Consider the following 48395-nt stretch of genomic DNA (forward strand, 5'->3'; position numbering starts at 1 on the left):
AGCGCGCCCAGGGCCACGAGGGTGTTGAGCAGCCCGTAGCCGCCGGCACCGGCGTCGTACACGTGGTCGGCGAACGCCGCCAGCAGCACAGGCAGGCTCATCGCGAATACCGCGACGAAACCGGCCATCAGCCAGGGCCAGTAGATGGTGGGTTTGCTGAGCGCATAGTCCAGCCCTTCCCGGAGCATGCCCCGGCGCTTGGGGACCGGCGTGCTGACATGCAGCTGGTCTTTGCGCAGGCTCAGGAGCATGGCCACGGTGAAGCAGCAGGCCACCGCGTTGCCGGCAAAGGCCCAGCCGGCGCCCACGGCGGTCAGCAGGATCCCGGCGATCGCCGGACCGATCAGGCCGCCGAGCTGGAAGATCGTGGAGTTCACGCTGATTGCGTTCCGCAGGTAGCGGGGGCCCACGAGCTCGTTGACGAACACCTGACGGGCCGGCTGGTCCAGCACGGTCACGAGGCCCAGCACCAGCGCGATCGCGTAGACGTGCCCCACCTCGATCCGCTGGCTGAGCGCCAGGACGGCAAGGAGCGCGGCCAGTGCAGCGGCCACCGATTGGCACAGCATGAGGATCTTCCGCTTCGGGAAGCGGTCCGCCATCATGCCGGCCCACGGGCCAAGGAACAGGGACGGCAGGAACTGCAAGGCCACGGTGACGCCGACTGCGGTGACGGAGCCGGAGAGCTGGAGCACCAGCCAATCCTGGGCGATCCGCTGCATCCAGAGCGCGATCACGGCGATGAAGTGCCCGATCGCGAAGATACGGAAGTTGCGGACCTTCAGCGAAATGAAGGTGTGGCGCCAGGGCAGGCGCTCGTTGACGACGGCGAGTGGTTGGGTGATGGTGTCCGGCAGGGAAGCGGTGTTCGCGTCTAGCGGCGGAGGCGGTGCCACGGAAAAGTCCTCAAAAGAGCGGGTGAGCGGGATGGACTTAACGCTAGGCTGGCCCCAAGAGATTATGGAAGCCTATTCCACGCATAACTCGCATTACAAAACGCAATGCTGCGGTTGCGGCAACTGATCCGGGGGCCCCATGTTCGAACCCGCCCAGCTCCGCTCGTTCCTTGCCGTGGCCGAAACCCTGAGTTTCACCAAGGCCGCCGAACGCCTCGGCGTGGCCCAGCCCACCGTCAGCCAGCACGTCCGCAAGCTGGAGTCCGCCGCCAAGCGGGTGCTGATTGCCCGGGACACCCGGGATGTGCGGTTGACCGACAACGGCGATGCCATGGCCGGGTTCGCCCGGAGCATCCTCGCCGCGCACGATTCCGCCGCCCGGTATTTCTCCGGATCCGCCATGCGCGGGCGCCTGCGCTTCGGCACGGCCGACGACCTTGCCATCACCGGCCTGCCCCGTATCCTCCGGGAGTTCCGGCAGATCTATCCGCAGATCAACCTCGAGCTGACGGTGGGCCAGAGCGACCAGCTCTACAAGCGCCTCAACGCCGGTCAGCTGGACCTTGTTTTTGTGAAATGGGTGGCGGGGGCCAAAGACGGGACCGTGGTCCAGCAGGACGCCTTCGCCTGGGTCGGCCTGGAGCAGACCGTGCTGGATCCGGCCGATCATGTCCCGCTGATCGCCTACCCCTCCCCCAGCCTGAGCCGGAAGCTGGCGATCGATGCGCTAGAGGCCACGGGCCGCACTTGGCGGATCACCTGTACCACGCGGCAGATCAGCGGCGTGCTGGCCGCCGTCCGGGCCGGCATTGGGGTGGCGGTCATGCCATCCTCCCTGGTGCCGGAGGACCTGAAAGTTATCACCCGCCGGTTCGATCTGCCACCCGTGGGCGACGTCGACTTCACGCTCATCCGCAACCCGCTGGCCAATACCGAGGTGATCGATGCCCTCACGCAGGCGATCGTGGGCCGGACCCTGAAGCGCCCGGCGTGACTCCGGCCTGACGCCGCACTGATACCCCGGCTGATACCCGGGGGCCCAGCCTGAGGCCGCGGCCGGACCCCGGCCGGGCGCGGATCCGTCCGCGGTACTTACGCGGCGCGCTACCCGGACGCGTGCAGTACTTACTTGACCATTGAACGGTGCAGGTACTTCATCTATCCTGACACTACTCAAGCTATACCGTTCGAGGTCAAGCAGTGGCCCGCGACAATGATTCGAAATAACGAGCGCTGTCCGTCGCTGATGCCGTATGGCTGACGCCGGAGCGTTCGGGATAGGCCCGCCAATGATGCCAGCCGTTAACCACCCCCGATTGTCCACCCCCCACGCGCCCAAGGCCGCCCGTCCGGCAACCGCGCCGGCGCACCCTGCAGCGGCCATGCACCACCAGGGCGCAACGATGCAGCACCCCAGCGCCGCCCAGCACGCAACCACCGCGGGCCACCGGGGCATTCGTCCTGCCACCCTCGCGGAGTCCGAGTATGTGGCCAGCCCGTACTGCGAACGCTGCGGCACGGACGAGTTCATTTACCTTGAGACCTTCGTCCCTGCGACGCACCGGCGGGACGGCTCGGTCAGCAAGCTCGGCGAGGTCACGTACTTCTGCTCGGGCTGCGACGACTTTTCGGCCCACGCGGTCCCCGCCTCCTGGGTGCCGCCGGGCTGGTACTTCGGCTAAGAGTCCCGGGGCTTAACGCCGTCGCCGCCGTGCCGCACCTTTCGGTGCCCGCACGGCGGCGACGGCGTTTTAGCACGCCTGGGTTAGGGTCTGAGCAGCCTAGATCAGGCCGTCGGAGATGTGGTTGGGCGTGCCGAAACGGTGCGCCGTGATGCTGATGGCCTGCTCGTGCAGGAACGGCAGCAGCTCCACGCGTCCCGCTTCCGTGACGGGGTGGACGTACACCGCCAGGTCGGGGCGGCCGCCCGTCGCCTCGAACAGTGACTTGGCGTCCCCGCCGATCAGCCGGATCCGGGCGCCGGAGAGCTTGCCCGCCGCGGAGAGCTTGCCGGCGGAAGCGAGCCATTCGGCGTCGTTCTCAACAGTGGCGGCGATGCCGAGCCCGGAGAGGACGGCGCGCAGCTGGGCGGGCAGTTCAACGCCGGTGGAAACCGTCAGGTCGGACCCGGCCAGGACGCCGGCGGCGACGGTCCGCACCAGGGCGGCCAGCGGCTCGCCTTCGGCGAGGCGGACGGTGACGGGCAGCGCACGGTAGCGGAACACGTTGCGCTCCGCGCTCAGGCCCGAGACGTCCTTCGCGGCGCCGAACTCGTCGGCCCAGGCGCGGGCGTCGGAGGCGAGCGCGCGCTGCAGCGGTGCGAGTTCGTCGGCCGTCAGGAAGCCCTTGGCCGCGTCCTCGATCCGGCGGACGCCGGGGTGGGCGGGAGCGGCGCCCGGCGTGCCGGCGGCGGTGCTGGGCTTGCTGACCCATTCGCCGAGGCCGACGAGGTAGTTCGGCCCGCCGGCCTTGGTGCCGGCGCCGACGGCGGATTTCTTCCAGCCACCGAACGGCTGGCGCTGGACGATCGCGCCGGTGATGCCGCGGTTGATGTAGAGGTTGCCGGCCTGGATGGTGTCCAGCCAGGTCCCCAGCTCTTCGCTGTTCAGCGAGTGCAGGCCCGCGGTGAGGCCGTATTCGATCTGGTTCTGGACCGCGATGGCCTCCTCGAGGGTCTCCGCGGTCATCACGCCGAGGACGGGGCCGAAGAACTCGGTGAGGTGGAAGTAGGATCCGCGGCGGACGCCTGAACGTACGCCCGGGCTCCAGAGCTTGCCCGTGTCATCGAGCTTCCGCGGTTCCACGGCCCAGGTCTCGCCCTCGCCGAGGGTGGTGAGGGCGTTCAGGAGCTTGCCCTTGGCGGGCTCGATGATCGGGCCCATCTGGCTCGCCGGGTCCTCCGGGTAGCCCACCTTCAGCGAGGTGACGGCGTCGATCAGCTGGTTGTGGAAGCGCTTCGATTTCGCAACGGAGCCGACGAGGATCACCAGGGAGGCGGCGGAGCACTTCTGGCCGGCGTGGCCGAAGGCGGAGTACGCGACGTCCTTGGCCGCGAGGTCCAGATCCGCGCTCGGGGTGACGATGATGGCGTTCTTGCCGCTGGTCTCGGCCAGCAGGGGCAGGTCCTTGCGGAACGAGCGGAAGAGCTCGGCGGTCTCGTAACCGCCGGTCAGGATGACGCGGTCCACGGCCGGGTGGGAAATCAGCTGCTGGCCCAGTTCCCGCTCGCCCAGCTGGACCATGGTGAGGACGTCGCGGGGAACGCCGGCCTCCCAGAGGGCCTCGATCATGACCGCGCCGCTGCGGCGGGCCTGCTTGGCGGGCTTGATCACGACGGCGGAGCCGGCGGCGAGGGCCGCGAGGGTGGAGCCAGCCGGGATGGCGACCGGGAAGTTCCACGGCGGCGTCACGACGGTGAGCTTGGCCGGGACGAACGTGGCGCCGTCGACGTCGTCGAGCTTGCGGGCGGATTCGGCGTAGTAGTGCGCGAAGTCCACGGCCTCGCTGACCTCGGGATCGCCCTGGTCGATCGTCTTGCCGGTCTCGCTGGCCATGACCTCGAGGAGATCGGCGCGGCGGGCCTCGAGGACGTCGCCGGCGCGGTGCAGGATTTCGGCGCGCTCGGCGCCGGAGAGTGCACCCCAGGCCTTGCCCTTCTCGACTGCGGTGTCGATGACCGTGTTCAGGGTCGCGGCATCGTTGATCGTGGCGGCCTCGACGGCGGCGTTGCCCAGTGTCGACGTCGCCACACGGCCCAGGATGGCCCGGCCCCAGTCGCGGTTGGCGGGCAGCGACGGATCGGTGTCCGGGGTGTTCTCGAACGAGTCGTGTGGCAGCGGCGCCGCCGGGAGGGCGCGGTTCTGCCGGCGGTTCGGGGCCGGGACCTCGTCGTCGAGCTTGGCGAGCGAGGCGAGGAAGCGCTGCTTCTCACGCCCGAAGAGGGATTCGTTCTCGCTGAGTTCGAAGACGGCGGACATGAAGTTGTCCTGGCTGGCGCCCTCTTCGAGGCGGCGGATCAGGTAGGCGATCGCGACGTCGAACTCGGCGGGGTGGACCACCGGGGTGTAGAGCAGGAGGGAGCCGACGTCTTTCTTGACGGCTTCGGCCTGGCCCTGGGCCATGCCGAGCAGCATCTCGAATTCGATGCTCTCCTCTGCGGTATCCGCGATGCCACGCTGCTTGGCCAGGAGCCAGGCGAAAGCGATGTCGAAGAGGTTGTGCCCGGCCACGCCGATCCGGATGTTGCGGATCCGGTCCGGGTGCAGCGAGTAGTTGATGACGCGCTTGTAGTTGGTGTCCGAGTCCTGCTTGGTGCCCCAAGTGGCGAGCGGCCAGTCATGCAGGGAGGCTTCGACCTGCTCCATGGGCAGGTTGGCGCCCTTGACCACACGGACCTTGATGGCGGCGCCACCGTCGGCGCGGCGGGCGGCGGCCCAGTCCTGCAGGCGGATCATCGCGGACAGGGCATCCGGGAGGTAGGCCTGGAGCACGATGCCGGCCTCGAGGTTCTTGAACTCGGGCTTGTCCAGGATCCGGGTGAAGACCGCGATGGTCATGTCCAGGTCCTTGTATTCCTCCATGTCCAGGTTGATGAACTTGGCTTTGGAGAAGGAGGCGGCGCGGGCGAAGAGCGGGGTGAGCTTCTCCACGACGTGCTCCACGGCCTCGTCGAAGGCCCATGCGGAGTGCGGGGCCACGGTGGAGGAGACCTTGATCGAGACGTAGTCGACGTCGGGCCGGGACAGCAGGGTGTGCGTGCCCTCGAGCCGGCGGGAGGCCTCGTGCTCGCCGAGCACGGCCTCGCCGAGGAGGTTGACGTTGAGCTTGATGCCGTCCTTGCGGATCTTGGCGATGGCCGGGCCCAGCTTGGCGTCGGTGGCGTCGACAATGAGGTGGCCGACCATTTCCCGCAGCACCCGGCGGGCAACCGGGATGACCACCTGTGGCAGGACCGGGGCCATGGTGCCGCCGAGGCGGACGGCGCTGCGCATGTACCAGGGCAGGAAGGCGGGGACCTTCGGGGCCAGGGCGGCGAGGTTGCGGGCGGCGACCTGCAGGTCTTCGGGACGGACGACGCCGTCGACGAACCCGACCGTGAAGTCCAGGCCGTTGGGGTCCTTCAGGACCCCGGCAAGCTGCTCGGCCGAGGCGTCGACGGGCACCTTTGCGGCTTCGGTGAGCCAGTGGCGCACCAGCGCGATGGTGTCCTCGGCGAGGGCGGCGGCCTCAAGGACCGTGGAGCCTTCCGAAACGGCGGCGTGCGTGGCTTCGTTGCCTGCGGCGCTCTCTGCTGCGTTTCCGGTGGTTGCGCCGGGCTCCGTGGAGATGTTGGTCATGGCTGGAACTCGCTCATTTCTCAAGATGTGGACCTCTTATGAATCAGTATGCGACCGGATTTTCATAAGATAAAGCGAAGTTTTCTGAGCAATACCGGTTAGAAAATCCGAAGGATCGTTTTCCCGCCCGAACGTTCGGAAACCACCCCGAACCCTTAAAAACCCGTTGCGCTATCACTTCTGGCCCTTAAAAGCTCTGAATGGGAACCAGGAGCGATAGCGCAACGGGGGTTGGGGTGGTTACGTCAGGGGGCGGTGCATTTCCACGATCTCTTCGTGCCGCGGGCTGTTCGGGTTCATCAGCGAGTTCTTGCGGCCGTAGGTGAAGTAGATGATCAGGCCGACCACAAGCCAGACGACGAACCGCAGCCAGGTCTCCCAGTGGAGCTGGAACATCAGGAACAGCGAGGAAAACACACCGAACGCCGGCACCAGCGGCATCAGCGGCAGGCGGAAGGTCCGCGGGGCGTCGGGCTTCTTGTAGCGGAACACGATCACCGACACGCAGACGACGACGAACGCGGCCAGGATGCCGATGTTGGTCAGGTCTGCCACGGCCTTGATCGGGAGGATGCCAGCCAGGATTGCGGCCCCGGCGCCGGCGATCCAGGTCACGCGCTGCGGCGTGCCGTTCTGGTCCGTCTTCGAGAACCAGCCGGGCAGCAGGCCGTCGCGGCTCATCGAGAACCAGACGCGGGTGACGCCGAGGAGGAAGGTCAGCATCACCGTGAGGATGGACAGGACGGCGAACACAGAGATGATGGTCGCGATCACCGGCAGCCCGACGCTGTTGAAGGCGGAGGCGAAACCGGCTTTGGGGTCGATCTCGGTGAAGTTCTGCATGCCGGTGAGCACCAGGGTGGCGGCGACATAGAGCAGCATGGCGATGATTAGCGAGAGGATAATCGCCTTCGGCATGTGCTTCTTGCCGTCGGTGGCCTCCTCCGCCGCGGTACTCATGGCGTCGTAGCCGAACACCGCGAAGAACACCGTCGCGGAGCCGGCCACCACGGGACCGAAGCCGCTGGGGAAGAACGGGTTGTAGTTGTTGGTGTTGATGTAGAAGATGCCCAGGCCGATGATGAACAGGATCAGCACCACCTTGATGCCGACGGCAATCAGCTCAAAGCGTCCAAAGGTCTTGGTGCCCCGGGAGAGTATCCAGGTCACCAGCAGGCAGACGAGGATCGCGGGAAGGTTGATGATACCGCCCGTGCCCTCATCCGGTGTCGAAGTCATCCAGGCGGGCATATGGATACCGACGCCGGCGAGGGCAGCGTCGAAGTAGCCCGAGATGCCGATGGCCACCACGGCCACGATGGCGATGTACTCGAGCAGCAGGTCCCAGCCGATAAACCAGCCGATGATCTCGCCAAGGGCAACGTAGCCGTAGGTGTAGGCCGAGCCTGCCCGCGGGATCATGCCGGCGAACTCGGCGTAGGACAGCGCCGCGGCGGCGGATGCCAGGCCGGCGATCAGGAACGACACGAGCACGGCGGGACCGACTCCGGGTTCGGTCTCGCTGCCGTGGGCCACAAGGCCCGCCAAGGAAAAGATGCCGACGCCGATAATGCCGCCAACGCCGATGGCCGTCAGCTGCCAAAGCCCCAGGCTCTTGTGCAGTCCGCTGTGTTTGTTTTCTTCTTCGATGTCGTCGATGGGCTTGCGCCGCATGATCGACTGTGACGAATCCTGTGTAGCCATCAGGGCCTCCTGCTTAGGTGTGATGCCCATCAATCCACCCTGTGATGGGCGTTACCGAGTGACAACAGTATGCAAGCCCGATTGCATTAGATAAAGTGAATTCTCTTAATGAATAACCATCAGAATTCACAAAGGAAAAGCGATGCTCGACGTCCGGCGTTTGCGACTGTTGCGCGAACTGAAGATCCGGGGCACCTTGGCCGAAGTGGCCGAGGCACTCCAGTACAGCCCGTCGTCAGTCTCGCAGCAGTTGGCCCTCCTTGAGAAGGAGGCCGGAGTGGAGCTCCTGCGCAAGACCGGGCGCCGCGTGCAGCTGACCCCGCAGGCCGAAGTCCTGGTGGCCCACACCTCCCAGCTCCTGGAGACACTGGAGCAGGCGGAGGCGGACCTGGCCGCGTCGCTGACCACTGTCACCGGTACCGTGCGGATTGCGGTCTTCCAGTCCGCCGCGCTGGCACTGATGCCGGACGCCCTGACCAGGATGTCCGCCAGCTACCCGGAAGTCCGGGTGGAAATGACGCAGCGGGAACCGGAAACGGCCCTTCACGAGACCTGGGCCCGCGACTTCGACCTCGTGATCGCCGAGCAGTACCCTGGCCATGCCGCCCCGCACTACGCCGAACTGGACCGCGTGGCCCTGACCAGCGACGCCATCCGGCTCGCCGTTCCACCCGCTTCGCCCGGCCGCGACGCCATCCGGACGCTGGCCGATACCGCGGGGCTGCCTTGGGTGATGGAACCACGCGGAGCGGCCTCGCGGCACTGGGCCGAGCAGGCCTGCCGGAGCGCAGGCTTTGAGCCCGACGTCCGCTTTGAAACCGCCGACCTTCAGGCCCAGATCCGGCTGATCGAATCGGGAAATGCGGTGGCCCTGATGCCCGACCTCGTGTGGACCGGCCGCAGCACCAGCGCGCAGCTCCTGGACCTGCCCGGGGATCCGCACCGGACGGTGTTCACCTCGGTGCGGCGGTCCAGTGCCAGGCGGCCGGCCCTGCTGGCAGCCCGCGAAATCCTGGCGTTGACGGCGGCATCGATCGTGCCCGCGGCGGCGGCCGGCGCCCTTGATCCGGCCCCCATGGACCGGCCCGCGTGACTGCGGCCCCAGCGGACCGGCCTGCGCGGCAGGCCTGCTGCGTGTGCGGTGGGCCACAGCGCGCGCGGTGGCCCCGCGCTAGACTGGTGGCGTTATGAATCGCACAATATTCAAATCCAAGATCCACCGCGCGACGGTCACGCACGCGGACCTTCACTATGTCGGTTCCGTCACTGTGGACCTGGATCTGCTGGAGGCGGCCGACATCCTTCCCGGCGAACTGGTGGCGATTGTCGACGTCACGAACGGCGCCCGGCTCGAGACCTACACGATTGCCGGCGAACGCGGTTCCGGCGTGATCGGTATCAACGGCGCCGCCGCCCACCTGATGCACGAGAACGACATCGTCATCCTCATTACGTACGCCCAGATGACCACGGAAGAGGCGAACGCGTACAACCCCAAGGTGGTCCACGTTGATCAGGACAACAAGATTGTCCAGATCGGCAACGACCCCGCGGAGGGCATGGCGCCGGGCCTCATGCGCCCGCCTCACTCGCTGAATAACGCCGCGCTGAACTAGCGGCACCAGCCCCAGCCCCGCCTGCCGAGTCCAGCAGCCGGCATGCGCAGGGGACGCGGCCCCACGCCGTCGGGCGTAATAGGACGGTCTGCGGAATAAAGCTGATTACTCTGGAACGGTGTCCTTTACCCGCCGAACTCCCGCCCCGCTGCAGAGAACCGCGTGTTAGGGGTACTGGCAGGCTTCTTCGTCGTCTGGGTCATCATCCTGGTCGGCATGTTCGTGGGCCGGCGCAACGTTCTGGGCGAGAACGCCCGCTCCGTCCTCAGCGCCCTGACGTTCTTCGTCGCGAGCCCCGCCTTGCTCTTCGAAACGCTCAGCAAGGCCAATCTGCATAGCGTCTTTGCCGCGCCGTTGCTCGTGACGGCGGTGGGGGCCGTCATAACGGCGGTCCTGTTCTTTGGCATTGTGCGGTTCGCGCTCAAGCGGCCCGTACCCGAGGCCCTCATTTCCTCCATGAGCGCGTCCCTGGCCAACTCGGCCAACCTCGGCATCCCCATCGCCGTCTTCGTGCTCGGCGATGCCAGCTATGTTGCACCCCTGCTCATCTTCCAGCTGGCCTTCTTCACTCCCCTCTTCCTCATGGCCTTGGACGCCACCACCAGCTCGCACCGCACCACGCCGCTGAGGTTCGTGCTCATGATCCTGCGGAACCCGATGATCGTCGGCACCGGGCTGGGTCTGGTGGTGGCCGGAACCGGCTGGCAGGTACCGCCGCTGATCATGGAGCCCATCCACCTGATCGGCGGGGCGGCCATCCCGGCCATGCTGATCGCCTTCGGCATGAGCCTGAACAACTCCGCGCCGCTGCAGGCGGCCGCCGGACGCCGGTTGGACACCGTGCTGGCGAGCTTCTTCAAACTGATCGTCCATCCGCTGGTGGCGTACCTGTTTGCCCGTTTTGTCCTCGGCATGCAGGAGCAGGCGCTGTTCGCCGCGGTCGTCACAGCGGCCCTGCCCACCGCCCAAAACGTGTTTGTCGCGGCCAGCCGCTACCGCACGGGCGTCACAGTAGCCAAGGACACCGTGCTGATCACTACGGTGGTAGCTGTCCCTGCCATGATCGGTGTAGCCCTGCTGCTGGCCTGACCGTATCTGGTCTTGCCCGGGCGGTCGGGGCGGTACCAAACCCCGGAGGAGGACCCTTGAAATCAACCCTGGACACAGTGGTCATCGGCGGCGGTGCGATGGGCTCCGCAACCGCCTGGGCGCTGGCCCGGCGCGGTGCGGACGTGACCCTGCTGGAGCAGTTCGGGCCCGGCCACCGCAACGGCGCCTCCCACGGCACAACCCGGAACTTCAACCCTGGCTACGCGGATCCGGACTACGTTGCCATGCTGGCCGAAGCGGCGAGGCTGTGGAGCGAGCTCGAAGCAGACTCCGGCGAACGGCTGCTGGCGCGCACCGGCGTCGTGAACCACGGTGCCGACCCGCGGCTGCCCGAGGTCCGGAACGCGCTGCTTGCCGCGGGGCTCCGGGCCGAGTTCCTCTCCGCCGGGGAAGCCGGCGAGCGCTGGCGGGGCATCCGGTTCGAGTCGCGGGTGCTGCACATGCCGGACGGTGGGCAGTTGAATCCGGACGCCGCATTGCCGGCGCTGCAGCGCCTCGCCGCCGGCTTCGGTGCCGAGATCCGCCATCATGTGCAGGTTCTTGAGCTGAAAGTGCACGACGACGGCGTCCGGCTCACGCTTGAGTCCGGCGGCCGCACCGAGATGCTCTCCGCCAGGCGGGCCGTGGTTACCGCCGGCGGCTGGACCACGAAGCTGCTGGCCGGCGTGGCGCCGCTGCCCCGCTTGACGGTCACACAGGAACAGCCCGCACACTTCGCCATCATGGACCACGGCGCCCAATGGCCGGGGTTCAACCACATGCCCGGGCACGGGGAGGCGTACGCGTACTGGCGTTCGCCCGTCTACGGCATGCACACGCCGGGCGAGGGGATTAAGGCCGGATGGCACGGGGTGGGTCCTGTAGTGGATCCGGACCGGCGGACCTTCGCTGCGGAGCCCGAACAGCGGGCGGCCCTGCAGCGGTACGCGCGGGACTGGCTGCCCGGGGTGGACGCCGACTCCCTCGCCGACATCAGCTGCACGTACACCAGCACGGTGGATGAGAACTTTATCCTGGACCGGATCGGCCCGGTGGTCATCGGCGCCGGCTTCTCCGGGCACGGATTCAAGTTCACGCCGGTGGTGGGCCGGATCCTGGCCGACCTCGCAACCGGCGACGGCGGGGCGCCGGCCATCTTCTCGGCATCCCGGCCGCGGGTCCGCTGACTCCAAAGCAACGCGGGGTCACTTAGCGCCCATCCTGGGGCCCGGCATGGGCGCGATGTGACCCCGCGTTGCTAGGTGCGCCGGTAGGCTGGGACCGGTCTTAAGCCGCCCTCGAATACCACGGGCACCAGCACGAATTGGGGAAGAATTGCACAGCGTTACATCAGGCAAGGTCACATCAGGCAGCATCACATCAGGCAAAGTCACATCAGGCAGCATCCACTTAGTTGACGCCCATCCGAAGGGCGTACGCAGCCGGAACATCGGCGCGGTCGACTGGATCGCGGCCGGACTGGCAGGGCTGCTGCTGGTATCTGCCACGGCCTGCGCCAGCCCCGGGACGGCCCCGGCTGCCGCTCTGACCGCCGTCGCGAGCTCGCATGCCACCGCGTCGGCCGGCGCGGACAGCACCCCGCTGGATCCGGACAGCACACATGGTGTCGACGTTCCCAGCGTCGATGTTACCGGCGTCGCCGCCCCGCACCAGCAGCCAGCATTTGCGAGCAAAGCCCGCGAGGTGCTGGCGACGCTGCCCGTCAAGGGCCGCGCACCAAAGACGGGCTATTCGCGCGAGCAGTTCGGCCCGGCCTGGTCCGACGTTGACCACAACGGCTGCGATACCCGCAATGACATGCTCCGCCGCGACCTCACGGCCCTCGCGCTAAAGCCCGGGACGCGGGACTGCGTGGTGCTCTCCGGCGTCCTGGCCGACCCCTACACGGCCACCGCCATCAACTTCCGGCGCGGCAACGCCACCAGCACCGCGGTCCAGATCGACCACGTCGTGGCCCTCAGCGACGCCTGGCAGAAGGGCGCGCAGAAGCTCAGCCCGGCGCAGCGGCTGGCCTTCGCCAACGATCCCCTGAACCTGCTGGCGGTGGACGGCCCCGCCAACCAAAGCAAGAGCGACGGCGACGCCGCGACCTGGCTGCCGCCGAACAAGTCCTACCGCTGCACCTACGTCGCCCGCCAAATTTCAGTGAAGTCCAGCTACGGGCTCTGGGTGACCCAGGCCGAGCACGATGCCATGGCCCGGGTTCTCGCGGACTGCCCGGACGCCCTGGCCCCGACCAACCGGCCGGCCTCCGCTCCAGCGAAGGCCGCGCAGGCACCACCAGCACGGCAACCCGCCGCGGCGCCTGCGGCCGTACCCGCGCCAGCCCCGGCGAAGGTCCGGATGGCGCCCGCGCCTGCCGCCCCCGCAGCCGCGGTGTCCTATGCGAACTGCACCGCGGTCCGCGCAGCCGGCGCGGCACCCATCCATGTCGGCCAGCCGGGGTACAGCCGGAAGCTGGACCGCGACGGGGACGGCGTGGGCTGCGAGTAGCGGTCGGCCCTGCTTCCGGTCCCTGTGTGGACCGGTGGTGGTCAGTTCCTCTGGTGGTCGTGCAGGAGCCGGGCGCAGCGGATGAAGCCCAGGTGCGAATACGCCTGGGGATGGTTGCCCAGGTGGGTTTCCGTGCCGGGATCGTATTCCTCCGGCAGCAACCCCGTGGGGCCGAACAGGTTCACCAGCTGGTCGAAGAGGTCCCAGGCCTCCTCAATCCGGCCGACGGCGATGTAGGCCTCGATCAGCCACGTGGTGCAGATGTGGAAGCCGCCCTCCAGGCCGGGCAGGCCGTCGTCGTACCGGTAGCGGAAAACGGTGGGCCCCACCCGCAGTTCCCGTTCCACCGCCGTGACGGTGGCCAGGAAGCGGGGGTCGTTGACCTCCAGCAGGCCGGAGAGGCCGATGTGCAGCACAGCTGCATCCAGGTCAGGGCTGTCGTACGCCACGGTGTAGGAGTTGGCCGAGTCGTCCCAGCCTTCGCGCAGGACTTCCTGCCGGATTTTCGCCGCTGTGGGTTCCCAGGCCGGCAGCGGTTCCCGGCCATGCCGGGCGGCCGTGCGCAGCGCCCGGTCCAGCGCCACCCAGCACATCACCTTCGTGTAGACATGGTGCCGCGGCGCCCGCCTGGCCTCCCAGATGCCGTGGTCCGCTTCATGCCAGCGGGCCAGCACGGCCGCGGCCATCTGGACGAGCAGCTCCCAGTGGTCGTCGGAGAGCACGCCCTGGCGGGCGCTGAGGGCGTGAATCAGCTCGGCAATCGGGCCAAATACGTCCAGCTGCACCTGGTGGTCGGCAGCATTCCCGATCCGGACCGGGCGCGATCCCGCGTAGCCGGGCAGGCTCTCGATGATCGCCTCGGTGGACAGCGGCGCCCCGGTCACCGAGTACAGCGGGTGTAGCCACTCCGGGCCCGGGGCGCTGGCCAGGATCCGGCCCAGCCAGGCCAGGAAGCCCTCGGCCTCGGCTGTGGAGCCCAAGTCCACGAGGGCGTTGACAGTCATGGACCCGTCCCGCAGCCAGCAGTACCGGTAGTCCCAGTTCCGGGTGCCGCCGATTCCCTCCGGCAGTGAGGTGGTGGGCGCGGCCAGCACTGCGCCGGTGGGTTCGTGGACCAGGGCCCGGAGCACCAGCGCGGACCGGCGGACCAGCGAGGGCTTCACGCCAGGCAGTTGCAGCTCGTGGACCCAGCGCCGGGAATGATGGACGACGGCGGCGCGGCGCCCGGTCTCGTCCTCCGGCACCGCCGGCTGCGGTTCCGTGTCACCGCAGCGCAGGTTGAGGACCACGGGGCCCTCCCGCAGGTCGACGTCGCCCGTGGCGGTGGCGTGCCGCCCGTCCGAGGTGATGGAAAAGGCCACTCCGGGCGCCCGAAGGGCGATGGGATCCGCGGTTCCCACGACGTGCAGTTCCGTGCCGCGCACCTCCATGCTGAACGGCGCATTCGCGTAGTCCGGCCGCGGCGCGAAAGTGATCCGGGCTGTGCCGGTGCCGGAGAGCACGCGGACCAGGCTGGTGATGCCTGTGGGGGCCGGCTCCAGGTAATCCGTCACCGTGACGTCGGCCCAGCGGGTTTCGACGATCATGGTGCTGTCCACGTAGCGCTGGCCAAGGACCTGAGAGGACTTCACCGGTTCCACGGAGAAGTGGCCGGCCGCATCGCCGCCGAGGAGATGGGCAAACAGCGACCCCGAGTCCGGCCGCGGATGGCTCATCCAGCAGATCTTCGCGTCCGGCGTGATCAGGGCGGTGGAGGAGCCGTTGCCGATCATGGAGTGCCGTTCCAGCCCCACGGCATCCTCGCCGAAAAGCCACGCCCGCCGCAGTTCGAACAGGATCGCCAGGACCCGGGCGAACGACTCCGTGTCCCGGAGCCTGTGGTTCGCCACGCTGGGCCCCTCCCCCACGCGCAGCGCCATGTCCGGCCCGCGCAACGTTGCCATGGCCAGCTCATCGCTGGACGCGTCGCCGGCGTAGAGTGCGGCACTGGCGCCGAGCACGGAGCGCAGGTGCTCCAGTGCGGAGGCCTTGGAAGGTTTCACCGCGGAGAGGTCCAGCACCGAGCCGTCCACAATAAAGGTGAGCCCGTGCGCCTGCGCGATCTTCTCTGCCTGCTCGGCGGCTAGTGCAACGACGTCGGGTGCGGCCGCGTGGGTGTGCACCGACACGGCAACCGGCTTCCGCTCGATGGTGATGCCACGGTAGGCGCCCACGGTTTCCGCGAGTGCCAGGCTGGCCTGTTGCACCACAGATTCGGTGGCAAGCGACAGCCCGTGCGCGTAGCTCATGTCGAACTCAGCACCGTGCGAGCCCACCAGATGCACCTCGGCGGGCAGGCGTGAGACGGCGGCGAGGTCGCGGAGGGACCGGCCGGAAATGACGGCAGCGTGCGTATTGGGCAGGGCGGCGAGCGCGCGGAGGGCGATCGCGGCACTGGCCAGCGGCAGGGTCTCGGTCGAGATCCCTTCCGCCGCGCAGAGCGTTCCGCCGTAGTTGCACGCCACCAGCAGTCCGGGGGTGCGGGCCAGGACCTTGAGCTCAGCCAGCAGTTGGGGTGTCAGCCCGTCATCGGCGGCGTCAGTCTGCACGAAGGCCCGGAGCAGGCCCAGCGGGAGGGATTTGGTCAGGAGGGCAGAGTCAGCCAAGGACTGGTTGAGCGGAGTGGGCATGTGCGGAGTCCTTCGAATAGTCCCCAATGCCTGCATGAGAAGCGTCCTCGGAAGGGCGCACTTCCAGTATCCTCCTGACGCAGTTTCGCCCGGGTGTCCCGGCGGTTGCAGGTATGTAACGTCTGCAGGCCGCCGGGAACATAACCGGGCGTTTGGGCGCTAGCTGCGGTCGGCGCGGTAGAAGTACATCTCCCTGGATCCCTTGGGAGCATCCCAGCCCTGGGCAAACACCCAGCTTCCACCGCACTTCAGCAGCCCTCCCCACGCCAGCGATCCACCCTTGTGGAGCGCCTTCTGTGTGAAGGGCTGGTTGGTGTCATACAGTGCCTGAGCTGCGGAGAACTGCCCGTTGGCGTCGCCATAGAAGAAGTCCAGGACCAGCTCGGTCCGTTCGCCTTCGCCGACGATTGCGCAGGCCACTTCGTGCAATGAGCCGCCCAGCGGTTCAAGGTCCAGGTAGTCCTGCGGCTCAAACGTCCAGTTCACCATGTCGGAGGACCGTCCAACGTGGGTGGTTCCACCGCAGCCCTCGGAGAGATACATCAGGTAGTCGCCACCGATCTTGACGGCTTCGCCGCGGGCGTTTCGCGGGATGACGGCCCCCTTGGCCCAGTAACGCGAAATCTCGTGGGGGACCGCCAAACCGAGCTTTTCCCAGTGGATCAGGTCATCTGACACGGCAACATTGATGTCGCAGCCAACATCGCCCAGGGGATACGCCTCGGAATTCTGGCCGGGCTGTTCATCGCTGTGGTCGATCGTCCAGATCCCGTTGTAGAACATGTAGTACCGGCCATTGGCCTGGTACACCTTGGGATCCTCGCAGCCGAGGATCTCATTGTCCATGGTGGGGTAGATGACCGGGTTGGACGGGTTGTCCTGCCACCCGGTTTGGGGATCGAGGACGGCAACACCGATGCGGCTGGAGACTGATTCCTTGCGCGGGGAGGCCCGGTAAAAAAGGTAGAGCTTGCCATCCCGCTCCATGAGGGACGGATTGAAGATCGAATCCGCCGTCCAGCCGATGCCGGTGGGGTCGTCCCAGTCCTGGACCTGCCGGAAAGTCAGGGAGTCGTCCTTGCGGAACGGGCCCACAGCCCATTCCGGGCGTTCAGGGTACTCGGCGGAGAATTGATCGGTGGAGATGGTATCGGTCAGCGGGTTGCTGAACGTGAGCGCTCCCTCGTAAGTCTCGAGCAGTGCCTGGGTAGTGATTTTTTGCATGGGGTCTTCCTGTTCATCAATGCATGCCAAGCCGCCGGGACCACGGGCCGTGGTGATCGGTGTTAGCGGTGATAGGAGTTAGTTACGGACTGTCGTCACCCAGGTGAATCCGCCCGGGGCCACAGCGACACGGCCGGACCCGTCCGCCTGCCGCGGGCCCGGGGCTACGGGCCGGCCTGACGCATCGAATGCCTGCTGGGTCAGGCGGAAGCCTGCGGGCAGGTTCACCGTCCGTTCAATGCGTTCCGGGGCCGCGCTGACGTACAGCGTGGATTCGCCGCCGGCTCCGGAGACCGAGACTGTGGAAAGCTGCGGCTGGATGAGCAGGGCATCCAGGGCGACGTCACCGTCGGTGGTGCCGACGACGGCGGCCGCCGCGGCGGGCAGCGCGCGTTTCAGCGCGAACGGGAAGAGGACGCCCGGCGCATCGGTGATGCCCTGGGCGCCGGCGCCGCCGTTCCGGGTGCTGCCAAGCGGGCCCTTGCCCGCGGTCCAGCTGGTCGAGCCGGAGGGGGCGATTCCCTGGTTGACGATCGGGTAGATATTGCGGGGTTCCCCGGCGGCCGGCAGTGGCAGGCTCAGGGACGCACCTGTCTTCAGAGCGACGTAGGCGCCGCCGGAGAGGTTGGCTTCCCCGGTCCAGGCTGAGGCGGGCCTGACCACGGTGCCGTTGCCTGCGATGGCACCGGATTCGGCCTCGACGACGCTCAGCCCGTGGGTCGAGACGGTGCGGGTGATGCCGAGCGCCTTGGCCTTCAGCTCCGGGTTGGCGTCCAGCGCCAGCATGGTCAACAGGGCATGGATGGTGGATTCGGCGCCGGAGTTCGGGTTCACCCGGCCGTCGGGCTCGATTCCGTCGATCGCGGTGCCGGCGGCGGGGTTGTAGGCGGGGGCGCCGCTGGGGTTGGCGCCGAAGAACCAGCCTGCCGCAATGGCTGCGAGCTCCAGCAGGCCGGGGGCTTTGGCGGCCTTCGCGGTCGCCACGAGGCTCTGGACACGGGAGTCCACGCCGTAGGCGATTTGTGCCTCGCCGGGCGTGGGGCTCCAGGCGTTGTCCGGCCCGCCCGCGGCGAGCAGCTCCGGGGTGAACTGGGCGGAATCCTTCACGGCGGCTTCGAGCAGCCGGGGCTTGTTCAGCACGGTTGAGGCGGTGGCGGCTGCGGCCGGAGCCATCCCGCCCCAGGCGTGCCAGAGCGTCCGGGACTTGTTCCACGGCAGGATCGCGCCGAAGGGCCATTGAGTGCTGGAGCCCGAGGACATCGCGGCGACGCCCTCGCTCAGCCGGGTGAGCGCCTGGGTGGCGACGCGGTCGCCGGGGGCCGCCTTGTTGTAGGCGGCGAGCCCGAGCACGGCCTCGGCGGAGGCGTCGGCGCCGCCGGAGATCAGCCAGGCGGGGACCTTGACGCCGTCGGCCGTGTCATACGTGCCGTATTTGGCGAGGGACTGTTTGTCGAGCGAGCCAAGGGCCAACTGCAGGCGTTCGCGCAGGAAGGACGCGAAGGCCGGGTCGGCGCCGGCGAAGGCGGCGTAGCCTTCCCCGAGGGCCCAGACGGTGCGAGCCAGCCAGTAGGATTCGGCCGAATCGGAGGGGTCCGGCAGTTCCACCGGCTTGGCGCTCGGCGTGAGCGTGCCGTCGGCCTGCTGCCAGAGGACCACGTTGCCGGCGTTGGGCCCGGCCGTGGTCTGCAGGTACGTCAGGGAGCGCAGGGCTTGGAAGGCGCGTTCCTTGCTGGCGGGGTCGCCGGTCTGCTTCCAGTGCCGCAGGTAAACGACGGCGGTGCGGGCGATGTCGTCGGCGTTGTAGGCGCCCTGGCTCCAGTGGCCGGTGGCAGGGTCCAGGTCCCCGCCGCCGATCCGGGCGTAGCTGCCGTCCGCTTTCTTGTCCGCGTACGTCCACGGCGCCTGGGCCGAGGGGATCCGGTCCAGCTGATAGGTGGTGTGCCCCTCCACCGGGGTGAGCGGCACGGTGTCCATCAGGAAGTTCAGATGGCTGAGGTTGGTCAGGGGTGCTCCGGCGGGCGCGGCCGGAACGGCAGCCCGCTTCCCTGTCCCCCCGCCCGGGACAGGCGCCCCACCCGGGACAGCTGCCGTCCCCGGGGCGGGTGCCGCGCTGGCGGCACCCGCCCCAAGCGGGAACACGAGCAGGAGCATCGATGCGGACACGGCCACGGCCGTGAATCGATTTCTTCGTTTCGGGCGGACATCGTTGTTCGTCATCGGTGGCTCCTGGCTGGCTGGGCTGGCTGTCTGGTCGTCGGGCGGGGGCGGCGGAGGTCCTAGTTGGCGGGAATCCGGTCCAGCTTGGCGACACCGATCTTCGAATCCGCCATGCCGTAGAACACAAACAGCTGCTCGCCGATTTTCTCGATCGCTGTCGGGAACACGACGTTGGGCACGATTCCGGACATCTCGTCCTCGGTTTCGGGCGCCAGGAGCGGCTTGTCGCTGCGGGCGATCACCTTGGAGGGGTCATCGGCGTCGAGGATCATCGCGGCAGCGGTGTAGTTGACGTTCTGCTGGTGGTCGAACGCCGACTTCGCGAGCTCACCGGAGACGCCGTGGTGGATCAGCAGCCAGCCTTCGTCCACGCGGATCGGGGCGGGGCCGCCGCCGATCTTCAGTTCCTCGAACGGGAACTCGCTCAGCGCGACGAGCCGGTGCTTGGCCATGTGCACGAGGTTGCTGATGTCCTTTTCGACGTCCGCGACCGGAACGTAGGAGATCCAGATGCCGGGGCGGTTGTCGGTGACGCCGGCCGGCAGGTGCTCACCTTCGCCCTCGCGGATCCAGCCGAGGTCCCACATCGGGCGGTGCAGCATCGCGTAGGAGGGCACGCCGTCGGGGTCGTTGACCGGCTCCGGGAAGAACACGGCGTCCTTGTTCGGGAACAGGTTCAGGTCCATCGACAGGTCGGCCTGGTAGCCGAAGAGGCACGGGCCCAGCCGGTGCCAGTTGCGCAGGTCCTCGGAGTAGGCGAAGGCCAGGCGGGGGCCCAGCGGGCCGTAGGCGACGTAGGTCATCAGGTGCTTGCCGAGGCTCGGCACCCAGGTGGTGCGGGGGTCCTCGGTGCCGGCGTTGTTCAGGCCGCGTTCCCAGCCCTCGTCGGGGGCCAGGACGATGCCCTGGCGTTCGACGCCGGTGGGGACGCCGTCTTCGATGACCACCTTGGCCAGTCCCACGCGGGAGACGTTGCCCTTGGCGACCAGGCGCGGCAGCAGGTAGAGCTCGCCGTCGAGACCGCGGCCGCTGGCCGGGTTGAGCACACCCTCGGCCTCAAATTCGTTGCCCGGTTCCGGGGTCATGATGACGCCGGCACGGGTGAGGGTGAAGGGGACTGTGGGGAGTGCGGAAGTCTGGGGGGAGGTCATAGATTAACCCTTTACGCTGGATCCGATATTGGTGGAAATGAACTGACGCTGGAAGAAGATGAAGAGTGCGACGGCGGGTGCTGCGAGGACGCAGGCGCCCGCCAGGATGGCGCCGAACGGGTTGGATGCCGTTGCGGAGATGTTGGAGATGTAGTTCGCCAGCGAGACGGCGAGCGGCTGGATGGACTGGTCCTTGGTCACGAGGAACGGCCAGAGGAACTCGTTCCACGGCCCGATGAAGGTCAGCAGGACCGCCGTGACAATCGCGGGTTTCACCAGCGGGATGGCGATCTGCCACAGGATCCGCAGCTCGGAGGCGCCGTCGATCCTGGCCGCCTCAAAGAGCGTGGAGGGCAGCTGCATGAAGTACTGACGGAAGACGAACACGGCTGTGGAGTTGATCGCGAAGGGCAGGATCATGCCCAGGTACGTGTCCGCCAGGCCATAGTCCCGCACGATCATCACGTAGAGCGGGATGAGCAGCAGCTGGAACGGGACCATCTGCACCAGCAGCATCATGCCAAACACCAGCCCCTTGCCGCGGAAGTGCATCTGCGCCAGGGCGTAGCCCACGAGCAGGCCGAAGACCACGGTGAAGAAGATGACGCCGCCGGTGAAGATGCCCGAATTGACCAGGCCCTTGAGCAGGTTGATGGAGTTGTTGATGTTGGCGTAGTTCTGGCCGGTGAGGTTCGCCGGGTTGGGGAACGCCCCGGCCACCGAAGTGTCCGGTGAGGTCTGCAACGAGCCGATGAACATGTAGTAGAACGGGAAGAGGAAGACGAACGCGCCCACGGCCAGCAGCAGAAAGCTGCCGAGGCCGAGGCTCCTGCGTTTCTCGACGCCGGAGGCGCCTGCCCTCTGTTTGCTGGCGGGTTTGCCGGCGGGGGTGCCGGGGCGGCGTGCGCCGTCGCGTCCGTTACTGTCGTTGCTCCCGCTGTTCTCGTCGTTGGGCGCAGCTGCCTTGTTGAGAATTGACATGTCAGTCCTCCTTCCCGCCCACGAGGCGTTTCTGGATCAGGGCAATCAGCAGCACGCCGATCACCAGCACCACACCCAGTGCGGCCGCCAGATCGGGATTCCCCTGCAGGATGCCCATCTGGTACATCAGGAACACCGGTGAGGTGGAGGCCCCGTCCGGGCCGCCGCCGCCGGTGAGCAGGTACGGTTCCGTGAACAGGTTGGCGCCGGTGATGGTGGCCAGCAGGGTCACCAGCACGCTCGCCGAGCGGACGCCGGGAACGGTGATGTTCCAGAACTGCACCCACTTGTTGCCGCCGTCCACCGAGGCGGACTCGTACAGCTCCTCCGGGATGTTCTGCAGCGCGGCCAGGTACAGCAGGATGAAGAACCCTAGCTGCTTCCACGTCACGAACAGTGCCACGGTGGGCATCGCGAGCCAGGAGTTCACAAGCCACGAGGGGTTCGGCGCCAGCGGCCCGAGGACCGAGTTGACCAGTCCGTTCTGCTGGAACAGGAACAGCCAGACGCCGACGACGGCGACGCTCGCCGTGACGTAAGGGACGTAGTAGCTGACCCGGAAGAACGTCTTGAGCTTGGTCACACGGTTCAGGGCGTTGGCCAGGACCAGGGACAGGCCCACGGTCAGCGGGACGTTGATGAGCAGGAAGATCCCGATGTTGGCGAAGGAACGCTGCACGGCGGGGTCCGTGAGGACCGTGATGTAGTTCTCCAGGCCCACGAACGGGCGGTCCACCTTGACCTTCGGCGCGGTGAAGAAGAAGTCGTGGAAGGACATGTAGACGGCGTAGCCAAGCGGAAACGCCAGCACGCCCAGGACGTAGATGACGTAGGGGGCACTGAACAGCAGGCCCAAGGGCTGGCGGCCCAGGAAGTTCTTGCGTTTCCTGGCCGCCGGCCGCCGGTCCCCAGCCCGCCCGGCGGCGTCCCCTGTGGCGGGGGCGCCTTCAGCTGAGCGAAGTGACATGGAGATTCACCCGCTACTTCTGGGCTGCGAGTTGGTCGATCTTCTCGGCAGAGGCCTTGAACGCGGCGTCGACGCTTTCGTTGCCGAAGATCACGGACTTGGCGTAGGCGGTGCGGAAGGTCTGCCAGACCTCAACCGAGTTGGACACGTTGGGCACCTCGACAGTGTGGCTGGCCTGCTCCGCGAACTGCTTGTAGAGGGGGTTCTTGGCAAAGTAGTCCGCGTAGGTGGCCGGGAGGTCCTTGCGCATCGGCATCTGGCCGGTGTCCGCCAGGAGCTTGCCGTCCTGTTCCTTGCTGGTGGCAAACTTCATGACTTCCCATGCCGTGCCCTGGTTCTCGCAGGCGGAGTACATCGCGACGTTCTTCGCGTCCGAGAACGTGGAACCTTCAGTCTGGGCCTGCGCGGCCGGTACCGGCACGGCGCCCCAGTTGACCTTGTTCTTGTAGGCGGCGATGGCCCACGGCCCGGCCAGCGACATGGCCGCCTTGCCCTCGGCGAAGGAGTCACCCTGGTAGACCTCCTTGGAGGCCAGGTTTTCCTTGTACAGGGTCTGGAACATGGTGGCTACCTGCTTGCCCTGGTCGCTGTCGAAGGTGGCCTTGCCATCCTTGACCAGCGGAGCGCCCCCGGAGTTCGCGGCGTAGAACGGGTAGAAGTCGAACCAGGACTGGAAGAAGTCGCTGGCAGGGGACGGCCAGACCGCGTTCGCGGCGGCTCCGGACTTCACCAGGGTGCGGGCGGTGTCCAGGAATTCGGCCTGCGTGCCGAGCTTGGGGTGCGCGGCGTCCAGTCCGGCCTTGGTGAAGAGGTCCTTGTTGTAGAACAGGACCACGGGGTTGGACTTCCAGGGCAGCTGGTACATTTTGCCGTCGCCGGACTTGTACTGGTCGGCGAGGTCGCCGGTGCGGTCCTTGATGTACTGGGCGCCGTCGGGGAAGGAATCCAGCGGCACGAGTCCGCCCTGCTTCTGGAACTGCGGAACGGCGACCGGAGCGGTGTTGAAGACCAGGCACGGGGCATTGCCGGCAGTGATGGCCGCGCCGATGACTTCCTCGGAGCTCTTGCCGGCCGGGATCTGCTGGGCATCGATCTTCTGGTCCGGGTGGGCGGAGTTCCACGACTCCACCATGGCCTTGCCCCACTTGACCTCGAACTCGTTGTTTGAGTACCAGATCTTGATGGGACCCTTGGCAGTCGTGGCCGAATCGGCGGTGCCGCCGCTGGCGCCGCCGCCGCAGCCGGCCAGGCCCGCTCCCATGATGGTCAGTGCGGCCACGGACAAAACTCGCGTGGCAATTGAAAAGCGCTTCATTGCGTCTCCTTGGGAGGGGTTTCCTGACGGTGCATGCCAGGGTTAGGTGTGTTCAGGCAGGAAGAAAAATGAGGGTCGGCGGTTGTGGTTTCGGTCGACGGATACCGGTCAGTCAGGGGCCGGTCCGGTGGAGGCCCTGACCACCAGGCGGGGCGCCGGGAGGGCTGTATCCCCGCCCTGGTGGGTCCCGGCCAGCTGGTTCAGGAGGACTTGGGCTGAAACCCGCCCCCACAGCATGGGGTCGGTGGCCAGGGTGGTGAGCGGCGGGTTGAGGTACTGAGTGAACTCCGCGTTGTCATAGCCGGTGACGGAAAGGTCGCCCGGGACGCTGAGCCCGAGGGACTGCGCGTAGGACTGCCCGGCGGTTGCCATGAGGTCGTTGGCGTACACGATCGCGGTGGGCCGGTCCGCCCGGCGGAGCAGTTCCGCGGTGGCGGCCACTCCCCCCGCAGCGGTAAAGTCGGCGGCGGCAAAGTGGTCCGAGGGAAGACCGGCTGCGGCCAGCGCATCCTCCCAGGCCTGGCGGCGGCTCCGCCCGTGGATATACTCCTGGCCGCCGCCCACATGGGCGATCCGGCGGTGTCCGAGGGTCACGAGATGTTCCACCGCCGCGAAGATCCCGGCCGACTCGTCCACAGACACAGCCGGGAACGGGGAGCTGGCGTCGGGCCGGTTCAGCGTTACCGCAGGCAACTTCAGGTCAAGCAGCAGCGGGATGCGGGAGTCGTTGCTCCGGACATCGGTGAGGATCACGCCGTCGACCCTGCCGTTGTCCACCAGCTTGCGGTAGCAGCGTTCCTCGGCGCCCGGCGCCGTGGCGACGCTCAGGACCAGGGTGTAGTCGTGCTCGGCGAGCGCGGTCTCGATCCCGGCGATGAAGGCCGGGAAGAACGGGTCCGTTCCCAACAGGGAAGGGTCCCGGGCCACCACCAGGCCCAGCGCGTAGGCCTTGGCTGAGGACAGCCCTTTCGCCCGGAGGCTCGGCTTCCAGCCGAGGTCCTTGGCCACCCTGAGGATGCGGTCCCGGGTGTCCGGGCTGACCCCGGGCTGGCCGTTGAGGGCGTAGGACACGGCACCCTTGCTGACGCCGGCCGCTTGGGCGACGTCGCTGATGGTGACTGCCATGGGGCCATACCTTCCGGAGGTGGTTCTGAGGCAGCTTCCTGCACTGAACCGGTTAAGTGATGTCTACTACTAAACCGGTTCAGTTGCCGCTTGTCAAGGATGGATCCTGCCCAGCGCCGGCTCGTCGGCATCGGAGCCGACGCTCCGCCACGGCGTTTCAGCAGTTAGCTGGCCTATATTCGTAGGCTCCGGCGTCGGCCGCGCCATCGCTGCGGCAGCCGGCCTCCTGGTTGGCCGGCCGCCCGTCCAGGTCCATGGGGAACGGGCTGACCCCGGCCCGATCAATGGCCGGGCTTCCGGCGGAGAGGTGGAGATCGGCGGGTGCATTCACAAAGTCGGCGGGTTCGGTGGTGGAGGTGGCACTCGGAGCGATGTTGATGGGCCCGTTGAGGACATTCCCCTGTTCCGTCCAGCCTGCGCTGTCCATCCACAGGGCATTGCGGACCGCTACCAGGATGTTGCCCCGGATGATGGTGGAGGCCGGGCATGAGGCGTGGCAGACGAGGGCCTGGGAGTCCGGGCCGTCCAGCCATACGGTGTTGTATTCGAACGTGGTGCCGTTGGTCGGGCCGAAGGACGACGTCCTGCCGCGCGCGATCAGCCCCATGGCCTGGGAACAATTCGGGCCACAGGTGGACCGGACGAGGTTGTAGCTGTACGTGTTGCCGTCCGCTGTTCCGCCCCTTCCGCGGCCCAATTCGGAGAAGACGTTGTTGTCCACGGCCACATTGTGGTGGATCCGGTTCCGGTTGCCGTTGAAAATTTCGAACGCGCTGCCGTCGTGGCCAAAGTCGTAGGACACCGCGGTGGAACCGGTGATGGTGTTGCCGGCGAACTCGTTGTCGCTGCCGTTGATCAAGAAGCCGAAGGCGCCCGAATCATCGGTGCACTGCACCGCCGTCGCAGTGCCGCACCGCTCCCCCGGGGTATTGACGTTCATGATGTTGTTGTCAGCGAGCGTGTTGTTGGAATAGCTGCCAAAGTCGGAGCCGTCGCTCACCTTGATGCCCGCGGCATTGTTTGCCGCGGCGGAGTGCCGCACGGAGCTGTGGTCACCGTAGATGCTGAAGCCTGCATAGCCGCACGATTCCGCCCGCAGGCCGTCCACGGCGACGTAGTCGCCGTCGAGCCTGACGCAGGTGCCCGCCAGTCCCCCCGTAATTACGGGCAGATTGCCGCTGCCGTAGGCATTCAGGGTGATCTTGAGCCGGCTGGTGCCGCCCCGGCCGACCACCAGGCCTCCGGAGAAGATGTCTCCCCGCCGAAAGCTGACGGAGTCTCCGGGCCGCAACGCCGTGGCGTTGACCTTATCGAGGGTCGCCCAGGCCGATTGTGGCGATGTTCCGTCACTGGAGTCACTGCCGTCCCCGCTCACGTAATACGTGGCGCCCTCGGTCGAGGCCGGTGCGGATGCACCGCCGAGCAATCCGCCCAGGAACAGCAGGACGAGCAGCGTGGCGGCGGCTGTGGACTTGATCTTCATGGGTGCACCTGGGTTTTCGCCATGTATCCGCGGATCCGGGCGCCACCGCCGGCCGGCGGACCACATCGGCACCCTGAGGGGCTTAACGCTATGAGCGGGCGGGTACTAAGTCAACGCACGAGGAGATCAACGGGACAAGGAGCTGTAATGTTCGTTTTTGCTACTTGACGTTCTTTATTGTGCGATTATGATAGCTAATTATGTGAGCTGCTTCACGCCACCCGCGTTATTTCAAAGGAGAAATTATGACCATGCATGAAGACGCACTGCTCCGGGCCTCCAACCTAGGCGGGTGGGACCGGAGGACGCTGCTGAAGACATTCGGCGCCGGAGCAGTCGCGATGGCCGGCATTCCCCTGCTCACGGCATGTACGGGCGGCAGCGCACCTGCCGGCAGCGGCGCGAACACGGCCACCTTCGGTTCCGGCTCCTCGGACGAGGTCCCCAAGGCCGCCTACAAGGCGGTGACCGACGCGTTCCAGAAGAAGTCCGGCGTCGCGGTCACCACCAACGTGGTGGCTCACAATGACTTCCAGAACAAGATCAACACCTACCTGCAGGGCAGCCCGGACGATTCCTTCACCTGGTTCGCCGGTTACCGCATGCAGTACTACGCCGGCAAGGGACTGCTCGCCCCGATTGACGATGTCTGGGAGAAGGTCGGTGCAAACTACTCCGACGCCCTGAAGAAGGCCTCGACGGGCGCCGACGGCAAGATGTACCTGATCCCGAACTACAACTACCCCTGGGGCTTCTTTTACCGCAAGAGCCTCTGGACGCAAAAGGGCTACACCGTCCCCACGACGTTCGATGAGCTGAAGACCCTCGCCGCCAAGATGAAGGCCGACGGCCTGATCCCGATCGAATTTGCGGACAAGGACGGCTGGCCCGCCATGGGCACCTTCGACTACCTGAACATGCGCCTGAACGGCTACCAGTTCCACATGGACCTAACCGCGCACAGGGAAAGCTGGGACCAGAAGAAGGTCAGCGACGTCTTCGACACCTGGAAGGCCCTTCTGCCCTACCAGAACCCGAACGCCCTCGGCATGACCTGGCAGGACTCGGCGAAGTCCCTCGCGGACAAGAAATCCGGCATGTACCTGCTCGGCTCCTTCCTCACCCAGCAGTACACGGACAAGGCAATCGCCGACGACATCGATTTCTTCCCGTTCCCCGAGGTCGCGGTGGAGGGCCGGGACGCCATCGAGGCACCCATCGACGGCCTCCTGCTCTCCAAGAAGGGCGGCCAGAACCAGGCCGCCCGGGACTTCCTGGCCTACGTCGGCACCCCGGAGGGACAGGATGTGTACGCCTCGGTCGACTCGTCCAACATCGCCACGGCCAAGGGCGCTGATACGTCCAAATTCACTCCGCTGAACAAGAAACTGGCCGAGGCCATCAGCGGCGCCAAGAACATCAGCCAGTTCTTCGACCGCGATGCCCTGCCCGCCATGGCCAACAACGTGATGATCCCGGCCCTGCAGTCCTTCATCAAGGACGGCAACGTCGATGTGAAGAACCTGGAAGCCCAGGCCAAGTCCCTCTACGCCGCCCAGTAACGGCGTGTCTCAAGGCAAGGAATCTCCATGAGTGTCTCTACCAGTCCGTCCGCGCGGGGGCGCAAGGCAGCCGCTGCCCCCGCACGGCGGGTTCGGCGGCTGTCCGGCCGCGACAAAGTGGTGCTCGGCATGATGGTGGGCGTCCCCACGCTGATCCAGCTCGTATTGGTCTGGATCCCAACGCTCATGTCTGTCGGGTTGTCCTTCACCCGCTGGAACGGGCTGGAACTGACCGACATCAAGGCCGCCGGCGTCGAGAACTACCAGTTCATCGCCCAGGATTACCCGCCGTTTTGGCCGGCCATGCAGCACAACGTGCTGTGGCTGGCATTCCTGGCATTCGTCGCCACCCCATTGGGGCTGCTGCTGGCTGTGCTCCTGGACCAAAACATCCGCGGCACGCGGATCTACCAGAGCATCTTCTTCGCCCCGGTGATGCTGTCCCTGGCCCTGATCGGGATCATCTGGCAGCTGTTCTACAACCGTGACAGCGGCCTCTTGAACTTCCTCCTCGGCACGGCGGGCACGCCCCAGGCCGTCGACTGGTTCGGCGATTCCAGTGTCAACATTTGGGCTGCCCTCTTCGCGGCCACCTGGCGGCACGCCGGCTACGTCATGATCCTGTACTTGGCCGGGCTCAAGGGAGTGGATCCGACCCTGCGCGAGGCGGCCCAGATTGACGGTGCCAACGCGGCCCAGACCTTCTTCCGGGTGATCTTCCCGGCCATGCGCCCGGTCAACGTCGTCATCATCGTCATCACCGTCATCGAATCCCTCCGTGCGTTCGACATCGTCTACGTGATCAACCGCGGCACCAACGGCCTGGAACTCATCAGCGCCCTGGTCATCCAGAACCTGGTGGGCGAGGGGCAGGTGATCGGCATCGGCTCGGCGCTGGCAGTCATCCTGCTCGTCATCTCGCTGATCCCCATCACGTTCTACCTGTCCCGCGCGTTCGGAAAGGACAAAGAGGCATGAGCATCGCCCATCCAACCGACGCCGCGGCTGCTGGCACCCCGGCGGATGCCCGGGAGCGCAGCTCCGGGCCGGGCAGGACCGGCCCCCGGCCGGGCCGGCCGACCAACAACAAGCAGGGCAAGCGGCACTACGGCACCCACGTGTTCCTCATCGTCATGGCGGCGATCTGGCTGGTACCCCTGGGCTGGGCCATTTTCACAGCCCTGCGACCCAAGGCGGACACAGACAAGTACGGCTACTTCAGCACCGGCGGGGCCTTCAACTTCGACAACTTCATCCAGGCCTGGACGCAGGGCGGCTTTGCCCAGCTGTTCTGGAACTCGGTGCTCATCACGGTCCCGTCCGTGTTCCTGATCCTGTTCTTCGCCTCCATGATGGCGTTCGCCGTGAGCCGGGTGAGCTGGAAGTTCAACATCACCCTGCTGATCATGTTCACCGCCGGAAACCTGCTGCCCCCGCAGGTGCTGGCGGCGCCGCTCTTTGAAATGTTCAAGCACTTCGAGCTGCCCTATGCCATCAGCGATTCCGGGAACCTGCTCAACACGTACATCAGCGTGATTGCCGTGGACACCGCCTTCCAGATCGGCTTCGTGACGTTCGTCCTCTCGAACTATATGAAGGCCCTGTCCCCCGAATTGACCGAGGCAGCCCTGGTCGACGGCGCCGGCGTCTGGCGCCAGTACTGGGACATCATCCTGCCGTTGTGCCGCCCGGCGCTGGCCGCCATGGGCACGCTCGAGGTGATCTTTATTTACAACGACTTCTTCTGGCCCCTGCTCTTCATCCAAAGCGGCGACCGCCTTCCGGTGACCACCGCGATCAACAACCTCCAGGGCCAGTTCCTCTCCAACTACAACCTGATCGCCGCCGGCGCCATGATCACCGCCATTCCGGCCCTGATCATCTACCTGCTCCTGCAGCGCCACTTCGTGGCGGGCCTGACCCTCGGCTCCAGCAAAGGATAAACGTGGACAACAGCACCAACCACTCCATGGACTACATCACCGCCCGCCTCGGCTCCGAGGGCTCCCCGATGCTCGCATTCGGCGGAGACTACAACCCGGAGCAGTGGCCAGAGGAGACCTGGGACGAGGACGTCCGGCTGATGCGCGAGGCCGGCGTCAACCTGGTCAGCGTGGGCATCTTCAGCTGGTCTCTGCTTGAGCCATCCGAGGGCACTTACGAGTTCGGCTGGCTGGACCGGGTCCTGGACCTGCTGCACACGAACGGCATCCGGGTGGACCTGGCGAACGCCACAGCATCGCCGCCGCCGTGGTTCAGCCACAAGTACCCCGAGTCGCTGCCGGTCACGGCCGACGGCGTGCGGCACAGTTACGGTTCGCGGCAGGCCTTCGCGGCCTCGAGCGCCGAATACCGCCGCGCCGCCGCGGCCTTGACCGAGCAGATCGCCGTCCGGTACAAGGACCACCCCGCCGTCGTGATGTGGCACGTCCACAACGAGTACGGCTGCCACAACCAGCCGGATTTCTCCGACGGCGCGGCCGCAGGCTTCCGGCGCTGGCTCGAACTCCGGTACGGCAGCCTCGAGGCCCTCAACGCCGCCTGGGGCACCGCCTTCTGGTCCCAGCGCTACTCGGCCTGGGAGCAGATCCTGCCCCCGCGCACCTCCGGGACCTGGGTCAACCCGACCCAGCAGCTGGACTTCGCCCGCTACTCCTCCGATGAACTGCTCGAGTGCTACAAGGCCGAGGCCGCGATCATCCGCTCGCACTCAGGGCACCCGGTGACCACCAACTTCATGGGGTTCAACATGGGCCTGCACCAGCCCGTGGACTACTGGCGCTGGTCCGAGGAGATGGACGTGGTCTCCAACGACCACTACCTGATCGCCGAGGACCCGCGGAACTTCCAGGAACTGGCGGCAACCGCGGACCTCACCCGCGGCTGGGCCAAAGGCAAGCCGTGGCTGCTCATGGAGCATTCCACCTCCGCCGTGAACTGGCAGCCCCGCAACATCGCCAAAGCTCCCGGCGAGATGCTGCGCAATTCCCTGCAGCACGTTGCCCGCGGCGCCGACGGCGCGCTCTTCTTCCAGTGGAGGGCCTCGCGCGCGGGCGCCGAAAAGTTCCACTCCGGGCTGCTGCCGCATGCCGGCACGGACACCAAGGTTTGGCGCGAAGTGGTCCAGCTGGGCCAGACGCTGCGCAGCCTCGCCGAGGTCAGCGGCTCGGAGGTCACGGGGGCGTCCGGCCGGGTGGACGTCGCGATCCTCCACGATACCGACGCCCGCTGGGCCTCGGAACTGGACTCACACCCGAGCGTGGATGCCTCCAACATCGCCGAAACCCGGCGCTGGCACGATGCCTTCTACCGCGCCGGAATCCCCACCGACTTCCGCCAGAGCACCGATGACCTCTCTGGCTACCGGCTCGTGGTCGCGCCAATGCAGTACCTTGTGGGCGATGCCGGGGCAGCGAACCTGGACACTTACGTACGCGCCGGCGGTCACCTCGTGGTGACCTACTTCTCCGGTATCGTGGACGAAAATGACCACATCAGGCTCGGCAGCTACCCCGGCGCGTTCAGCGGGCTGCTGGGCGTCCGGATGGAAGAATTCTTTCCGCTGCGCGGCGGCGAAAGCGTCCGGCTCAGCGGCTTCGGGGCGGGCACTTGCTGGAACGAACTGGGGCGGGCTACCACCGCCGAGGTCCTCGCGGCCGTCGAAGAGGGACCGGCGGCCGGCTCTCCCGCCGTGACCCGCAACCGCGCCGGAAGCGGCCGCTCCTACTATGTCGCCACGACACTCGCCCCGGAGGGCCTGGGCGAACTGCTCGGCGTCGTCTGCGCCGATGCCGGGGTGCAGCCCCTCGTTCCGGAACTGCCGGACAATGTGGAAGTTGCCCGGCGCAGCAAGGACGGGACCGACTGGACGTTCTGCATCAACCACGGGAGCCACGACGTCCGGCTGCCGCTGGAAGGCGTCGACCTGCTCACCGGCGCCGAACTCGACGGCGGGCTCGGCCTTCCGGCCGGAGGGGTCGCCGTCGTCCGTTCCCGCGCCGCCCAACTGGTCGGAACCTCCGCCAGCCACTCAAGCCAGTCAAGCCAGTAAGGACTCCACATGCTAGCCGCAGCCCGCCATTCCGCCATCCTCGCAGAGGTCCAGCGTGAGCGGATCGTCCGTGTCGCGGACCTCGCCAAGATGCTCGGCGTCTCGCTGATGACGGTGCGGCGGGATATCGAGGCCCTCGACGCGGCGGGCGCCCTGGAGAAGATCCATGGCGGGGCCAAGCTGCCCGGCGGAGCCGGCACCCACGAGCCAGGCTTCGAGCTGAAGGTGACCCAGCTCAAGGACGAGAAAATGGCGATAGCGCAGGAGGCGGCCGCACAGGTACGCGAGGGCATGGCGGTGGGGCTCAGCGCCGGCACCACCACCTGGGCGCTGGCTCAACTGCTGTCCACGGGCCCGCGGATCACTGTGGTCACCAACTCGGTGCGGATCGCCGATGTCTTCCACCAAAGCTCGTCCCCGTCCACCGTGATCCTGACCGGCGGCGAGCGCACCCCCTCCGATGCCCTCGTCGGGCCGCTGGCCACGGCCGCCCTCAAACAGCTGCACCTGGACGTGCTGTTCCTCGGCGTCCACGGGGTCGACGCCGACGCCGGGTTCACCACTCCCAACGTCCTGGAAGCCGAAACCGACCGGGCCTTCGTCACCGCGGCCCGCCGGGTGGTGGTGCTGGCCGACCACACGAAGTGGGGCACCCTCGGCATTAGCACCATCGCCAGCCTGGAGGACGCTGACGAACTGATCAGCGACGACCTCCTGGGCGGTGAGGCCCGGCGCATTCTCGGCGAGCGCGTCGGCCGGCTCCGTCTGGCCAGTACCGGCGACGCCCGCGCGGCGAACCCCACAGCAGCCGCAGGCTGACCGGCACGGCCCCGCCCACCCCAACCACTACGCCTGGAGCTACCGTGAACAACCCGGACCTCACCCTTGCCGCCGAGACCCGCTCCCACGGCGTCCCGGACCTGTTGCCGCTAGATCTGGAGCCGTTGTACCTTCGACGGTCCGGAACGTCCCTGCTCATCGACTTCAGCACGGGCGAGGCCGCCATGGTGCACTTCGGCGCCGACCTCGGCCCGGACCTGCCGGACCTTTCGCTGCTCACCGACCCCGTCCCGCGGTCGGCCCTCGACATCCCGGTCGCGCTGGGGCTGATCCCGCAGGCGTCCTCCGGCTGGCGCGGGCGGCCCGGCCTCCGCGGCCACCGGAACGGCCAGGCGTTCTCGGCCCGGCTGCGCGTTATCAGCGTCGAGCGTTCCGGCGGGGTGCGTTCCGGCCGCGACGCTTCCGGCGAGGACGGTTCCGGCGAGGCAGACTGCTCTGCGGTCATCATCCAGGCCGACCCAGACGCTGGTGTCAGCGTCCGCACGGAGATCAGGATCAACGACGGCGGCCTGCTCCAGATCCGGCACCGGCTCCACAACGACGGCGCCGGCCCGTACAGCCTTGACGAACTCGCGGCCGTGCTGCCGGTGGGCCGCGCCGGCACAGAAATCCTGGACCTGACCGGCCGCTGGTGCCGGGAGTCCCACCCCCAGCGCCTGCCGCTGCACCAAGGCACCTGGGTCCGCTCGGGCCGGCACGGCCGTACCGGCCATGACGCCTCACTCCTCCTGGCAGCCGGCACCCCCGGATTCGGCAACCGCCACGGGCAGGTGTGGGCCGTGCACCTGGGGTGGAGCGGCAACCACGAGAGCTTCGTAGACGCCGCCGCGGATGGCCGGACCGTCATTGGCGCTTCGGAACTGCTCGGCGCCGGCGAGATCAGCGTGCCCCCGGACGCCAGCTACGAGACCCCGTGGCTGTTCGCGGCGTACTCCGCCGCGGGCCTGGACGGCGTCAGCGATGCTTTCTACAAATGGTTCCGCGGCCGCCCCCACCACCCGGGCGTGCGGTCCGGCAAAGCCCGTCCCGTGGTTCTCAACGTCTGGGAAGCGGTGTATTTCGACCACCGGTTGCCGGTGCTGCTCGATCTCGCCGAATCCGCCGCCCGGCTGGGCGTGGAACGCTACGTCCTCGACGACGGCTGGTTCCGCGGCCGGCGCAACGACCAGGCCGGCCTCGGCGACTGGTACGTCGACGGGGACCTCTGGCCCGGCGGCCTGACCCCGCTGATCGACGCGGTTACCGGCCACGGCATGGAATTCGGCCTCTGGGTCGAACCCGAGATGGTCAACGAAGACTCCGATCTGGCCCGCGCCCACCCGGACTGGATCGCCGGTCCGGCTCCGCGCCCCGCCGGGGGCAGCCAGGCAGGCCGGCTGCCGGAACAGTGGCGGCACCAGCAGGTCCTCGATCTCGTCAACCCGGAGGCCTGGCAGTACATCTACGACAGGCTCGATGCCCTGCTGAGCGAGCACCGGATCAGCTATCTCAAATGGGACCAGAACCGGGACCTGACCGAAATGGGCCATGGCGGCCGCCCCTCGGTGCACGCCCAGACACGGGCCGTGTACCGGCTCCTCGACGAGCTCCGTCTGGCCCACCCGGACGTCGAGATTGAAAGTTGCTCCTCGGGGGGCGCCCGCGTGGATCTCGGAATCCTGGAACGCACCGACAGGGTCTGGGCCTCGGACTGCAACGATGCCCTGGAACGGCAGACCATCCAGCGCTGGACCGGCATGGTGGTGCCGCCGGAGCTGGTCGGATCGCACATCGGCCCCACCACGAGCCACACCACCACGCGAACGCACGATCTCTCCTTCCGCGCGATCACCGCGATGTTCGGCCACTTCGGCCTCGAATGGGATGTCCGGCACCTCACCGATTCAGAGCGCACCGAGCTTGCCGGGGCGATCGCGCTGTTCAAGAAGTACCGTCCCCTGCTGCACAGCGGGCGCATGGTACGGGCCGACGAGCCCGATCCGACCCTCCGGCTCCACGGCGTCGTGTCCCACGACGGCGGCGAGGCCCTCTACGCCCTGGTGTCCCTGGCGACGTCGTTCGCCGAAGTCCCGGGGCGGGTCTGCCTGCCGGGGCTGCTGGCGGACGCCACCTACCGGGTGGACGCGGTTTACCCCGCGGCGGATGACAAGCGGGCGTTCCTGCAGGCAGCGTCTCCGGCGTGGCTTGCCGGCGGCATCGAGGCAACCGGGCGGTTCTTGGCTGAGTCCGGTCTCCCCATGCCTGTCCTGAACCCGGAGCACGGGCTGCTCCTGGCCGTCCACCGTGTCACTGCTGTCGCCCCAGCCGCAGCCGGCAGCCACCCCGTGAGGAACTCCTGACCATGGGCCAGATTACGAAACGCTCCCATAAGCTCTCCGACGGCCGGGACATCATCTACTTCGATGATGCCGATACCCTCCTGCCCCCGGACCGGGGGGAGGACCTGCGCGCGCCGGCGCTCCGTCCGCCCACGGCCACCATGCGCCAAGACGTCCTGACCGGGGAGTGGATTTCGATCGCGGCCGCCCGGCAGAACCGGGTGGTCCTGCCGCCCTCGCACCTGGATCCGCTGGCCCCGGCGTCGCCGGAGAATCCCTCGGAAATCCCGAGCCTCTACGACGTCGCCGTCTTCGAAAATAAGTCCCCGTCCTTCGGACCGGAGCTGGCAGGGGCCGCCGCGCCGGAGGGCCTGGATGACCTCGCCCTGGTGGGGCTGGGGCGCAGCCGGCAGTCTGTGGGCCGGTGCGAAGTGGTGTGCTTCTCCCCCGAACACACGGGTTCCCTGGCGCGGCTGCCGCTGTCCCGGATGCGCACTGTGGTGGAAGCCTGGGCGGACCGGACGGCGGCGCTGTCCGCGCTGCCCGGCGTCGAACAGGTTTTCCCGTTCGAGAACCGCGGCGAAGCGATCGGCGTGACGCTGCACCACCCGCATGGACAGATCTACGCCTACCCGTACATCACACCGCGCACGGCCCAGCTGGTCCGCACGATCGAGAGCTACGGCGGCTCGCTGTTCAAGGACATCCTCAGCTTCGAGCAGAAATCCGAGCGGGTGCTGCTCCAGGGCGAGCACTGGACGGCGTTTGTCCCGTTTGCCGCGCGCTGGCCGCTGGAAGTGCACATCCTCCCGCACCGGCACGTCCCGGACCTCGCCGCCACGACGGATGAGGAACGCGATGAGTTCTCCCGTTTGTACAGCCGGCTCCTGCGCGGCGTCGATGCCCTCTATGACACGCCCACTCCGTACATTTCGGCGTGGCACCAGGCTCCCGTCCACGCCCACCGGGACGACATCCGGCTCATGCTGCAACTGACGTCGCCCCGCCGGGAGGAGGACAAGCTCAAATACCTGGCAGGGTCGGAGGCCGCGATGGGCGCATTCATCGCGGACATCCCGCCGGAAACGGCAGCCGCCCGGCTCCGCGAGGCCATGGAAAGGGCCCGGCTCGAGCCGTACCGCCCCGGGCCCTTCCTCCCGGACCCATTCCGCCCGGAACTGCCGGCAACAGAACAGGAAGCCGCCCAGCCATGAACGAGGTCCTTCAACTGGGAAGTGAGTACTTTTCCAGCCAGTTCGGCGGCGCGCCGGACGGTTTGTGGTCGGCGCCCGGACGGGTCAACCTGATCGGCGAGCACACGGATTACAACGGCGGCTTCGCGTTTCCGATCGCAATCGACAAACGCACCACGGTAGCGGCCCGCGCCCGCGCAGACCGTCTGCTCAGGGTCGCAAGCAGTTCCTTCCCCGGAGTGGTGGAGGTGAGCCTGGACCACCTGGACCCGGATGCCCTCACCGGCTGGGCCGCCTACCCGCTGGGCGTGGCCTGGGCGATCGCTGGCGGTGCGTCCGGCAGCGCCGCGGCCCGGATGTCCGGCGTGGACCTGGCGCTGACCTCGGATGTCCCGGCCGGTGCCGGGCTGTCGTCCTCTGCCGCCGTCGAATGCGCCACGGCCCTGGCGTTGAACGATCTCTGGGAGTCGGGGCTGGAGCGGCAGGAACTGGCCCGGATCGGCCAGCTGGCCGAGAACCGGGTGGTCGGCGCCCCCACCGGCATCATGGACCAGTCGGCCTCGCTCCTGGGCGAAACGGATCATGGCATCCTGCTCGACTGCCAGAGCCTGTTGACCGAGACCGTCGCCCTTGGCTTCGCCGGCGCCGGTGTGGGGCTCCTGGTGATCGACACCCGCACCAGCCATTCCCATGCCGACGGCGGCTATGCCAGCCGCCGCCGGTCCTGCGAGGACGGCGCCCGCCGCCTCGGCGTCGGCAGCCTGCGGGCACTGGGCCCGGACGATCTCCCCCGCGCCGCGGCACAGCTCGACGGACAGACCTACCGCCGGGTGCGCCACATCATCACGGAAAACCAGCGGGTGCTCGACACCGTCGCGGCCCTGCGGACCTCGGGACCCGGCGCCATCGGGCCGTTCCTGAATGAATCGCACCTGTCCATGCGGGACGACTTCGAGATCTCCACCCCCGAGCTCGACCTCGCCGTGGCCAGCGCGCAGGAACTGGGCGCCATCGGCGCGAGGATGACCGGTGGCGGCTTCGGCGGGGCCGCCCTGGCCCTGGTCCGGAACGACGACGCCGGCACGGTGGCCCGGGGCATTGCCCGCGAGTTCGCCCGCGCCGGGTACACGGCTCCGCACATCTTCCCCGTCACCGCGTCCGAGGGTGCGCGCCGGGAACTGTAGCCTGGGACGGCGTTAGGCTGGCGGGCTCTTAGGCCCGCACCAGCCGGGCGGCGTCGGCCAGAAGTTCCACGGAGCGCAGCCGGGCCTCAGTGCCTGTGCTCTGGTGCGCCACGATCAGTTCGTCGGCGTCGGCGTGCGCCGTGAATTCCTCGAGGTACGCCAGGACGGCATCGGGAGTGCCGACGGCGGAGTACTTCATCATCTGCGCCATGTGCTGGCCCTGCGGCGAGTCCAGGATCATGTCCGCCTCGTCGTCGCTGAACACGCGGCCGTTGCCGAAGAACAGGGAAACCCTGGCGCGCTTGGTGGCCTGGAACATCGCCTGGGCGTCTGCGGCCGTATCCGCGGCGATGACGTTGACGCCGGCGATCACGTGCGGGGCTTCGAGCTGGGCGGAGGGCCGGAATTCGCGGCGATAGACGGCCACGGCGTCCTGCAGCGCGTTGGGCGCGAAGTGCGAGGCGAAGGCGTAGGGCAGGCCCAGCTGGGCGGCCAGCCTGGCGCCGAACAGGGACGAACCCAGGATGTACAGCGGCACATTCGTGCCCTTGCCTGGGGTGGCCTCCACGCCCTGGATCCGGGTGGGCCCGGTCAGGTAGCCCTGGAGCTCCAGGACGTCCTGGGGGAAGCTGTCTGCCGACATCGGATCGCGGCGCAGGGCGCGCATGGTGTTCTGGTCACTGCCCGGCGCCCGACCCAATCCCAGGTCGATCCTTCCGGGGTGCAGGGTCTCGAGCGTGCCGAACTGTTCCGCGATGGTCAGCGGCGAGTGGTTGGGCAGCATCACGCCACCGGCACCAAGCCGAATGCTGGAGGTGTGGGCAGCGACGTGGGCGATCAGCACGCTCGTGGCGGACGAGGCGATCGAGGACATGTTGTGGTGCTCGGCGTACCAGATCCGACTGTATCCCCTGTCCTCGGCGAGCTGGGCCATGGCCACGCTTCCGGCGAAGCTCTCCGCCGCCGTCTGGCCCGGGCCGATGGTTGCGAGATCAAGAATGGAAAGCGGAACAGTCACGGAAAAGCCGGCCTTTCGTAGCGGGGCAGTGTGCGGGCCGGAGTTTGGGACTGCGGTCCTGGTCGACGCCGGGTTTCCGGCGCGGGCACACTGGCTTCAACGACGGCGGAGCCCGGGATATTTCTGCCCATATTTCAGGACCGCTATATCTGCGCTGCTACGTCTGCACAGCCATGGCTGCACTGCTGCAGCTACACGGCTGTAGCTACACGGCGCGGACGGTTCACGCCGGTCCGGCCTGATGCCGACTGCTGCTTGCGGGCGTCTGTTGCTCTTCTACTTCTGCTTCGACCTCAGCGGTTCAGCGGGATCAGCTGCACGAGTGGTTGTAGTCGAGGCCACCGGAGATGTATTGCGTCATCGAGACACGGCCGCGCGCGGTGAGCGCGGGGAGGGCACAGTTCGCCTTGGCGCCGGCCGCCGATCGCGCTCCAGCGAGCCAGGTCGGCAATCCTGCCAGCGGGCTGGTGAACTTCACGGCTCCGACGACCTCCCCCCCACTGGTAGGCATTGGAGTAGAGGCCCACGCGGGCGCCGATCTTCTTGAAAGAGGCGGTCATTCCTTCCAGGACGGCGACGTTGGCGGCCTTGTCCGCCTGCCAGGTGTTTTCCGTTTCCACATCCAGCCACCAGAGGTAGGACTGCGGGTTCCTGACCCCGCGGCGCTTGGCGTCGTCGGACGCCTTGGCCCACCCGTACATGTAGGAACAGGCTTTGAACGACCCCAAGGCGCAGTTGCCGTAGGGGTTGGTGACCTTCACGCCGTCGTAGATGTTCGATGTGGGCCACCAGGACCCCTGCCGCCCGGGGTTCGCGGTGTTGACGTACAGGGCTACCTTCGGCTGCGCCGTCCCTGCGAGGGACTCTGCGGTCTTCGCCCAGGCCAGCTGGCTTGCCAGGCACGGGTTGGTGGTGTTGGCCAGTCCGTAATTGACGCCGACGATTGCAAAGGCAGGATGCTTTGCCGGGGTCTTACCGCACTGCGGCCAGGACACATCGATTCCGGGTCCCGAGGAGCTGGCCGTAAGGGCCGACGCAGCGCTTCCGCCCAGAAGGACAAGGCCGAGGGTCACCACAAAGGCCAGTACGATGCGCGGGAACGAGTTGGGCATGCCACAGTCTAAGGGCAGAGTCGCTAATCGGTGGCGTAATTCAGCAACGGTGCCGAATTTCCTCAGAGGCGCCCACAGGACCGCGCGGACAGCTTCCGGAATCGGCGCGGCCTGGACATGGGATGTGGTGCGGGACGGGAACCTCATCACGGGACAGAACCCGCAGTCCTTCGAGGCCCGGCCAAGGAAGTCCTCAGGGGCCTCGCCGAATGGGCGGGTCTTTGCCGGGTCAGGGAGCACCGGACCCGGCTAAGCTAACCGCATGGCCATCAAATCCACCGCAGATAAAGTCGCGACGATCCAGAAGGGCTACACCCTGGACGGACCCACGATCGAGCTCGGGGCGGCGATCGTCGATGGCGAACTCCACAAGGATGCCCCCGTCCGGCTGCCGCTCGCGATGATGAACCGGCACGGCCTCGTGGCCGGGGCGACAGGCACCGGCAAGACCGTCACGCTGCACATGATGGCCGAACAGCTCTCCACGGCGGGGGTGCCCGTGTTCCTTGCCGACATCAAAGGCGACCTCTCCGGGCTGGCCACCGCGGGCACAGGCAGCGACAAGCTCCTGGCCCGCACGGAGAGCATCGGCCAGGCCTGGTCCGGAAAGACCTTTCCGGTGGAGTTCCTTGCCCTCGGCGGCGACGGCAACGGCATCCCGGTCCGCGCCACCATTACGTCTTTCGGCCCCATCCTGCTCTCCCGGGTCATGGACCTGAATGAGACCCAGGAATCCAGCCTCCAGCTCGTCTTCCATTTCGCGGACAAGAACAACCTGGAGCTGATCGACCTCAAGGACCTGCGGGCCGTGATCCAGTTCCTGACCTCGGCCGAGGGCAAGGACGAGCTCGAGGAACTCGGCGGCCTCTCCAAGGCAACCGCGGGCGTGATCCTGCGCGAACTGATCACGCTCGAGGCGCAGGGCATGGAGAAGTTCTTCGGCGAACCCGAGTTCGACACCGCTGAACTGCTGCGTACGGCGCCGGACGGCCGCGGCGTGGTCAGCTGCCTGGAGCTGCCGACGCTGCAGACCAAACCCATGCTCTTCTCAACGTTCCTCATGTGGCTGCTGGCCGATCTTTTTGAGGACCTGCCAGAGGCGGGGGACCTCGACAAGCCCAAGCTCGTGTTCTTCCTGGATGAGGCGCACTTGCTGTTCAACGGCGCTTCAAAGGCCTTCCTCGACGCCATCACCACCACCGTCCGGCTCATCCGGTCCAAGGGCGTCGGCATCTTCTTCGTGACGCAGACCCCCAAGGATGTCCCCGCCGATGTCCTCGGCCAGCTGGCCAACCGGGTGCAGCACGCCCTCCGCGCCTACACCCCGGAGGACGCCAAGGCCCTCAAGGCCACCGTGTCCACGTTCCCGACCAGCGACTACGATCTCGAGGAGACCCTCACCACCGCCGGCATCGGCGAGGCCGTCATCACCGTCCTGAATGAGAAGGGCGCTCCGACGCCTGTGGCGCTCACCCGGCTCCGCGCCCCGGAATCCGTAATGGGTCCCAGCACCGACGCCCTGATCTCCAGCACAGTTGCCGCCTCCGCGCTCCTGCCCAAATACGGCACCGCCGTCGACAACATCTCGGCCTACGAGAAGATCACCGGCAAGGGCGCTGCCCCCACCGGGCCGGCCGCCGGGACCGCACACCAGGGCGGTTCCTCCGGCAGTGCGGGCCAGGGCGGCGGCTTGGACCCCAACGCCGTCGACGCCGAAGCCCGACGGATTGAGGAAGAAATCCTTGGCCGCCCTAGCAGCCGGCCCGCGCCGGCGCCGGGGACACCCGAGCACGCGAAATCGCCCCAGCCGCGGGCCCCCCGCCCGGCGCAGCCGACGGACGCCGGCGGTGGCCTCGGCGGCGGGATCGGCGGTGACCTCGCTGGAGCCCTCGGCGGAGGCCTGAAGAGCATGGCCCGATCGCTGGGGACCCAACTTGGCCGGGAGCTGCTCCGCGGCGTCTTCGGCACTTCCTCCTCGAAGCGCCGCCGGCGCTAGGGATAAGCGCGGCGGAGTCCAACGGAATGGTCCTGGCTCCGCTAGCCGGACGGCGGTCAGCCATGCTCCGCGTCACAGATGGAGACGGCGACGCGGAGATTCCTGTGGGGTGCAGGTAACGTAAGAATCGTGCAGATGAGTCAGTCGTTGGTCAAAATCGCAGCAGTGTGGCTGCTCGGACTGATGCTTGCCGTGGCCGGGGCCGTCGTGTCCATCAACCTGGTGAACAACTCCGTTGCCGGTCCCCAGCAGCCAGTCCGCGAATATCTCAGCGCCCTGCAAAAGGGCGAGGGCGAAAAGGCGTTGGGGCTCTTGCGCGCCTCCGTGCCACAAAGCAACCCGGCGATGCTCGACGGAACCGCCCTGCAAACCGCGGCCGCCCGCATTTCCGACGTCAAGCTTGGTGACCCTGAAGAGCGCGGCGCGAACCAGGTCATAGTGCCCATGGACTACACGATCGACGGCAGCCATCTGCGGACAGAGTTCCTGCTGGAACGCTCCGGGACCGAGTGGCTGTTCTTCCATAAATGGTCTTTCGTCCCGGCTGCGCTGCCCGTCCTGGACGTCACCGTGGTCAACTCCAGCGAAGCCACCGTCAACGGGGTACCGGTAAACATGCCCAACGGCCGCAACTCCTTTGCTGTCTTCTACCCCGGCGAGTACGAGGCCGCGCTGAACGGCCAGTACTTCTTCGCCCCGGCTACCCGGGCAACCGTGACGGGCGGGGAAGCGCGCCCGGCCTCGCTGAACCTGCTGACCGAGGCCACCGGCGCCCTGAAGGAGGCCGTGAGCGGCAAGGTCAAGGAATTCCTGGACTCCTGCGCCGCTGAGGCCGACAAGCAGCAGAAGCTGCAGCCCGACTGCCCGTTCTACCACGCCACCAACAACCGCGTGATGGACGGGACCATTGACTGGAGCATCACGGACTACCCCACCGTCAGCATCGAGCCGTTCGGCGGCCGCTGGGTAGTCGCGCCCTTGGACGGCAAGGCCCGGATCAAGGCCCGCCAGGTGGACCTGTTTACGGGCGCCCCGTCCGACATCAACTCAGTCCACGATTTCAGCTTCACGACCCGCCTGGACATCGACGGCGACACCGTCAAGCTCACGCCGCAGCTGAACTACTAGACCCTGGGCAGGAGCGCCTTGTCAGGCCTGCCGCGGGCCCTTCTCGTCACGCGGCGCAGACGTTGAGCCATCCCGAAAGCACGGCACCTTGAAAATCCTTTCACTGCCCCCGGGAGTCGACGGCGGCGGGATTCCACGCCCACAGGGTCCGGCGAAAGCCAAAGGCTGCTGCCCGTGACGCGAGGTCACGGACAGCAGCCTTTTGATCAGCACTGGCTTGATCGGCGCCGGCGCAGCGGCCAAGTGTTTCGGCTCAGTCCATTCCGCGCAGGTCCAGGACCAGCTCGGTGTCGCCGTCGGCCTGCAGGAGCACGGGGATGCCCCAGTCCTGCTGGTAGAGGTGGCAGGCAGCGTGGTCCGGGATCTCGCCGTCGGCGTCTTCGGGTCCGTCGCACGCCGCCGCGCGGGCGGTGATGTGCAGGACGCCATCGGGAACGTCGGGGGACAGCTCCAGAGTGCGCAGGAGCCCCACGGATGTCCCGCCGCCGGACACCAGCAGTTCGGGCGGTGTGGACGAGACCTTCAACTGGGTGGGATCGCCCCAGCGGTCATCCAGCTTCTGCCCGGTGGGCGCCGTGAAGCGGACCGCCAATTCCAGCGGCCCGGGCGCCACGGGGCTCTTGGGCCGGTGGGTTTGCGCCGCGCCCTCGTCCACCTGCTGGGCTTCCTTCGGGATGGGCACGTACACCAGCTGGTGCTTGTTCGCCTCGACCACCACCAGCAGCGGCTCGGCTCCGGCGACCTGGGTGTGGTCCACAATGACGTCCGAGGGCTCGGACAGCCCGCGCGCCAGCGTGGAGACCGTGCCCGTTGCCGGGTCGTAGCGGCGGACCGCGCCGTTGTACGTGTCCGCGATGGCCACGGAGCCGTCCGGAAGCACCGTCACGCCGAGCGGGTGCTGCAGCCGGGCCTCTGCGGCGGCGCCGTCGCGGAAGCCGAAGTCGAACAGGCCCTTGCCCACGGCCGACTCGACGGTGATGATGCCGGCGTCGTCAATGACGAGTTTGCGCAGGGCGGAGGTCTCGGAGTCAGCCACCCAGATGCTGCCGTCGGCATCCTCGGCGAGGCCGGAGGACTGGGCGAACCAGGCTTCGGCGGCCGGGCCGTCCAGGAGCCCCTCGAGGCCGTTGCCGGCGATGATCTTCACGGCGCCGGAGGTCGGCTCGAAACTGAAGATCTGGTGCACTCCAGCCATCGCCACCACCACGGCGTTGAGTTTGGTGGACCAGACGACATCCCACGGCGAACTCAGTGACACCGCAAGAGGGTCCGCCTCGAGCCGGGTACCGTAGGCGGTGCCCTCCTCATCCACACGGGCCGGGCCGGTTTCCAGCAGCCGCTGCACGCCATTGCCAGCCAGCGTCCGGACCGTTCCGTCCGCGAGGGAGAGCCCGCGGAGCCGGTGGTTCACGGTGTCGGCAATGACGACGTCGTAGCCGGTCTCGGCGGCGACGTCCTCGGGCAGGAGTACCAGACCCTGCGGCTCATTGAACCGCGCGGCGGCGGCGTTGCCGTCGGCGTGGCCTTTTTCACCGGAGCCGTAGGTGGCCAGCACCGTCTCAAAATCGGTGGAGAGTTCCACGAGCCGGTGATGGCCGGTGTCGGTCACCAGCCACGAACCGTCTCCGGCACTGCCGACGCCGCGCCCGTCCGGCAAGAACAGCGCCTTGCCCGGGAAGCGCAGCGTGCCCGACGTCGGTTCCGGCGCCACATAGGGACCGTCGCCGCGGTGCAGGGTGCCCCTGGCCTCATGCTCGGCGATCAGTTCGGGGATGAGGACGGCGAGGCCGTCCGCGTGGCCTTCACCGGAGAGGTGCGCCACGATGTAGCCCTCGGGATCGATGACCACCAGGGTGGGCCACGCCCGGGCCGTGTAGGCCTTCCAGGTGTCCAGCTCGGGGTCGTCGAGGACCGGGTGGCGGATCTCGTAGCGTTCGACGGCGGCCGCCAGTGCCACGGGATCGGCCTCGTGCTCGAACTTGGGCGAATGCACGCCGACCGTCACGAGGACATCCGAGTACTGCTGCTCGAGCGGACGGAGTTCGTCCAGGACGTGCAGGCAGTTGATGCAGCAGAAGGTCCAGAAGTCCAGCAGCACAATCTTGCCGCGCAGGGATTCGAGGTCCAGGGACTTGCCGCCGGTGTTCAGCCAGTTGCGGCCCACGAGTTCTGAGGCGCGGACCCGGAGGTGGGTGCGTACGGTTTCGGTCATGAGCGTCCTTCCAGCTTTGAATTGCGTTCGGCAAGCCTGGCGTCGCGATCGGCCAGCTTGGCAAACATATCGTTGTAAGCGGTGAGATCGGCGTCGTTATTCCTGTCCGCCGCCCGGTCCGTGCGTTTGGACTCGCGCGCGTCGGATCGGGACCACATAACGGCGACGCCGATCGCCACCAGCAGGGTTGGCACTTCGCCGATGCCCCAGGCCACGGCACCGCCCATCTGCTGGTCCAGCAGGGCCGAGGGGCCCCACGTCCGCCCAAGGTTGCCGAAGTAGTCCGCGGCCAGCAGCCCCGTCCCGCCCATGATGGCGACGCCGAAGAACGCGTGGAAGCCCATGGTGGCCAGCAGCAGCAGCAGCCGCATGGGGTACGGTGCGCGGCGCGGCAGCGGATCGGTGCCGATCATAGTGAGCACGAAGATGTAGCCGGTGAGCGCGAAGTGCAGGTTCATGAGCTCGTGGCCCACGTGGTCCCGCATCGCGTAGCCGAACGCGTCGGAGTAGTAGAAGAGCACGATGGAGCCGGCGAAGTTGGCGGCCGCGAACAGCGGGTGGGTCACCAGTTGCGAGAACTTGGAGTGGATGAAGATCATCAGCCACTCACGCGGTCCACGCGAACTGTCCCGCCGCGGCGTGAGCGCCCGGAGCGCCAACGTCACGGGGGCGCCGAGGACCAGGAAGATGGGGGCCACCATGGTCAGGGCCATATGGTCCACCATGTGCGCGGAAAACAACACCCTGCCGTAGACCGACGGCGGCCCCGAGGTCACGTAGGTGAGGACCATGAGCCCGATCACCCAGTTGACGGTCCGGAACCAGGACCACGAGTCGCCGCGTTGCAGCACCTTCCGGACACCGAGGACGTAGGACACCAGGGCAAAGAGTGCGACGGCGACCCAGAGCCAGTCGAGCCGCCACTCAGTGAGCCATCGCTCCGGGGTCAGTTCCGGCGGCAGCTCGTAGCCGGAGAGGATGAAGGCCGGTGACGCGTCGGGGGCGAAGGTAGTGGGCTGCGGCGGGGCCGAGCGCCCCAAGGCCACGGCGATCCCGGACGTCGCTCCCATGATGAGCAGCTCCACGATCACCAGCTGCCACAGGACTTGGCGCGCTGACCTGCCCATGCCGCGGTTGCCCAGCTGCGGGATGACCCAGCGGCGGTGCATGAGTCCGATGCCGCCCAGCACAAGGACCGCCGCCGTTTTGGCGAGGATCAGTTGCCCGTAGGACGACCCGAAAAGGTCTGCCCAGGTGGTGAGGCGGATGCTGGCGTTGATCACGCCTGAGGCGAAGACCAGAGCGAAGGCAAAGCCCGCAAGGGATGAGAACCTCCGCAGGGTTGGCTCGATGATGTCGGCGGTCCGCGGGGATGCACCCGAACTGCGCCCGCCGGCGCCGGTGCCGCCCAGGACGCCGGAAAGGACCGCCAGCATGATGATGCCGCCGACCCAGGCCGATACGCCTACCAGGTGCAGGCCGAGTGAGTTGATAGCGCCCTCGTGGTCGCTGGAGCTTGAGGAGTGCCCGATCAGGGCCGCGGGGACCAGCCCGATCAGCGACAGGACCAGCGTCAATGCCAGCCCGCCGCGGGAGCGCACCCCGAACAGGGCGGTGGTGACGACGGCTGCGATGATCACGACAGCCAGCCAGGCGCGTCCGGTTTCGAGGTCCGTCATGAAGTACACGAGGGAACGGGTGAATTCCGGATCCCCGGAGATGCCCTGCCCTGCAATGTCCGCGTAGCCCAGGACCAGCACAGAGATCGCGGAGAGCGTCCAGACGGCGCCCGCCGCCGCGGCCACGGCCAACGCCCGGGTGAAGGCCGGATGTTCCGGGGCGTCCTGATCCTTGGACCGGGAGCCGTTCCTGTTCCGCGGGAGGATCCCGACGGCGAAGATAAGGCCGCCGATCACGGTGGCCACGGCGATGTTGTGGACCGCTTTGCTCACCGGCAGCCCCCAACGCACCAGTGCACCGGGATCGGAAACTTCGCGGGCGGCCGCCGCACCGGAAAAGATCAGTGCCGCGATCAGGCCCACAAACAGCGCGCCGAGGCCGGCGAGCAGCCAAGCCCGGGAAATCCCGTCGGAACCCTGGCCAGGGCCGCGCGGGTCCCCTAGGGGAACGGGCGCTGCGGTTGTGGGCGTGGGATTTGCTGCGGAAGGCACACCTCCATTGTCCGCTACGCCGCCCTGCTCAGCGAATCGGTCCCCCACGGTTCGGCCGTGGGGGTCGGTCCGGGCGAACGGGCGGGGGACAGTCGGGGATGGGCGCCGATCGCGCGGTGGAGGTGCGGAGCACGTGCGGGGAACGCAAAAGGAGCGGCAACCCGAGGGTTGCCGCTCCTTTCAAGCCTGCGAAGAAGAACTACTTCTTCTTGGCGACTGCAGCCTTCAGCTTGGAGCCGGCGGTCAGCTTGACGCTGTGGCCAGCGGCAATCTGGATGGTCTCGCCGGTCTGCGGGTTGCGGCCGGTGCGAGCTGCACGGTCGGTGCGCTCGACTGCGAGCCAGCCCGGGATGGTGATCTTTTCGCCCGCGGCGACAGAGGTCTCGAAGACCTCGAACAGTGCGTCGAGCACGGAGTTGACTGCTGCCTGGCTGGTGCCGGCCTTGCCTGCGACCTCTGCAACAAGTTCACTACGGTTCTTAGCCATTTATGTCCTCCTGGACGGTCATGATTTTTGGAGCCTGCACACGGCATGCGTACAAGCCACTGTTCGAAAACTTACCAGCTTGGCGCCTCAGAGGTGGCAAATTCCGCGTGTTTTCGGCGTTTTTTGGGGAAAATCACTGGAATCGACGCCGATCGCGGCCAAATTGCGCCGAGAGCGGACGCCCCTTCGCCGGCGCCGATTCAACGAGATCCTCCACCGTCCTCGCCGGCGGACTTTGCACCGCCTGCGTAGCGGACCGGAGCGACCGCGTGGGAGGCCGGGACCAGGCTTCTGGTGGCATGTCTTGAGGTCTGAATACAGGAGGGCTTTGATGTGGCCCAAGGCCATGGCAGGCGGTCCTGGCGGGCGTTATGTTACGTGGGTTAAGTCCCAAAAGCCCCCGATGCGCGCAGGGGACCTGCGGGGGCTTCGGGGGGCTAAAACGCCGGGCCCCCGACGTGGTTGGATCCTCGACCGTGAATGGTGTTCGTCTGGTGACCTGCAGTGAGGCGCCCCTGCGGCGAGGCTCCCCCGCGTTCGGGGTGTTCGACGGCGGCGCCCGGTTTGGGTTGCCGTGTGTCAGAACTGCCCGTCTGACCCGTCGGCGGTTCTTGTCCCAACTGGCTGGCAGCAGGGGCCGTTCTGGGCCTCCAAAACGGCCCCTGCTGCGGGTCAGTTGTGTTGCGTCGGTTAAATGCGGGAGGACCCCCAACGTGGTTGGGGGTCCTCGACCGTTAATGGTGTTCCGGCGGTGACCTACTCTCCCACACCCTCCCGGGTGCAGTACCATCGGCGCTGTGGGTCTTAGCTTCCGGGTTCGGGATGGGACCGGGCGT

General features: G+C 67.4%; 34 protein-coding genes and 1 rRNA gene (1 of these 35 running past the window's edge). 17 read left to right on the forward strand and 18 right to left on the reverse strand.

Going from position 1 to position 48395, the window contains the following annotated elements; translation table 11 throughout:
* A protein-coding gene (locus AC1DKQ_RS08865) for an MFS transporter (RefSeq protein WP_476918747.1) crosses the window boundary here: on the reverse strand, positions 1-896 show its 5' portion. Its footprint begins 478 nt before the window's first position; only the first 896 of its 1374 coding nucleotides appear in the window; it begins with the start codon at positions 894-896; the stop codon falls past the left edge of the window.
* A 139-nt stretch (positions 897-1035) separates the two neighbouring features.
* Between AC1DKQ_RS08865 and AC1DKQ_RS08870 the strand changes: the two genes are divergently transcribed.
* Positions 1036-1890, forward strand: a complete 855-nt coding sequence (locus AC1DKQ_RS08870; protein ID WP_476918748.1) for a LysR substrate-binding domain-containing protein — start codon at positions 1036-1038, stop codon at positions 1888-1890.
* Between the two features lie 322 nt (positions 1891-2212).
* The gene (locus AC1DKQ_RS08875; RefSeq protein ID WP_476885881.1) at positions 2213-2578 is read left to right on the forward strand and encodes a hypothetical protein; all 366 of its coding nucleotides are present in this window, start codon (positions 2213-2215) and stop codon (positions 2576-2578) included.
* A gap of 99 nt (positions 2579-2677) precedes the next feature.
* On the opposite strand, the gene AC1DKQ_RS08880 is transcribed toward AC1DKQ_RS08875, so the two are convergent.
* Complete coding sequence (locus tag AC1DKQ_RS08880) at positions 2678-6232, reverse strand: proline dehydrogenase family protein (protein ID WP_476918749.1); 3555 nt, start codon at positions 6230-6232, stop codon at positions 2678-2680.
* 240 nt (positions 6233-6472) lie between these two features.
* Positions 6473-7936: an amino acid permease gene (locus AC1DKQ_RS08885; protein ID WP_476885879.1), complete on the reverse strand. Its 1464-nt coding sequence runs from the start codon at positions 7934-7936 to the stop codon at positions 6473-6475.
* A gap of 142 nt (positions 7937-8078) precedes the next feature.
* On the opposite strand from AC1DKQ_RS08885, the gene AC1DKQ_RS08890 reads away from it, so the two are divergent.
* The 5 genes from AC1DKQ_RS08890 (at position 8079) to AC1DKQ_RS08910 (ending at position 13155) form a co-directional block, all read left to right on the forward strand.
* Complete coding sequence (locus AC1DKQ_RS08890; protein ID WP_476885878.1) at positions 8079-9029, forward strand: LysR family transcriptional regulator; 951 nt, start codon at positions 8079-8081, stop codon at positions 9027-9029.
* 94 nt (positions 9030-9123) lie between these two features.
* Positions 9124-9552, forward strand: coding sequence for an aspartate 1-decarboxylase (gene panD / locus AC1DKQ_RS08895; protein WP_476885877.1), 429 nt, complete (start codon positions 9124-9126; stop codon positions 9550-9552).
* Positions 9553-9714: 162 nt separating this feature from the next.
* Positions 9715-10641 (forward strand): AEC family transporter, encoded by a 927-nt coding sequence (locus AC1DKQ_RS08900; protein ID WP_476918750.1) that lies wholly within the window; start codon positions 9715-9717, stop codon positions 10639-10641.
* Between the two features lie 56 nt (positions 10642-10697).
* Positions 10698-11828 carry an FAD-dependent oxidoreductase gene (locus tag AC1DKQ_RS08905; RefSeq protein ID WP_476918751.1) on the forward strand — a complete coding sequence of 377 codons (1131 nt, stop codon included), beginning with the start codon at positions 10698-10700 and terminating at the stop codon, positions 11826-11828.
* A 148-nt stretch (positions 11829-11976) separates the two neighbouring features.
* Positions 11977-13155, forward strand: coding sequence for a GmrSD restriction endonuclease domain-containing protein (locus AC1DKQ_RS08910; protein ID WP_476918752.1), 1179 nt, complete (start codon positions 11977-11979; stop codon positions 13153-13155).
* A 41-nt stretch (positions 13156-13196) separates the two neighbouring features.
* Here the strand turns inward: AC1DKQ_RS08910 and AC1DKQ_RS08915 are convergent, their stop codons facing one another.
* The 9 genes from AC1DKQ_RS08915 to AC1DKQ_RS08955 form a co-directional block, all read right to left on the reverse strand.
* Positions 13197-15824, reverse strand: coding sequence for a trehalase-like domain-containing protein (locus AC1DKQ_RS08915; RefSeq protein WP_476918753.1), 2628 nt, complete (start codon positions 15822-15824; stop codon positions 13197-13199).
* Between the two features lie 159 nt (positions 15825-15983).
* The gene (locus tag AC1DKQ_RS08920; protein ID WP_476918754.1) at positions 15984-17048 is read right to left on the reverse strand and encodes a glycoside hydrolase family 130 protein; all 1065 of its coding nucleotides are present in this window, start codon (positions 17046-17048) and stop codon (positions 15984-15986) included.
* Between the two features lie 78 nt (positions 17049-17126).
* Positions 17127-19265, reverse strand: a complete 2139-nt coding sequence (locus AC1DKQ_RS08925) for a hypothetical protein (protein ID WP_476918755.1) — start codon at positions 19263-19265, stop codon at positions 17127-17129.
* A 59-nt stretch (positions 19266-19324) separates the two neighbouring features.
* Positions 19325-20416 carry a glycoside hydrolase family 130 protein gene (locus AC1DKQ_RS08930; RefSeq protein WP_476918756.1) on the reverse strand — a complete coding sequence of 364 codons (1092 nt, stop codon included), beginning with the start codon at positions 20414-20416 and terminating at the stop codon, positions 19325-19327.
* A gap of 3 nt (positions 20417-20419) precedes the next feature.
* Positions 20420-21397 carry a carbohydrate ABC transporter permease gene (locus AC1DKQ_RS08935; protein WP_476918757.1) on the reverse strand — a complete coding sequence of 326 codons (978 nt, stop codon included), beginning with the start codon at positions 21395-21397 and terminating at the stop codon, positions 20420-20422.
* 1 nt (position 21398) lies between these two features.
* Positions 21399-22364 (reverse strand): carbohydrate ABC transporter permease, encoded by a 966-nt coding sequence (locus AC1DKQ_RS08940; RefSeq protein WP_476918758.1) that lies wholly within the window; start codon positions 22362-22364, stop codon positions 21399-21401.
* A 13-nt stretch (positions 22365-22377) separates the two neighbouring features.
* Positions 22378-23679, reverse strand: coding sequence for an ABC transporter substrate-binding protein (locus AC1DKQ_RS08945; protein ID WP_476885867.1), 1302 nt, complete (start codon positions 23677-23679; stop codon positions 22378-22380).
* 108 nt (positions 23680-23787) lie between these two features.
* On the reverse strand, positions 23788-24804 hold the full coding sequence (locus AC1DKQ_RS08950) for a LacI family DNA-binding transcriptional regulator (RefSeq protein ID WP_476918759.1): 1017 nt from the start codon (positions 24802-24804) through the stop codon (positions 23788-23790).
* Between the two features lie 157 nt (positions 24805-24961).
* Positions 24962-26287: a right-handed parallel beta-helix repeat-containing protein gene (locus AC1DKQ_RS08955; RefSeq protein ID WP_476918760.1), complete on the reverse strand. Its 1326-nt coding sequence runs from the start codon at positions 26285-26287 to the stop codon at positions 24962-24964.
* 245 nt (positions 26288-26532) lie between these two features.
* Here AC1DKQ_RS08955 and AC1DKQ_RS08960 point away from each other — a divergent pair, with 245 nt between their 5' ends.
* The 8 genes from AC1DKQ_RS08960 to galK all read left to right on the forward strand — a co-directional run bounded on the left by AC1DKQ_RS08960 (position 26533) and on the right by galK (position 37435).
* Positions 26533-27849 carry an ABC transporter substrate-binding protein gene (locus AC1DKQ_RS08960; RefSeq protein ID WP_476918761.1) on the forward strand — a complete coding sequence of 439 codons (1317 nt, stop codon included), beginning with the start codon at positions 26533-26535 and terminating at the stop codon, positions 27847-27849.
* A 27-nt stretch (positions 27850-27876) separates the two neighbouring features.
* The gene (locus tag AC1DKQ_RS08965) at positions 27877-28827 is read left to right on the forward strand and encodes a carbohydrate ABC transporter permease (RefSeq protein ID WP_476918762.1); all 951 of its coding nucleotides are present in this window, start codon (positions 27877-27879) and stop codon (positions 28825-28827) included.
* Positions 28824-29792, forward strand: a complete 969-nt coding sequence (locus AC1DKQ_RS08970; RefSeq protein WP_476918763.1) for a carbohydrate ABC transporter permease — start codon at positions 28824-28826, stop codon at positions 29790-29792. The genes AC1DKQ_RS08965 and AC1DKQ_RS08970 overlap by 4 nt, the downstream gene beginning before the upstream one ends.
* Positions 29793-29794: 2 nt before the next feature.
* Entirely contained in the window at positions 29795-31900 is a 2106-nt protein-coding gene (locus AC1DKQ_RS08975; protein ID WP_476885861.1) for a beta-galactosidase, read from the forward strand.
* A 9-nt stretch (positions 31901-31909) separates the two neighbouring features.
* Positions 31910-32719 carry a DeoR/GlpR family DNA-binding transcription regulator gene (locus AC1DKQ_RS08980; protein ID WP_476885860.1) on the forward strand — a complete coding sequence of 270 codons (810 nt, stop codon included), beginning with the start codon at positions 31910-31912 and terminating at the stop codon, positions 32717-32719.
* 116 nt (positions 32720-32835) lie between these two features.
* Positions 32836-35079 (forward strand): alpha-galactosidase, encoded by a 2244-nt coding sequence (locus tag AC1DKQ_RS08985; protein WP_476918773.1) that lies wholly within the window; start codon positions 32836-32838, stop codon positions 35077-35079.
* Positions 35080-35081: 2 nt separating this feature from the next.
* Positions 35082-36272 (forward strand): galactose-1-phosphate uridylyltransferase, encoded by a 1191-nt coding sequence (gene galT, locus AC1DKQ_RS08990; RefSeq protein WP_476918764.1) that lies wholly within the window; start codon positions 35082-35084, stop codon positions 36270-36272.
* Positions 36269-37435, forward strand: a complete 1167-nt coding sequence (gene galK / locus AC1DKQ_RS08995) for a galactokinase (protein WP_476918765.1) — start codon at positions 36269-36271, stop codon at positions 37433-37435. The genes galT and galK overlap by 4 nt, the downstream gene beginning before the upstream one ends.
* 28 nt (positions 37436-37463) lie before the next feature.
* Here galK and AC1DKQ_RS09000 read toward each other — a convergent pair whose 3' ends face one another.
* Both AC1DKQ_RS09000 and AC1DKQ_RS09005 read right to left on the reverse strand, forming a co-directional pair.
* Positions 37464-38453, reverse strand: coding sequence for an LLM class flavin-dependent oxidoreductase (locus AC1DKQ_RS09000; protein WP_476885857.1), 990 nt, complete (start codon positions 38451-38453; stop codon positions 37464-37466).
* 293 nt (positions 38454-38746) lie between these two features.
* Complete coding sequence (locus tag AC1DKQ_RS09005; protein WP_476918766.1) at positions 38747-39565, reverse strand: glycoside hydrolase family 25 domain-containing protein; 819 nt, start codon at positions 39563-39565, stop codon at positions 38747-38749.
* A 262-nt stretch (positions 39566-39827) separates the two neighbouring features.
* Between AC1DKQ_RS09005 and AC1DKQ_RS09010 the strand changes: the two genes are divergently transcribed.
* Both AC1DKQ_RS09010 and AC1DKQ_RS09015 read left to right on the forward strand, forming a co-directional pair.
* Positions 39828-41561, forward strand: coding sequence for a helicase HerA-like domain-containing protein (locus AC1DKQ_RS09010; protein WP_476918767.1), 1734 nt, complete (start codon positions 39828-39830; stop codon positions 41559-41561).
* 135 nt (positions 41562-41696) lie between these two features.
* Positions 41697-42689 (forward strand): hypothetical protein, encoded by a 993-nt coding sequence (locus AC1DKQ_RS09015; RefSeq protein ID WP_476918768.1) that lies wholly within the window; start codon positions 41697-41699, stop codon positions 42687-42689.
* 253 nt (positions 42690-42942) lie between these two features.
* Here the strand turns inward: AC1DKQ_RS09015 and AC1DKQ_RS09020 are convergent, their stop codons facing one another.
* The 4 genes from AC1DKQ_RS09020 to rrf all read right to left on the reverse strand — a co-directional run.
* A complete protein-coding gene (locus tag AC1DKQ_RS09020; protein ID WP_476918769.1) occupies positions 42943-44901 on the reverse strand; it encodes an NHL domain-containing thioredoxin family protein in 1959 nt (652 codons plus the stop codon).
* Complete coding sequence (locus AC1DKQ_RS09025) at positions 44898-47072, reverse strand: bifunctional copper resistance protein CopD/cytochrome c oxidase assembly protein (RefSeq protein ID WP_476918770.1); 2175 nt, start codon at positions 47070-47072, stop codon at positions 44898-44900. The genes AC1DKQ_RS09020 and AC1DKQ_RS09025 overlap by 4 nt, the downstream gene beginning before the upstream one ends.
* A 199-nt stretch (positions 47073-47271) precedes the next feature.
* Positions 47272-47559, reverse strand: a complete 288-nt coding sequence (locus AC1DKQ_RS09030; RefSeq protein ID WP_011776355.1) for an HU family DNA-binding protein — start codon at positions 47557-47559, stop codon at positions 47272-47274.
* A gap of 743 nt (positions 47560-48302) precedes the next feature.
* Positions 48303-48395 (reverse strand): 5S ribosomal RNA (gene rrf / locus AC1DKQ_RS09035); the annotation flags it as partial.

The sequence above is a fragment of the Arthrobacter sp. 05L421 genome (assembly GCF_056397785.1).

What these genes read in the sequence shown, in the direction of transcription:
- AC1DKQ_RS08870 (WP_476918748.1), top strand. Translation starts at nt 1,036, where the DNA reads ATGTTCGAACCCGCCCAGCTCCGCTCGTTCCTTGCCGTGGCCGAAACC.
- AC1DKQ_RS08880 (WP_476918749.1), bottom strand. Translation starts at nt 6,232, where the DNA reads ATGACCAACATCTCCACGGAGCCCGGCGCAACCACCGGAAACGCAGCA.
- AC1DKQ_RS08885 (WP_476885879.1), bottom strand. Translation starts at nt 7,936, where the DNA reads ATGGCTACACAGGATTCGTCACAGTCGATCATGCGGCGCAAGCCCATC.
- AC1DKQ_RS08890 (WP_476885878.1), top strand. Translation starts at nt 8,079, where the DNA reads ATGCTCGACGTCCGGCGTTTGCGACTGTTGCGCGAACTGAAGATCCGG.
- panD (WP_476885877.1), top strand. Translation starts at nt 9,124, where the DNA reads ATGAATCGCACAATATTCAAATCCAAGATCCACCGCGCGACGGTCACG.
- AC1DKQ_RS08915 (WP_476918753.1), bottom strand. Translation starts at nt 15,824, where the DNA reads ATGCCCACTCCGCTCAACCAGTCCTTGGCTGACTCTGCCCTCCTGACC.
- AC1DKQ_RS08920 (WP_476918754.1), bottom strand. Translation starts at nt 17,048, where the DNA reads ATGCAAAAAATCACTACCCAGGCACTGCTCGAGACTTACGAGGGAGCG.
- AC1DKQ_RS08925 (WP_476918755.1), bottom strand. Translation starts at nt 19,265, where the DNA reads ATGACGAACAACGATGTCCGCCCGAAACGAAGAAATCGATTCACGGCC.
- AC1DKQ_RS08930 (WP_476918756.1), bottom strand. Translation starts at nt 20,416, where the DNA reads ATGACCTCCCCCCAGACTTCCGCACTCCCCACAGTCCCCTTCACCCTC.
- AC1DKQ_RS08935 (WP_476918757.1), bottom strand. Translation starts at nt 21,397, where the DNA reads ATGTCAATTCTCAACAAGGCAGCTGCGCCCAACGACGAGAACAGCGGG.
- AC1DKQ_RS08940 (WP_476918758.1), bottom strand. Translation starts at nt 22,364, where the DNA reads ATGTCACTTCGCTCAGCTGAAGGCGCCCCCGCCACAGGGGACGCCGCC.
- AC1DKQ_RS08945 (WP_476885867.1), bottom strand. Translation starts at nt 23,679, where the DNA reads ATGAAGCGCTTTTCAATTGCCACGCGAGTTTTGTCCGTGGCCGCACTG.
- AC1DKQ_RS08950 (WP_476918759.1), bottom strand. Translation starts at nt 24,804, where the DNA reads ATGGCAGTCACCATCAGCGACGTCGCCCAAGCGGCCGGCGTCAGCAAG.
- AC1DKQ_RS08955 (WP_476918760.1), bottom strand. Translation starts at nt 26,287, where the DNA reads ATGAAGATCAAGTCCACAGCCGCCGCCACGCTGCTCGTCCTGCTGTTC.
- AC1DKQ_RS08960 (WP_476918761.1), top strand. Translation starts at nt 26,533, where the DNA reads ATGACCATGCATGAAGACGCACTGCTCCGGGCCTCCAACCTAGGCGGG.
- AC1DKQ_RS08965 (WP_476918762.1), top strand. Translation starts at nt 27,877, where the DNA reads ATGAGTGTCTCTACCAGTCCGTCCGCGCGGGGGCGCAAGGCAGCCGCT.
- AC1DKQ_RS08970 (WP_476918763.1), top strand. Translation starts at nt 28,824, where the DNA reads ATGAGCATCGCCCATCCAACCGACGCCGCGGCTGCTGGCACCCCGGCG.
- AC1DKQ_RS08980 (WP_476885860.1), top strand. Translation starts at nt 31,910, where the DNA reads ATGCTAGCCGCAGCCCGCCATTCCGCCATCCTCGCAGAGGTCCAGCGT.
- galT (WP_476918764.1), top strand. Translation starts at nt 35,082, where the DNA reads ATGGGCCAGATTACGAAACGCTCCCATAAGCTCTCCGACGGCCGGGAC.
- galK (WP_476918765.1), top strand. Translation starts at nt 36,269, where the DNA reads ATGAACGAGGTCCTTCAACTGGGAAGTGAGTACTTTTCCAGCCAGTTC.
- AC1DKQ_RS09005 (WP_476918766.1), bottom strand. Translation starts at nt 39,565, where the DNA reads ATGCCCAACTCGTTCCCGCGCATCGTACTGGCCTTTGTGGTGACCCTC.
- AC1DKQ_RS09010 (WP_476918767.1), top strand. Translation starts at nt 39,828, where the DNA reads ATGGCCATCAAATCCACCGCAGATAAAGTCGCGACGATCCAGAAGGGC.
- AC1DKQ_RS09015 (WP_476918768.1), top strand. Translation starts at nt 41,697, where the DNA reads ATGAGTCAGTCGTTGGTCAAAATCGCAGCAGTGTGGCTGCTCGGACTG.
- AC1DKQ_RS09020 (WP_476918769.1), bottom strand. Translation starts at nt 44,901, where the DNA reads ATGACCGAAACCGTACGCACCCACCTCCGGGTCCGCGCCTCAGAACTC.
- AC1DKQ_RS09030 (WP_011776355.1), bottom strand. Translation starts at nt 47,559, where the DNA reads ATGGCTAAGAACCGTAGTGAACTTGTTGCAGAGGTCGCAGGCAAGGCC.